Source organism: Streptomyces sp. NPDC048600 (assembly GCF_055587025.1).
Window position 1 is genome coordinate 79,380 of record NZ_JBVJGZ010000023.1, and the last position, 55,988, is coordinate 135,367.

At 72.6% G+C, this 55,988-nt stretch carries 52 protein-coding genes (1 of these 52 only partly in view); 30 read left to right on the forward strand and 22 right to left on the reverse strand.

Annotated features, from left to right (window positions below):
• From ACZ6SQ_RS27585 to ACZ6SQ_RS27615, 7 genes are all read left to right on the forward strand, one after another.
• A protein-coding gene (locus ACZ6SQ_RS27585) for a hypothetical protein (protein ID WP_469566604.1) crosses the window boundary here: on the forward strand, window positions 1-144 show its 3' portion. 21 nt of this gene lie to the left of the window's left edge; only the last 144 of its 165 coding nucleotides appear in the window; the start codon falls outside the window, past its left edge; its stop codon occupies window positions 142-144.
• Entirely contained in the window at window positions 135-785 is a 651-nt protein-coding gene (hisH, locus tag ACZ6SQ_RS27590; protein ID WP_469566606.1) for an imidazole glycerol phosphate synthase subunit HisH, read from the forward strand. Before ACZ6SQ_RS27585 ends, hisH begins: the two co-directional genes overlap by 10 nt.
• A 4-nt stretch (window positions 786-789) precedes the next feature.
• Entirely contained in the window at window positions 790-1,515 is a 726-nt protein-coding gene (gene priA, locus ACZ6SQ_RS27595; RefSeq protein WP_469566607.1) for a bifunctional 1-(5-phosphoribosyl)-5-((5-phosphoribosylamino)methylideneamino)imidazole-4-carboxamide isomerase/phosphoribosylanthranilate isomerase PriA, read from the forward strand.
• Window positions 1,512-1,916, forward strand: coding sequence for a RidA family protein (locus ACZ6SQ_RS27600; protein WP_469566609.1), 405 nt, complete (start codon window positions 1,512-1,514; stop codon window positions 1,914-1,916). The genes priA and ACZ6SQ_RS27600 overlap by 4 nt, the downstream gene beginning before the upstream one ends.
• Entirely contained in the window at window positions 1,913-2,668 is a 756-nt protein-coding gene (gene hisF, locus ACZ6SQ_RS27605; RefSeq protein ID WP_386380331.1) for an imidazole glycerol phosphate synthase subunit HisF, read from the forward strand. The genes ACZ6SQ_RS27600 and hisF overlap by 4 nt, the downstream gene beginning before the upstream one ends.
• 205 nt (window positions 2,669-2,873) lie before the next feature.
• Complete coding sequence (locus ACZ6SQ_RS27610) at window positions 2,874-3,461, forward strand: ArsR/SmtB family transcription factor (RefSeq protein WP_469566611.1); 588 nt, start codon at window positions 2,874-2,876, stop codon at window positions 3,459-3,461.
• Window positions 3,462-3,474: 13 nt separating this feature from the next.
• Window positions 3,475-4,731, forward strand: coding sequence for an MFS transporter (locus tag ACZ6SQ_RS27615; RefSeq protein WP_469566613.1), 1,257 nt, complete (start codon window positions 3,475-3,477; stop codon window positions 4,729-4,731).
• Between the two features lies 1 nt (window position 4,732).
• On the opposite strand, the gene ACZ6SQ_RS27620 is transcribed toward ACZ6SQ_RS27615, so the two are convergent.
• Window positions 4,733-5,368: a TIGR03085 family metal-binding protein gene (locus ACZ6SQ_RS27620; protein WP_469566615.1), complete on the reverse strand. Its 636-nt coding sequence runs from the start codon at window positions 5,366-5,368 to the stop codon at window positions 4,733-4,735.
• A 162-nt stretch (window positions 5,369-5,530) separates the two neighbouring features.
• On the opposite strand from ACZ6SQ_RS27620, the gene hisI reads away from it, so the two are divergent.
• The 11 genes from hisI (at window position 5,531) to lgt (ending at window position 14,526) form a co-directional block, all read left to right on the forward strand.
• On the forward strand, window positions 5,531-5,941 hold the full coding sequence (gene hisI / locus ACZ6SQ_RS27625; RefSeq protein WP_469566616.1) for a phosphoribosyl-AMP cyclohydrolase: 411 nt from the start codon (window positions 5,531-5,533) through the stop codon (window positions 5,939-5,941).
• An 11-nt stretch (window positions 5,942-5,952) separates the two neighbouring features.
• A complete protein-coding gene (locus ACZ6SQ_RS27630) occupies window positions 5,953-7,452 on the forward strand; it encodes an anthranilate synthase component I (protein WP_469566618.1) in 1,500 nt (499 codons plus the stop codon).
• A 73-nt stretch (window positions 7,453-7,525) separates the two neighbouring features.
• Entirely contained in the window at window positions 7,526-8,179 is a 654-nt protein-coding gene (locus tag ACZ6SQ_RS27635; protein WP_469566620.1) for a TIGR02234 family membrane protein, read from the forward strand.
• 157 nt (window positions 8,180-8,336) lie between these two features.
• Entirely contained in the window at window positions 8,337-8,612 is a 276-nt protein-coding gene (locus ACZ6SQ_RS27640) for an HGxxPAAW family protein (RefSeq protein ID WP_469566622.1), read from the forward strand.
• 121 nt (window positions 8,613-8,733) lie between these two features.
• Window positions 8,734-9,171 (forward strand): DUF2752 domain-containing protein, encoded by a 438-nt coding sequence (locus tag ACZ6SQ_RS27645; RefSeq protein WP_469566625.1) that lies wholly within the window; start codon window positions 8,734-8,736, stop codon window positions 9,169-9,171.
• 139 nt (window positions 9,172-9,310) lie between these two features.
• Complete coding sequence (gene trpC / locus ACZ6SQ_RS27650) at window positions 9,311-10,120, forward strand: indole-3-glycerol phosphate synthase TrpC (RefSeq protein WP_469566627.1); 810 nt, start codon at window positions 9,311-9,313, stop codon at window positions 10,118-10,120.
• 21 nt (window positions 10,121-10,141) lie between these two features.
• The gene (gene trpM, locus ACZ6SQ_RS27655) at window positions 10,142-10,315 is read left to right on the forward strand and encodes a tryptophan biosynthesis modulator TrpM (RefSeq protein ID WP_389032264.1); all 174 of its coding nucleotides are present in this window, start codon (window positions 10,142-10,144) and stop codon (window positions 10,313-10,315) included.
• Window positions 10,316-10,449: 134 nt separating this feature from the next.
• Window positions 10,450-11,733 (forward strand): tryptophan synthase subunit beta, encoded by a 1,284-nt coding sequence (gene trpB / locus ACZ6SQ_RS27660; RefSeq protein WP_469566631.1) that lies wholly within the window; start codon window positions 10,450-10,452, stop codon window positions 11,731-11,733.
• Window positions 11,730-12,545: a tryptophan synthase subunit alpha gene (trpA, locus tag ACZ6SQ_RS27665; protein ID WP_469566633.1), complete on the forward strand. Its 816-nt coding sequence runs from the start codon at window positions 11,730-11,732 to the stop codon at window positions 12,543-12,545. The genes trpB and trpA overlap by 4 nt, the downstream gene beginning before the upstream one ends.
• Before the next feature lie 109 nt (window positions 12,546-12,654).
• A complete protein-coding gene (locus ACZ6SQ_RS27670) occupies window positions 12,655-13,428 on the forward strand; it encodes a DsbA family protein (RefSeq protein WP_469566635.1) in 774 nt (257 codons plus the stop codon).
• Window positions 13,429-13,509: 81 nt separating this feature from the next.
• Window positions 13,510-14,526 carry a prolipoprotein diacylglyceryl transferase gene (gene lgt, locus ACZ6SQ_RS27675; RefSeq protein ID WP_469566637.1) on the forward strand — a complete coding sequence of 339 codons (1,017 nt, stop codon included), beginning with the start codon at window positions 13,510-13,512 and terminating at the stop codon, window positions 14,524-14,526.
• Window positions 14,527-14,652: 126 nt separating this feature from the next.
• On the opposite strand, the gene ACZ6SQ_RS27680 is transcribed toward lgt, so the two are convergent.
• Genes ACZ6SQ_RS27680 through ACZ6SQ_RS27710 form a run of 7 tightly spaced genes read right to left on the reverse strand, consistent with a single transcriptional unit; the run spans window position 14,653 to window position 22,575 of the window.
• Window positions 14,653-15,489 carry an HpcH/HpaI aldolase/citrate lyase family protein gene (locus ACZ6SQ_RS27680; protein WP_469566640.1) on the reverse strand — a complete coding sequence of 279 codons (837 nt, stop codon included), beginning with the start codon at window positions 15,487-15,489 and terminating at the stop codon, window positions 14,653-14,655.
• Window positions 15,486-16,709: a CaiB/BaiF CoA transferase family protein gene (locus ACZ6SQ_RS27685; protein ID WP_469566641.1), complete on the reverse strand. Its 1,224-nt coding sequence runs from the start codon at window positions 16,707-16,709 to the stop codon at window positions 15,486-15,488. The genes ACZ6SQ_RS27680 and ACZ6SQ_RS27685 overlap by 4 nt, the downstream gene beginning before the upstream one ends.
• Window positions 16,706-17,599 carry a ribokinase gene (gene rbsK / locus ACZ6SQ_RS27690; protein WP_469566643.1) on the reverse strand — a complete coding sequence of 298 codons (894 nt, stop codon included), beginning with the start codon at window positions 17,597-17,599 and terminating at the stop codon, window positions 16,706-16,708. The genes ACZ6SQ_RS27685 and rbsK overlap by 4 nt, the downstream gene beginning before the upstream one ends.
• Entirely contained in the window at window positions 17,596-18,963 is a 1,368-nt protein-coding gene (locus ACZ6SQ_RS27695; RefSeq protein WP_469566644.1) for an ADP-ribosylglycohydrolase family protein, read from the reverse strand. Before ACZ6SQ_RS27695 ends, rbsK begins: the two co-directional genes overlap by 4 nt.
• Window positions 18,951-20,129: an ADP-ribosylglycohydrolase family protein gene (locus tag ACZ6SQ_RS27700; RefSeq protein ID WP_469566646.1), complete on the reverse strand. Its 1,179-nt coding sequence runs from the start codon at window positions 20,127-20,129 to the stop codon at window positions 18,951-18,953. Before ACZ6SQ_RS27700 ends, ACZ6SQ_RS27695 begins: the two co-directional genes overlap by 13 nt.
• A gap of 8 nt (window positions 20,130-20,137) precedes the next feature.
• Window positions 20,138-21,559, reverse strand: a complete 1,422-nt coding sequence (locus ACZ6SQ_RS27705) for an ADP-ribosylglycohydrolase family protein (protein ID WP_469566648.1) — start codon at window positions 21,557-21,559, stop codon at window positions 20,138-20,140.
• Entirely contained in the window at window positions 21,556-22,575 is a 1,020-nt protein-coding gene (locus ACZ6SQ_RS27710) for an ADP-ribosylglycohydrolase family protein (RefSeq protein WP_469566650.1), read from the reverse strand. The genes ACZ6SQ_RS27705 and ACZ6SQ_RS27710 overlap by 4 nt, the downstream gene beginning before the upstream one ends.
• Before the next feature lie 274 nt (window positions 22,576-22,849).
• Here ACZ6SQ_RS27710 and ACZ6SQ_RS27715 point away from each other — a divergent pair, with 274 nt between their 5' ends.
• From ACZ6SQ_RS27715 to ACZ6SQ_RS27725, 3 genes are all read left to right on the forward strand, one after another.
• Window positions 22,850-23,581, forward strand: a complete 732-nt coding sequence (locus ACZ6SQ_RS27715) for a VIT1/CCC1 transporter family protein (RefSeq protein WP_469566652.1) — start codon at window positions 22,850-22,852, stop codon at window positions 23,579-23,581.
• Window positions 23,582-23,953: 372 nt separating this feature from the next.
• Window positions 23,954-28,546: a glutamate synthase large subunit gene (gene gltB / locus ACZ6SQ_RS27720; protein ID WP_469566708.1), complete on the forward strand. Its 4,593-nt coding sequence runs from the start codon at window positions 23,954-23,956 to the stop codon at window positions 28,544-28,546.
• Window positions 28,539-29,999 carry a glutamate synthase subunit beta gene (locus tag ACZ6SQ_RS27725; protein ID WP_469566654.1) on the forward strand — a complete coding sequence of 487 codons (1,461 nt, stop codon included), beginning with the start codon at window positions 28,539-28,541 and terminating at the stop codon, window positions 29,997-29,999. Before gltB ends, ACZ6SQ_RS27725 begins: the two co-directional genes overlap by 8 nt.
• A 196-nt stretch (window positions 30,000-30,195) precedes the next feature.
• Here the strand turns inward: ACZ6SQ_RS27725 and ACZ6SQ_RS27730 are convergent, their stop codons facing one another.
• The 3 genes from ACZ6SQ_RS27730 to ACZ6SQ_RS27740 all read right to left on the reverse strand — a co-directional run bounded on the left by ACZ6SQ_RS27730 (window position 30,196) and on the right by ACZ6SQ_RS27740 (window position 33,504).
• The gene (locus ACZ6SQ_RS27730) at window positions 30,196-30,903 is read right to left on the reverse strand and encodes a LamG domain-containing protein (RefSeq protein WP_469566656.1); all 708 of its coding nucleotides are present in this window, start codon (window positions 30,901-30,903) and stop codon (window positions 30,196-30,198) included.
• Entirely contained in the window at window positions 30,900-32,063 is a 1,164-nt protein-coding gene (gene wecB / locus ACZ6SQ_RS27735) for a non-hydrolyzing UDP-N-acetylglucosamine 2-epimerase (RefSeq protein ID WP_469566657.1), read from the reverse strand. Before wecB ends, ACZ6SQ_RS27730 begins: the two co-directional genes overlap by 4 nt.
• A 199-nt stretch (window positions 32,064-32,262) precedes the next feature.
• Complete coding sequence (locus ACZ6SQ_RS27740; RefSeq protein WP_469566658.1) at window positions 32,263-33,504, reverse strand: glycosyltransferase family 2 protein; 1,242 nt, start codon at window positions 33,502-33,504, stop codon at window positions 32,263-32,265.
• 521 nt (window positions 33,505-34,025) lie between these two features.
• Here ACZ6SQ_RS27740 and ACZ6SQ_RS27745 point away from each other — a divergent pair.
• Together ACZ6SQ_RS27745 and ACZ6SQ_RS27750 are read left to right on the forward strand one after the other, a co-directional pair.
• Window positions 34,026-35,861, forward strand: coding sequence for a DUF2334 domain-containing protein (locus ACZ6SQ_RS27745; protein ID WP_469566661.1), 1,836 nt, complete (start codon window positions 34,026-34,028; stop codon window positions 35,859-35,861).
• 11 nt (window positions 35,862-35,872) lie between these two features.
• On the forward strand, window positions 35,873-36,910 hold the full coding sequence (locus tag ACZ6SQ_RS27750; protein ID WP_469566662.1) for a glycoside hydrolase family 113: 1,038 nt from the start codon (window positions 35,873-35,875) through the stop codon (window positions 36,908-36,910).
• A 22-nt stretch (window positions 36,911-36,932) separates the two neighbouring features.
• Here the strand turns inward: ACZ6SQ_RS27750 and ACZ6SQ_RS27755 are convergent, their stop codons facing one another.
• Both ACZ6SQ_RS27755 and ACZ6SQ_RS27760 read right to left on the reverse strand, forming a co-directional pair.
• Window positions 36,933-37,850, reverse strand: coding sequence for a chitosanase (locus ACZ6SQ_RS27755; protein ID WP_469566665.1), 918 nt, complete (start codon window positions 37,848-37,850; stop codon window positions 36,933-36,935).
• Window positions 37,851-37,872: 22 nt separating this feature from the next.
• The gene (locus ACZ6SQ_RS27760; protein ID WP_469566666.1) at window positions 37,873-38,790 is read right to left on the reverse strand and encodes a rhomboid family intramembrane serine protease; all 918 of its coding nucleotides are present in this window, start codon (window positions 38,788-38,790) and stop codon (window positions 37,873-37,875) included.
• A gap of 186 nt (window positions 38,791-38,976) precedes the next feature.
• Between ACZ6SQ_RS27760 and ACZ6SQ_RS27765 the strand changes: the two genes are divergently transcribed.
• A complete protein-coding gene (locus ACZ6SQ_RS27765) occupies window positions 38,977-39,699 on the forward strand; it encodes a vWA domain-containing protein (protein ID WP_469566668.1) in 723 nt (240 codons plus the stop codon).
• 84 nt (window positions 39,700-39,783) lie between these two features.
• Window positions 39,784-41,502, forward strand: coding sequence for a cytochrome bc1 complex cytochrome b subunit (gene qcrB / locus ACZ6SQ_RS27770; RefSeq protein WP_469566670.1), 1,719 nt, complete (start codon window positions 39,784-39,786; stop codon window positions 41,500-41,502).
• Here qcrB and ACZ6SQ_RS27775 read toward each other — a convergent pair.
• Window positions 41,483-42,508: an acyl-CoA dehydrogenase family protein gene (locus tag ACZ6SQ_RS27775; protein WP_469566671.1), complete on the reverse strand. Its 1,026-nt coding sequence runs from the start codon at window positions 42,506-42,508 to the stop codon at window positions 41,483-41,485. The two genes, qcrB and ACZ6SQ_RS27775, sit on opposite strands and share 20 nt — an antisense overlap.
• On the reverse strand, window positions 42,508-43,647 hold the full coding sequence (locus tag ACZ6SQ_RS27780) for an acyl-CoA dehydrogenase family protein (RefSeq protein WP_469566674.1): 1,140 nt from the start codon (window positions 43,645-43,647) through the stop codon (window positions 42,508-42,510). The genes ACZ6SQ_RS27775 and ACZ6SQ_RS27780 overlap by 1 nt, the downstream gene beginning before the upstream one ends.
• 49 nt (window positions 43,648-43,696) lie before the next feature.
• On the opposite strand from ACZ6SQ_RS27780, the gene ACZ6SQ_RS27785 reads away from it, so the two are divergent.
• From ACZ6SQ_RS27785 to ACZ6SQ_RS27795, 3 genes are all read left to right on the forward strand, one after another.
• A complete protein-coding gene (locus tag ACZ6SQ_RS27785) occupies window positions 43,697-44,485 on the forward strand; it encodes an SDR family oxidoreductase (RefSeq protein ID WP_469566677.1) in 789 nt (262 codons plus the stop codon).
• A 70-nt stretch (window positions 44,486-44,555) separates the two neighbouring features.
• Window positions 44,556-45,194 (forward strand): TetR/AcrR family transcriptional regulator, encoded by a 639-nt coding sequence (locus ACZ6SQ_RS27790; protein WP_386380296.1) that lies wholly within the window; start codon window positions 44,556-44,558, stop codon window positions 45,192-45,194.
• A gap of 36 nt (window positions 45,195-45,230) precedes the next feature.
• The gene (locus ACZ6SQ_RS27795) at window positions 45,231-46,388 is read left to right on the forward strand and encodes an acetyl-CoA C-acetyltransferase (protein ID WP_469566679.1); all 1,158 of its coding nucleotides are present in this window, start codon (window positions 45,231-45,233) and stop codon (window positions 46,386-46,388) included.
• 40 nt (window positions 46,389-46,428) lie between these two features.
• On the opposite strand, the gene ACZ6SQ_RS27800 is transcribed toward ACZ6SQ_RS27795, so the two are convergent.
• From ACZ6SQ_RS27800 to ACZ6SQ_RS27815, 4 genes are all read right to left on the reverse strand, one after another.
• Window positions 46,429-47,457: an NAD(P)H-dependent flavin oxidoreductase gene (locus ACZ6SQ_RS27800; protein WP_469566710.1), complete on the reverse strand. Its 1,029-nt coding sequence runs from the start codon at window positions 47,455-47,457 to the stop codon at window positions 46,429-46,431.
• 146 nt (window positions 47,458-47,603) lie between these two features.
• Window positions 47,604-48,320, reverse strand: a complete 717-nt coding sequence (locus tag ACZ6SQ_RS27805) for a CoA-transferase subunit beta (protein ID WP_469566681.1) — start codon at window positions 48,318-48,320, stop codon at window positions 47,604-47,606.
• On the reverse strand, window positions 48,317-49,132 hold the full coding sequence (locus ACZ6SQ_RS27810; RefSeq protein WP_469566684.1) for a CoA transferase subunit A: 816 nt from the start codon (window positions 49,130-49,132) through the stop codon (window positions 48,317-48,319). Before ACZ6SQ_RS27810 ends, ACZ6SQ_RS27805 begins: the two co-directional genes overlap by 4 nt.
• The gene (locus ACZ6SQ_RS27815; protein ID WP_469566686.1) at window positions 49,129-49,881 is read right to left on the reverse strand and encodes an enoyl-CoA hydratase family protein; all 753 of its coding nucleotides are present in this window, start codon (window positions 49,879-49,881) and stop codon (window positions 49,129-49,131) included. Before ACZ6SQ_RS27815 ends, ACZ6SQ_RS27810 begins: the two co-directional genes overlap by 4 nt.
• Before the next feature lie 85 nt (window positions 49,882-49,966).
• Between ACZ6SQ_RS27815 and ACZ6SQ_RS27820 the strand changes: the two genes are divergently transcribed.
• On the forward strand, window positions 49,967-50,713 hold the full coding sequence (locus tag ACZ6SQ_RS27820) for an SDR family oxidoreductase (RefSeq protein WP_469566688.1): 747 nt from the start codon (window positions 49,967-49,969) through the stop codon (window positions 50,711-50,713).
• A gap of 18 nt (window positions 50,714-50,731) precedes the next feature.
• Entirely contained in the window at window positions 50,732-51,637 is a 906-nt protein-coding gene (locus ACZ6SQ_RS27825) for an SDR family oxidoreductase (RefSeq protein ID WP_469566689.1), read from the forward strand.
• Between the two features lie 139 nt (window positions 51,638-51,776).
• On the opposite strand, the gene ACZ6SQ_RS27830 is transcribed toward ACZ6SQ_RS27825, so the two are convergent.
• The 3 genes from ACZ6SQ_RS27830 to ACZ6SQ_RS27840 all read right to left on the reverse strand — a co-directional run bounded on the left by ACZ6SQ_RS27830 (window position 51,777) and on the right by ACZ6SQ_RS27840 (window position 55,897).
• Window positions 51,777-52,757, reverse strand: a complete 981-nt coding sequence (locus ACZ6SQ_RS27830; RefSeq protein WP_469566712.1) for a hydroxyacid dehydrogenase — start codon at window positions 52,755-52,757, stop codon at window positions 51,777-51,779.
• A gap of 103 nt (window positions 52,758-52,860) precedes the next feature.
• Window positions 52,861-54,696 (reverse strand): glycoside hydrolase family 35 protein, encoded by a 1,836-nt coding sequence (locus ACZ6SQ_RS27835; protein WP_469566691.1) that lies wholly within the window; start codon window positions 54,694-54,696, stop codon window positions 52,861-52,863.
• 40 nt (window positions 54,697-54,736) lie between these two features.
• A complete protein-coding gene (locus ACZ6SQ_RS27840; protein ID WP_469566693.1) occupies window positions 54,737-55,897 on the reverse strand; it encodes a LacI family DNA-binding transcriptional regulator in 1,161 nt (386 codons plus the stop codon).
• Window positions 55,898-55,988 lie beyond the last annotated feature (91 nt).

The following is a 55,988-nucleotide window of genomic DNA, read 5'->3' on the forward strand; positions in this document are numbered from 1 at the left end:
CTGATCGTCGTCGGCCTGTTCCTGGTCGGCGGCATCATCTCCTTCGCCAAGCAGGAGATGCCCAAGAGCCTGATCGTGCTGCTCTCCATCGGCGCCGCGATGTGTCTCGCCGCGGGTGTCCTCAGGCTGGAGGTGTGGAGTTGACCACCGGAACCAAGAAGGTCGTCGTCTTCGACTACGGCTTCGGCAACGTCCGTTCCGCCGAGCGTGCCCTCGCGCGCGTGGGCGCCGACGTCGAGATCACCCGTGACTTCGACAGGGCGATGAACGCCGACGGTCTGCTGGTGCCCGGCGTCGGCGCCTTCGCCGCCTGCATGAACGGCCTGCGCGAGGCCCGCGGCGACTGGATCGTCGACCGGCGGCTGTCCGGCGGACGCCCGGTCATGGGCATCTGCGTCGGCATGCAGATCCTCTTCGCGCGCGGCATCGAGCACGGCGTGGAGACCGAGGGCCTGGACGAGTGGCCCGGCTCGGTCGAGCCGCTCCAGGCCGAGATCGTGCCCCACATGGGCTGGAACACCGTCGACGCCCCGGCCGACTCGCAGCTGTTCGCCGGCCTCGACGCGGACGCGCGCTACTACTTCGTGCACTCCTACGCCGTGCAGGACTGGTCGCTGGAGATCAACAACCCGCTCATCGCCGCGCCCAGGGTCACCTGGACGACCTACGGCAAGCCCTTCGTGGCCGCCGTCGAGAACGGCGCGCTGTGGGCCACGCAGTTCCACCCCGAGAAGTCCGGCGACGCCGGAGCCCAGCTCCTCACCAACTGGATCGGAACCCTGTAGAGACATGGCCAAGCTCGAACTCCTCCCCGCCGTCGACGTGCGCGACGGACAGGCCGTCCGTCTGGTGCACGGCGAGTCCGGCACCGAGACCTCCTACGGCTCCCCGCTGGAGGCCGCCCTGGCCTGGCAGCGCTCCGGCGCCGAGTGGCTGCACCTGGTCGACCTGGACGCCGCGTTCGGCACCGGCGACAACCGGGAGCTGATCGCCGAGGTCGCCAAGGCCATGGACATCAAGGTGGAGCTGTCCGGCGGCATCCGCGACGACGCCTCCCTCGCGGCGGCTCTCGCCACCGGCTGTACCCGGGTGAACCTCGGCACGGCCGCGCTGGAGACCCCCGAGTGGGTCGCCAAGGTCATCGCGGAGCACGGCGACAAGATCGCGGTGGGCCTGGACGTACGGGGCACCACGCTCCGCGGCCGCGGCTGGACCCGCGACGGCGGCGACCTCTACGAGACGCTGGAGCGCCTGAACAACGAGGGCTGCGCCCGCTACGTCGTCACCGACATCGCCAAGGACGGCACCCTCCAGGGCCCGAACCTGGAGCTGCTGAGGAACGTCTGCGCGGCCACCGACCGCCCGGTCGTCGCCTCCGGCGGCGTGTCCTCCCTGGACGACCTGCGCGCGATCTCCGAGCTGGTCCCCCTCGGCGTCGAGGGCTCGATCGTCGGCAAGGCGCTGTACGCGAAGGCGTTCACCCTGGAAGAGGCCCTGGAGGCTGTGGCGTCATGACGTCCGAAGCCGTACGGCGTGTGCAGAGCGGAAGTCCCTGGGAAGAGTCCTTCGGTTTCGCGCGCGCCGTCGCGGCGGGCGACCGGGTGGTCGTGGGCGGCACGACGTCCTTCAAGGGACCGGTGCTGTACGGGGAGGGCGACCCGTACGAGCAGGCCAGGGTGGCCTTCTCCAGCGCCCTGGAGGCGATCGCCGAACTGGGGCTCGGGCCCGAGTCGGTGATCAGGACCCGGATGTATCTGACCCACCAGCGGGACGTCGACGAGGTGGGCCGCGCCCACAAGGAGTTCTTCGACGCCGTACGCCCGGTGGCGACCATGCTCGTCGTGGAGGGCTTCGTCGACCCGCGCATCCTGGTCGAAGTGGAACTAGAGGCATACAGAGGAGCCGTGGATTCATGACCCTGGCGGTCCGAGTCATCCCCTGCCTGGACGTGGACAACGGCCGGGTCGTCAAGGGCGTCAACTTCCAGAACCTGCGCGACGCGGGCGACCCCGTCGAGATGGCCAAGGTGTACGACGCCGAGGGCGCCGACGAGCTGACGTTCCTGGACATCACCGCCTCGTCGGGCGACCGCGAGACGACCTACGACGTGGTGCGGCGCACCGCCGAGCAGGTGTTCATCCCGCTCACCGTCGGCGGCGGCGTCCGTACGGCCGAGGACGTGGACAAGCTGCTGCGCGCGGGCGCGGACAAGGTGGGCGTGAACACGGCCGCCATCGCCCGCCCCGAGCTGATCCGTGAGATCGCCGAGCGCTTCGGCCGCCAGGTCCTGGTCCTCTCGGTGGACGCCCGCCGCACGGAGACGGGCTCCTTCGAGGTGACCACCCACGGCGGCCGCAAGGGCACCGGCATCGACGCGGTGGAGTGGGCGCACCGGGCGGCCGAGCTGGGCGCCGGTGAGATCCTGCTGAACTCGATGGACGCCGACGGCACCAAGGACGGCTACGACATCCGCATGATCGAGGCCGTTCGCAAGCATGTGACGGTCCCCGTCATCGCCTCCGGCGGCGCGGGCCGGCTGGCCGACTTCGCCCCGGCGGTCGCGGCGGGCGCGGACGCGGTGCTCGCGGCGTCGGTCTTCCACTTCGGCGATCTGCGCATCGGCGAGGTGAAGAACGCCCTGCGCGAGGCGGGCCACCCCGTGCGGTGACGCCGCCCCCTCGCTGAGGTGAGCCCCGGTCTCGTGGAGGCCGGGGCTCACTTGTGCGTGGTCTGCCGACTGCGCGCGGCCACCCTCTGCGCGGCCTCCCGACCGGGCGCGGCCTCCCGACCGAGCGCGGCCTCAGGACGCAATGCGAAAGAGAAGTTGCGCAAAATCTGTTGTGCAATTTTTCTTTCGCATCTAGGGTCGACGCATGGCCGAGAAGGAGAACCGCCGCATCACCGATCTGGGCACGCTCAAGGCCCTCGCCCACCCGCTGCGCATGAAGCTGTACCGGCTGCTGTTCGTGGCCGAGGCCGCGACCGCCTCCCAGCTCGCCGAGCAGGTCGACGAGGCGGTCTCCCTGGTCAGCTACCACCTGCGCAAGCTCGCCGAGCACGGGCTGGTCGAGGAGGCCGAACCGCGCAGCGGCGACGCGCGGGAGCGCTGGTGGCAGCCCGCCACGGGCGGCGTCACCGTCCGCGACGAGGACTTCCGCGACGCGCCCGAGAAGGCCGCCGCCCATCTCGCGGCCTCCCGGCTCTTCCAGGACCAGCGCTCCGAGATGTACCGCACCTACCTCGACCAGCGCGCCCACTGGGGCACCGCCTGGAACGAGGCGGCCTCCGACTCGGAGTCCCTGCTGCGGCTGACCGCCGCCGAACTGACCGAACTGCAGAAGGAACTGCTCGGCGTCGTCAAGCGGCACGACGACCGGGCGCGCGCCCGCGCGGCCGCCGGTGAGACCGAGGGGCGCGAGAACGTCGCCCTGCACGTGTACGGATTCCCGTTCCGCGTCTGAGGAAGGCACCGCCGTGACCGTCGTGTCCGCACCCGCCGTCGAGCAGCCCGCACCCGACCGCCCCGCCCACCGCGACCCCGGCGTCCTGCGCTGGCTCGGCGCCTACGCCTCCTCCGCCCTCGGCGACAACGTCTACTACCTCGCCCTGTCCTGGGCGGCGGTCCAGGCCGGGACACCCGCGCAGGCCGGGCTGGTGATGTCGGTCAGCGCCGTCCCGAGGGCCCTGCTGATGCTCGGCGGCGGAGTGGTCGTCGACCGGCTGGGCCCGCGCCGGGTCGTCATCGGCAGCGACACCGTGCGCTGCGCCGCCGCCCTGGGCGTGGCCGCCCTGCTGTTCCTGGCCGGGCCCAGCCTGTGGGCGCTGGCCTTGCTGGCCCTTGTCTTCGGTTGTGTGGACGCCGTGTTCATGCCCGCCGTGGGCGCGTTGCCGGCCCGGATCACCGGAAGGGACCAGCTCGCCCGGGTGCAGGGCATGCGCGGGCTCGCCGTGCGCTTCGCGAGCGTGGTCGGCGCCCCGCTGGGCGGCCTCGGCGTGGCCCTGGGCGGTGCCGCGGCCGCGTTCGGCCTGGCCGCCTTGCTGATCGCCGTCTCTGTGCCGCTGCTGATGACCGTACGGGTGCGCGACCTGCCCCCGGACGACGGCGCGGACCCCGCCGGGCGTACGCCCTGGCGGGACCTGCGGGACGGACTGCGCTACATCCGCGGTCACCGTGTCCTCGCCCCGCTGATGGTGGCCATAGCCCTCGGTGACCTCGGCTTCGTCGGGCCGCTGAACGTGGGGCTGACCCTGCTCGCCGAGGAGCGCGGCTGGGGAGCCTCCGGCATGGGCTGGGTGCTCGCGGGGTTCGGCGTCGGCGCGGGCCTCGCCTCGCTGCTGCTCACCGTCCGGGGCCGGGTGCCCCACGCCGGCCGGGTCGCGGGGGCCGCCGTCCTGGCCGGTTGCGTGGCGATCGGCGCCCTCGCCTTCGTGCCCCGGCTCGCCGCAGCCGTCGCGGTGGCCCTGCTCGTCGGACTGCTCGCCGGACTCAGCGGCGCGCTCTGCGGCGCCCTGCTCCAGACGCAGTCCGACCCGGCGTACCTGGGCCGCGTCACATCCGTCGCGAGCCTGGTCAGCCTCGGTCTCGCCCCGCTGAGCATGCCGCTGTCCGCCGCGGCCGTCGGCGTCTGGGGCACCGGCCCCGTCTTCGTGGTCAGCGCGGCCGTGTGCGGCCTCGGCGGCGTCGTCGCCCTGGGCGTCCGCGATCTGCGCCGGGCCGAACTGCCCCGCTGAGTCAGATCCCCAGCTGCTTGCCCGCGTGGAGCTTGGCGATGGCGTCCGGGTCGCCCTCCAGACCCACCGTGGCCGCGCCCTGGCGGCCGTAGAGGTACAGCAGGAGCTCGGAGGGTTCCCCGGTCACCGTGACCACCGGGGTGCCGCGGTGGGCGACCGTCGTCTGGCCGTCGGGGCGGCGCAGGACGAGGCCCGTGGCGGCGCCGCGGCCCATGAGGCGGGCGGTGCGCTCCATCCGGGACCACAGGGCGTCCTGGAAGACCGGGTCCAGATCGCGCGCCGTCCACTCGGGCTGGGCGCGCCGGACGTCCTCGGTGTGGACGTAGAACTCGATCGTGTTGGAGACCTCGTCGATCTGCTTGAGGTTGAACGGGTGAAAGCGCGGCGGGCCGGTCCGGATCAGCTGGATCAGCTCCTCGTAAGGCTTGGCCGCGAACTCCTCCATCGCCTTGTCCAGGCGCGGGGCGAGCTGCTTGATCAGGACGCCGCCGGCGGCGTCGGGGCGCCGCTCGCGCACCACCACGTGCGCGGCCAGGTCACGGGTCAGCCACCCCTCGCACAGCGTCGGGGCGTCGGGACCGGCGGTTTCCAAGAGGTCGGCGAGGAGGAGCCGTTCACGCTTGGCGAAGGTCGACATGCGGAAAGCCTACGACTGTGTGAAAACTCCGCCCAGTGCACGTACCCCGTGGGCGCGCCGGTCCGCACCGGTCGCCGTCCGCCGGACACCGGGTGTCCACACCAGGGTCCGCCCAATGGACACGGCCCGTAACTGTCCGTGCCGCGCGGCACAATGGCTGACATGACCAGTACGCCCCAGCCCAGCGGCCTCGACCCCGAGATCGCCGCGCGTCTCAAGCGCAGCCCGGACGGCCTCCTGCCCGCCATCGCCCAGCAGTACGACACCGGAGAGGTGCTGATGCTGGGCTGGATGGACGACGAGGCGCTGCATCGCACCCTCACCACCGGCCGCTGCACGTACTGGTCCCGCAGCCGCCGGGAGTACTGGGTCAAGGGCGACACCTCCGGGCACTTCCAGTGGGTGAAGTCCGTGGCGCTGGACTGCGACGCCGACACCGTGCTCGTCCAGGTCGACCAGGTGGGCGCCGCCTGTCACACCGGCGCCCGCACCTGCTTCGACGCCGACGTCCTGCTCAAGGACGCCGAGGTCGCCCAGGACGTGTCCGACGGCCCCGCGGCCCAGGATCAGTAAGGTCAGCGCGCATGGATCTCGACACGTTCCGCAAGCTGGCCACCGACCGGCGCGTCATCCCCGTCACCCGCAAGCTCCTCGCCGACGGTGACACCCCGGTCGGGCTCTACCGCAAGCTCGCCGCCGAGCGCCCCGGCACCTTCCTGCTGGAGTCAGCGGAGAACGGCCGCTCGTGGTCCCGCTACTCCTTCGTGGGCGTCCGCTCCGCCGCCACCCTGACGACCCGCGACGGCCGGGCGCACTGGCTCGGCACCCCGCCCGTCGGCGTCCCCGCCGACGGCGACCCGCTGGCCGCCCTGCGCGCCACCGTCGAGGCCCTGCACACCCCGCACCAGGAGGGCATGCCGCCCTTCACCGGCGGCATGGTCGGCTACCTCGGCTACGACATCGTGCGCCGCCTGGAGAAGATCGGCCCCGGCGAGCACGACGACCTGAAGCTGCCCGAGCTGACCATGCTCCTCACCAGCGACCTCGCGGTGATGGACCACTGGGAGGGCTCGGTCCTGCTGATCGCCAACGCGATCAACCACAACGACCTCGACACCGGTGTCGACGAGGCCCACGCGGACGCCGTGGCCCGGCTCGACGCCATGGAGGCCGACCTGGCCCGCCCGGTCGCCCAGCCCCCGGGCGTGCTGCCGCCCTCCGAGCTGCCCGAGTACACCGCGCGATGGGGCGGCCCCGAGTTCCAGGAGGCGGTCGAGGACATCAAGGAGCGCATCCGCGCGGGCGAGGCCTTCCAGGTCGTGCCCTCCCAGCGCTTCGAGACGCCGTGCACCGCGAGCGCGCTGGACGTCTACCGGGTGCTGCGGGCGACCAACCCCTCGCCGTACATGTACCTGATCCGGTTCCCCCACGGGGACGGCGGGGCCTTCGACGTCGTCGGCTCCTCCCCGGAGGCCCTGGTCAAGGTCGAGGACGGGCGGGCCATGGTCCACCCCATCGCCGGCACCCGGCCGCGCGGCGCCACCCCGCAGGAGGACCAGGCCCTCGCCGACGAGCTGCTCGCCGACCCCAAGGAACGCGCCGAGCACCTGATGCTCGTCGACCTCGGGCGCAACGACCTCGGGCGGGTCTGCGAGCCCGGCTCCGTCGAGGTCGTCGACTTCATGTCCATCGAGCGGTACTCGCACGTCATGCACATCGTCTCCACGGTCACCGGCCGGGTCGCCCCCGGCCGCACCGCCTTCGACGTGCTCACCGCCTGCTTCCCGGCCGGCACGCTCTCCGGCGCGCCCAAGCCCCGCGCGATGCAGATCATCGACGAGCTGGAGCCCGCCCGGCGCGGTCTGTACGGCGGCTGTGTCGGCTATCTCGACTTCGCCGGCGACTCCGACACCGCCATCGCCATCCGCACCGCCCTGCTGCGCGACGGCACCGCCTACGTCCAGGCCGGGGCCGGCATCGTCGCCGACTCCGACCCGGTCGCGGAGGACCAGGAGTGCCGCAACAAGGCGGCCGCCGTCCTGCGCGCCGTGCACACCGCCAACCGCCTCGGGGACCGGGCGTGAAACCCTCCGCGCCGACAATGGGGTGATTGTCACGCGAACCCCGGGTGACGAACCACCCGGGGTTGGGGCGATAGTGGACTACGTGACTGCTGCCGTACCTCACCCCCGAACCGAAGCCGCGCGACCCGCCGGGAGCGGCCGCCGCAGCCTCGCCCTGGCCCTGCTGTCCGGCGCGCTCGGCGCGGCCGTGGCGCTGCTGGCCACCCGGCAGCGCTGGGCGGAGGGCACCGCGACCGTGGCCGGCGGCGACTTCCCCCTGACCGCCAGCGGCAGCGACGTCACCGGCGTCCCCGCCGCCCTGGCCATAGTGGGCCTGGCCGCGCTCGTCGCCGTCTTCGCCGTCCGCAGGGCCGGCCGCTTCCTGGTTTCCGGTCTGCTCGCGCTCTGCGGCGCCGGCACGATCGCCGCCGCCCTCGCCGGCGCCTCCGACCGCGCGGCGCTCGACGAGAAGGCCGCCGAGGTCTCCGGCGACACCGCCGCCACGGTCGGCGCCCTCGGCCACACCGCGTGGCCCTACGTCGCCGCCGCCGGCGGTCTGCTGATCCTGCTGGCCGGCCTGCTCGCGCTGCGCTACGGCCGGCTCTGGCCCGCCATGTCCGGACGCTACGAGCGCGCCGGCACCGTCCGGCCGCGCCGCACCCCGACGACCACCGACCCCGACCGCCCCGAGGACCTGTGGAAGGCCCTCGACCGCGGCGAGGACCCCACCGGCACCGAACCGGCGTAGGGCCACGGCGGGCGGGACTCCGGCCCGGGCCACGGGTCCCGATGTGGTGAAACCGACGTGATCGGTTGCCACCCCCGCCTCCGGCACGCGCACGCGTACGGGACAATGGACGACGAGCGTCAGGCTCACCCACGCACACGGCTACGAGGAGCAAGCAATGGCGGACAGCAGCCACGGTCACGGTCACACCCCGGCCGCCTGGACGGGTGTCATCATCGCCTTCATCGGTTTCGGCGTCGCAGGCGCGTTCATGGTGATGGACAATCCGCTCGGTTTCTGGGGCGGCATGGCGATCGTGGTTCTCGCCGGTGTCGTCGGCGTCGGCATGCGTGCCGCGGGCCTGGGTGCCCCCAAGGCGGAGCCGCTGGCCATGGTCAAGGCCCCCGCGGTGACGGCGCCCGTCACCCGTGAGCCGGTGCCCGCCGAGGGCTGAGCCCCCGGGCCGCCCCCGCGCGGCCCGCGTGACACGACGCTCGCGGCACAGCCGCACACCGAAGGGGCGGCCCGGCACCGGGCCGCCCCTTCGCGCGCCCGCGCGCCCCGCCCGGGGCACAATGCGAGACGTGAACGCCGACAGCGGACCCACGGCCCGCACCACACCCCTGCTCCGGCTGGCCGTGCCCGCGGGAGTGCTCACCGCGGTCGCCGGGGCCTTCGCCTACGTCGGCACGGTCGACCCCAACGAGCCGGGCCACTACCCGGTCTGCCCGCTGCTGCGCTTCACCGGTCTGTATTGCCCCGGCTGCGGCGGACTGCGCAGCGCGCACGCCTTCGTGCACGGCGACCTGTCGGCCGCCCTGCACGCCAACGCGCCGGCCGTCGCCGCCTACCTCGGCTTCGCCGTGCTGTGGACCGTCTGGGTGGTCCGCGCGGCGCGCGGCAGGCCGCTGCGGATCGATCTCGGCCCGGCGCACCTGTGGGCGCTGGGGACGTTGTTGCTGGTCTTCACGGTTGTCCGGAACCTGCCCTTCGGCAGCTGGCTCCATCCTTGATCGACCACGGAATGTCCAGGTACTGGGACCGCCGTCAACCGGATGCGAGGCCTACGCCCTCCTCCGGATACCATCGCAGTGACCAATGTTCCACCCCTGGTCGCAGGAACCGCCCACCGTCTGGAAGGGGGCCGCTCGCGTGAGTGTGCTCGACGAGATCATCGACGGAGTCCGTGCCGACCTCGCGGAGCGGCAGGCGCGCGTCAGCCTCGACGAGCTCAAGGAGCGCGCGGCGAAGGCTCGCGCGGCCAAGGACGGCGTGGCCGCGCTGCGCGGCGACGGCGTCAAGGTGATCTGCGAGGTCAAGCGCTCCAGCCCCTCCAAGGGCGCGCTGGCCGCGATCGCGGACCCGGCCGGACTCGCCGCGGACTACGAGGCAGGCGGCGCGGCCGTCATCTCGGTCCTCACCGAGCAGCGCCGCTTCGGCGGTTCGCTCGCCGACCTGGAGGCGGTCCGCGCCCGCGTGGACATCCCGGTCCTGCGCAAGGACTTCATCGTCACGTCGTACCAGCTGTGGGAGGCCCGCGCGTACGGCGCCGACCTCGCCCTGCTGATCGTGGCCGCCCTCGACCAGCCGGCCCTGGAGTCGCTGATCGAGCGCGCCGAGTCCATCGGTCTGACCCCGCTCGTCGAGGTGCACGACGAGGAGGAGGTCGAGCGCGCGGTCGACGCGGGCGCCAAGGTCATCGGCGTCAACGCCCGCAACCTCAAGACCCTGGAGGTCGACCGCTCGACCTTCGAGCGCGTCGCCCCGGAGATCCCCGAGCACATCGTGAAGATCGCCGAGTCCGGCATCCGTGGCCCGCACGACCTCATCGCCTACGCCAACGCCGGGGCCGACGCCGTCCTGGTCGGCGAGTCCCTGGTGACGGGCAAGGACCCCAAGAGCGCCGTCGCCGACCTGGTGGCAGCGGGCGAACACCCGGCACTGCGCCACGGCCGCAGCTGATCACCCGGTAGGGTTTGGGTGATGACTCCGACGACTCCTGTGACGACCACGGATCGGTACGCGCGCCTGGCGCGCGGTTGCCGGCCCCGCGGTTGCCGTGCCCCCGCCCGCCGGGTGCACGGCCGCAGGGTCCGTTACGTCATCGGGGACGAGCCCGGGCAGGTGAACGGCCGTCGATGGCAGCGCGCCCTTTAGGGGCGCGGGGCTCCGTTCGATGTGCGGCTACCGCCGCGTGGGCGCGATCAGCCTCGACAGGCGCGCAGCCCAGTGACAACCCCGCCCCCACGGCGATCAGTGTTCTTCCATCACACTCACCGTGAGGCTCGCGCATGCCCAGCACCTATTTCATCCCCGACCCGGAGGGTCAGGTACCCAGCCCCGAAGGCTACTTCGGGGCCTTCGGCGGCAAGTTCATCCCGGAGGCCCTCGTCGCCGCGGTCGACGAGGTCGCCGTGGAGTTCGAGAAGGCCAAGAACGACCCCGAGTTCGCCCGGGAGCTCGACGACCTGCTGGTGAACTACACCGGCCGGCCCAGCGCCCTCACCGAGGTCCCCCGCTTCGCCGAGCACGCGGGCGGCGCCCGGATCTTCCTGAAGCGGGAAGACCTCAACCACACCGGCTCACACAAGATCAACAACGTGCTCGGCCAGGCCCTGCTCACCAAGCGCATGGGCAAGACGAGGGTCATCGCCGAGACCGGCGCCGGCCAGCACGGCGTCGCCACGGCCACGGCCTGCGCCCTGTTCGGCCTCGAGTGCACCATCTACATGGGCGAGATCGACACCCAGCGCCAGGCCCTCAACGTGGCCCGGATGCGCATCCTCGGCGCCGAGGTCGTCGCCGTGAAGTCCGGCAGCCGCACCCTCAAGGACGCCATCAACGAGGCGTTCCGCGACTGGGTCGCCAACGTCGACCACACGCACTACCTCTTCGGCACCGTCGCGGGCCCGCACCCCTTCCCGGCCATGGTCCGCGACTTCCACCGCGTCATCGGCGTGGAGACCCGCCGCCAGCTGCTGGAGCGCGCCGGACGGCTGCCCGACGCGGCGGTCGCCTGTGTCGGCGGCGGCTCCAACGCCATCGGCCTGTTCCACGCGTTCATCCCCGACGCCGACGTCCGGCTGATCGGCTGCGAACCGGCCGGCCACGGCGTCGACACCGGCGAGCACGCGGCGACCCTGACCGCGGGCGAGCCCGGCATCCTGCACGGCTCGCGGTCCTACGTCCTCCAGGACGACGAGGGCCAGATCACCGAGCCGTACTCGATCTCGGCCGGCCTGGACTACCCCGGCATCGGCCCGGAGCACTCCTACCTCAAGGACAGCGGCCGCGCCGAGTACCGCGCGGTCACCGACGACGCGGCCATGCAGGCACTGCGCCTGCTGTCGCGCACCGAGGGCATCATTCCGGCCATCGAGAGCGCACACGCCCTGGCCGGCGCCCTCGAGGTCGGCAAGGAGCTGGGCCCGGACGGGCTGATCGTGATCAACCTGTCCGGCCGCGGCGACAAGGACATGGACACGGCCGCGCGCTACTTCGGCCTGTACGACACCGACGCCGAGGTCGCGGCCGACGCCGCCGACACCGCCGAGATCGAGGGGGACGCCAAGTGAGCGGGAACATCCGACTGCTGACCGACACCCTCGCGGGCGCCAGGGCCGAGGGCCGCGCCGCCCTCATCGCCTACCTCCCGGCCGGGTTCCCGACCGTGGACGGCGGGATCGAGGCCGTCAAGGCCGCGCTGGACGGCGGCGCCGACGTCGTCGAGGTGGGGCTGCCGCACAGCGACCCGGTCCTGGACGGCCCCGTCATCCAGACCGCCGACGACATCGCCCTGCGCGGCGGCGTCAAGATCGCGGACGTCATGCGCACGGTCAAGGAGGCCTACGAGGTCACCGGCAAGCCGATCCTCGTCATGACGTACTGGAACCCCATCGACCGCTACGGCGTCGAGCGCTTCACCGCCGAGCTCGCCGAGGCGGGCGGCGCCGGGTGCATCCTGCCCGACCTGCCCGTGCAGGAGTCGGCGCTGTGGAGGGAGCACGCCGAGAAGCACGGCCTCGCGACGGTCTTCGTCGTGGCGCCGAGCAGCAAGGACGAGCGGCTGCGCGAGATCACCGCGGCGGGCAGCGGCTTCGTCTACGCCGCCTCGCTGATGGGCGTCACGGGCACCCGCGAGTCGGTCGGCACGCAGGCCCAGAACCTGGTGGAGCGCACCCGCGCCACCACCGACCTGCCCGTCTGTGTCGGCCTCGGTGTCTCCGACGCGGTCCAGGCCGCCGAGGTCGGCGCCTTCGCCGACGGGGTGATCGTCGGCTCGGCGTTCGTCAAGCGGATGCTGGACGCGCCGGACGACGCGGCCGGGATCGAGGCGGTTCGAGAGCTGGCGGGGGACCTCGCGAAGGGCGTGCGCGGACAGGTGTGACGACGGCCCCGGCAGGGGTCCGAAGTCAGCATATTTCGTACAACTCACTCGAACGGGTGGACCTGGGACCGGGGAGGCGCGCTGCGCCTCCCCGGTTCGTTTCCGGGGTGTGAGCGAGAAGAATCGTGACGGAAAGCGCACGGCCCGGGAGCGGCTGGCGGTCGAGCGGGAGAAGCACCGGGCCGCCGAGAAGCGACGGCGCGCGCTGATCGTGGGTGCCAGCGTCGTCTGCGTGCTGGGCCTCGCGGCGGTGATCGGCGTGGTCGCCGCGAACGCGGGCAAGGACGACGGCAGCGACAGCGCGGGACCGGTCGTGGCGCCCTCGGGAGCCCAGGGCAAGGACGGCCTCGCCATCCCGGTCGGCGAGGAGGGCGCCAAGTCGACGCTCACCATCTGGGAGGACTTCCGCTGCCCGGCCTGCCAGGCCTTCGAGACCGCTTACCGGCCCACGATCCACGAGCTGACCGAGGCCGGGAAGCTGAAGGTGGAGTACCACCTCGCCACCATCATCGACGGCAACATGGGCGGCACCGGCTCCCGCAAGGCGGCCAACGCCGCGGCCTGCGCCCAGGACGCCGGGAAGTTCACGCCGTACCACGACGTGCTCTACGACAACCAGCCGCCCGAGACCGACGACGCCTTCGCCGACGAGGACAAGCTGATCGAGCTGGCCGCCAAGGTCGACGGCCTGGACACGCCCGCCTTCCGCACCTGTGTGCAGGAGGGACGGCACAACAGCTGGGTGGAGAAGTCCAACGAGGCCTTCCAGAACGGCGGGTTCTCCGGCACCCCGACGGTGCTGCTCGACGGCCAGAACATCTACCAGGACCAGTCGATGACCCCGGAGAAGCTGAAGCAGATGGTGGAGGCCGCACAGGGATGAGCGGACGCGCGGCCCCGTTATGGAGCCGTAGCCGGGCCGCCCGTCGTCGGGCGCGTCCGGCAGGGTAGCGTCGACCTTGCCATGGAACTTGCCTACATTCCCAGCCCGTCGCGCGGGGTGCTGCACCTCGGCCCCATCCCGCTGCGCGGCTACGCTTTCTGCATCATCATCGGCGTCTTCGTGGCCGTCTGGCTCGGCAACAGGCGCTGGATCGCCCGCGGCGGGCGGGCCGGCACGGTCGCCGACATCGCTGTCTGGGCGGTGCCGTTCGGCCTGGTCGGAGGCCGGCTCTACCACGTGATCACGGACTACGAGCTGTACTTCAGCGAGGGCCGTGACTGGGTGGACGCCCTGAAGATCTGGGAGGGCGGCCTCGGTATCTGGGGGGCCATCGCGCTGGGCGCGGTGGGTGCCTGGATCGGCTGCCGCCGCCGAGGCATCCCGCTGCCCGCCTACGCCGACGCCGTCGCGCCCGGCATCGCGCTCGCGCAGGCCATCGGCCGCTGGGGCAACTGGTTCAACCAGGAGCTGTACGGGCGGGAGACCGACCTCCCCTGGGCCCTGCACATCACGTCCTCCACGGACGGCCGGATGCCGGGCTACTACCACCCGACGTTCCTCTACGAGTCGCTGTGGTGCGTCGGTGTCGCGCTGCTGGTCATCTGGGCCGACCGGCGCTTCAGGCTGGGCCACGGCCGGGCGTTCGCGCTCTATGTCGCGGCGTACTGCGCGGGCCGCTTCTGGATCGAGTACATGCGCGTCGACGAGGCCCACCACATCCTCGGTCTGCGGCTGAACAACTGGACCGCGCTGCTGGTCTTCGTGCTCGCCGTGGTCTACATCGTGGTGTCGGCGAAGAAGCGGCCCGGCCGTGAGCCGGTCGTCGAGCCCGGGGCGCAGCCCGCGTCCGAGGACGACACCGCGCAGGCCAAGGGCGACGCCGTCGGGTCCGGGGGCGACGAGCCCACCGACGCGGACGGGAGCGACGACGCCGCGGACGGAGCCGGGGCGGACGCTGAGCCGGAGTCCGGGCCCGCGAAGGCGGGGACCGCGGCCGACGCCGAGGAAGTGGAGTCCGAGTCCGCGAAGAAGGGCTGAGGACACCGACATCGCCGAAGGGCGCCCGGGATCTCCGGGCGCCCTTCGGCGTACCAGGACCTGCCCGGCACCGCCCGTCAGGCGGGTAGGCAGGCAGGCGGGTAAGGGCCGGACGGGGCCAGGGGCTCAGCGGCCGCCGCGGGCCAGCGACAGGGTGCGTCGGGCCGCCGCCACCACCGCCGCGTCGACGAACGTGCCGTCGGGGAGCGCCAGGGCACCCTCGTGCTCCACACCCGCCTCGACGACACGCTCGGCCTCCTCGATCTCACGCGCTGTCGGCAGGTAGGCGCGCTCGATCACCGGGAGCTGGCGCGGATGCACGGCGGCGCGGCCCAGGAAGCCCAGGGCGCGGCCGTGCGCGCAGGTCGCGGCGAGGCCGTCGAGGTCGCTGATGTCGGGGTGCACCGACTGGGGCGGGGCGGGCAGGCCCGCGGCGCGCGCGGCGACCACGACCCGGGAGCGGGACCAGTCCAGCCCGGCGTCCTCCCGGAGACCCAGGTCGGCCCGGAGGTCGGCCTCGCCCAGGGAGATGCCCCGCAGCGCCGGGTGCGCGGTGGCGATGGTGTGGGCGAGCTCCACGCCCAGGGCGGACTCCAGCAGGGCGTACAGCGCGGGTGCGCCGCCCGCCGCCGGCGCGGTGTGCTCGGCGACCCGGGTGATCTGCCCGGGGGAGGTGATCTTGGGCAGCCGGAGGCCGGACAGGCCCGGCAGGGCGGCCAGGGTGCCGAGGTCGGTGTCGGCGTACGGGCCGTCCAGGGCGTTGACCCGGACGTGCACCGGCACCGGCTGCGGCTCGGCGAGCAGCTCGGCGGTGGCCTCGCGGGCGTAGCCCTTGCGGTCGGGGGCGACCGCGTCCTCCAGGTCGACCACGACCACGTCGGCCCCCGACACCAGCGCCTTCGCCACCACCTCGGGCCGGTCGCCGGGGACGTAGAGCCAGGTCAGGGGTGTCGGCGGGGTCACAGGGCGCCTTCCTCGCGCAGGGCGGCGAGCTCTCCCGCGGTGAGGCCGAGTTCGGTGAGGACGGCGTCGGTGTCCGCGCCGTGCGGGCGGCCGGCCCAGCGGATCGCGCCGGGGGTCGCCGAGAGCCGGAAGAGCACGTTCTGCATGCGCAGCGGGCCCAGTTCGGGGTCGTCCACGGTGGTGAGGGTGTCGAGCGCCGCGTACTGGGGGTCGGTCATCACATCGCGGACGTCCTGGACCGGGGCGATGGCCGCGTCGGCCTTCTCGAAGGCCAGGAGGACCTCGGTGCGGGTGCGTCCGGCGATCCAGGAGCCGACGGCCTCGTCGAGGACCTCGCTGTGGCGGGCGCGGTCGGCGCCGGTGGCGAACCAGGGCTCGTCGATCAGCTCGGGGCGGCCGACCAGCCGCATCACGCGCTCGGCCACGGACTGGGCGGAGGTGGAGACGGCGACCCAGGTGCCGTCGGCGGTGCGGTAGGTGTTGCGGGGCGCGTTGTTCTGCGAGCGGTTGCCGGTGCGGGGCTGCACATGGCCGAGCTGGTCGTACCAGAGCGGCTGCGGGCCGAGGACCGTCAGGATCGGCTCGATGATCGCCATGTCGACGACCTGGCCCTCGCCGGTGCGCTCGCGGGCGGCGAGGGCCGTCATGACCGCGTAGGCCGTGGCGAGACCGGCGATGGAGTCGGCCAGGCCGAACGGCGGCAGCGTCGGGGGCGCGTCGGGCTCGCCGGTGATCGCGGCGAAGCCGCTCATCGCCTCGGCGAGCGTGCCGAAGCCGGGACGGTGCGCGGACGGGCCGAACTGGCCGAAGCCGGTGACCCGGGCGAGGACCAGCCGCGGGTTGACGGCGGACAGCTCGGGCCAGCCGAGGTCCCACTTCTCCAGGGTGCCCGGCCGGAAGTTCTCGACGACGACATCGGCGGTCGCGGCCAGCCGCAGCAGGGTCGCCCGGCCGCCCGGCCTGGACAGGTCGAGGGTGATCGTGCGCTTGTTGCGGCCCAGCATCTTCCACCACAGGCCCACACCGTCCTTGTCGGGGCCGTGTCCGCGGGACGGGTCGGGTCGGCGCGGGTGCTCGACCTTGACGACCTCGGCGCCGAAGTCGCCGAGCATGGTGGCGGCGAGGGGACCGGCGAACAGGGTGGCGACGTCCAGCACGCGCAGTCCGGACAGGGGAGCGTGGGCGGCGGCGGGCCGGTGTGCGGCCGTGGGCGCGGTCATGCGGTGAACTGCGCGTCGATCTCGGAGCGGTACGGCATCGACGTCGACGCCCCCGCCCGCTGCACCGACAGCGCCGCCGCCTCGGCCGCCCAGCGCAGTGCCTCGGGCATCGGGCGGCCCTCGCCGAGCGCCACGGCGAGCGCGCCAACGAAGGTGTCGCCCGCGGCCGTCGAGTCCACGGCGGTCACCCGCGGCGCGGGCACGGTCACCGGGTCGGCGCCGCGGGCCGTGTACAGGCAGCCGGCCGAGCCGAGGGTGACCACCACCTCGGGGACCAGCTCCAGCAGGGCGGTCGCCGCCGAGCGGGCGTCGGTGCGGCCGGTGAGGGTGGCCGCCTCGTACTCGTTGGGCACCAACAGGTCCACGGCGGAGAGCAGTTCGGGCGGGAGCGGCTGGGCCGGGGCCGGGGTGAGGATCGTCCGGATGCCGTGGGAGCGGGCCGCGCGGGCACCGGCGAGGACGGCCGGCAGCGGGATCTCCAGCTGGAGCAGCAGCGCGTCGGCGGTGGCGATCAGGACCTCGTCGCCGGGGACCAGGTGGTCGACGGTGCCGTTGGCGCCGGGAATCACGACGATGGCGTTGGCGCCCTCGTCGTCCACCACGATGTGCGCGGTGCCCGACGGGCCCTCGACCGTGCGCAGATGGTCGGTGTCGACGCCGGAGTGCTCCAGGGTGGAACGCAGCCGCGCGCCGAAGGAGTCGGTGCCGACCGCGCCGATCATCGAGACGGTCGCGCCCGCGTGCGCGGCGGCGACGGCCTGGTTGGCACCCTTGCCGCCGGGGACCGTGCGGAACTCCCTGCCGGTCACGGTCTCCCCGAGCCGCGGGGCCTTCGCGACGTACGCGACGAGGTCCATGTTCGTGCTGCCGAGGACGGCGATGTGCGTCATGGGCGGGACGCCTCCAGGTGCGTGAGGTGGGCGAGGGTGTCGAAGCCGGTTCCGTCGAGGTCCGCGACGGAGGTCGACAGCCGGTTCTTCAGGGGGGCCGTCCAGCGGTCGGGCAGGGCGGCGGGGGAGCGGGCGAGCAGCCCCGCGATGCCGCCGGCCGTCGCGCCGTTGGAGTCGGTGTCCCAGCCGCCGGAGACCGCGCGGGTGATTCCGGCGGTGAAGTCGCCGTCCGCGTGGGTGAGGGCGGCGGCGATCAGGGCGGTGTTGGGGACGGAGTGGACCCAGTGGTACGTCGGGCCGTGGACGGCGTGCAGGGTGTCGACGACCGTGTCGAAGTCCGGTGTCCGCCGGGCGAGTTCGACGGCGTGGACGACCGCCTTCGCCAGGCGGGAGCGGGGCGGCACGACGGTGAGGCCGGTGCGCAGACAGGCGTGCACGTCGTGGGTGCCGGTCGCCGCCGCGGCGACCGCCGCCGCCGTGAACATGGCCGCGTAGACGCCGTTCGCGGTGTGGGTCAGGGTGGCGTCCCGGTGGGCCTGTTCGGCCGCGGCCCCCGGGTCGCCCGCGTTGGTCCAGCCGTGGACGTCCGCGCGGATCAGGGCGCCGATCCATTCGCGGAAGGGGTTGCGGTGGTGTGCCGTGTGCGGGGGCTCCACGCCGGAGAGGAGGTTGCGGTAGGCGACGCGTTCGGCGGTGAAGGTGCGGCCCGCCGGGAGCTCGTCCAGCCAGAGCCGGGCCACGTCGGCGGTGGTGAAGTCCCGGCCGTGGCGGCGCAGCAGAAGGAGGTTCAGCAGGGGGTAGTTGAGGTCGTCGTCCTCGGGCATGCCGTCGATGTTCTCGCGGAGCGAGGTGGCGGCCGAGCGGCGGTTCCACGGGTGTTCGGCGAGGAGCGCCTCGGGGACTCCCCGGGCGGTGAAGTAGGCGGCCAGGGGCCAGTTGCCGGTGGAGCGGGCCAGGGCGCGGACGGCGTGGAGCGGCAGTTTCTCGACGGGCTTGCCCAGGAGGCAGCCGGCGGCGCGGCCCAGCCAGGCGGCTTCCAGGGCGGCCCGGGCGGGGCGTGCGCGGGGGCCTTCCGGGGCCGACGGCCAGTCGGGGCACAGTGCCTTGACGGCCGCCAGCCGCGTCGGTTCGTGGGCGGCCAAGCGGCTCGGCAGGTCCGCGAGTTCGTCCAGCAGATCCTCGGCCAGGGTGCGCAGATAGCGGGACACCGGCCGTGGGGACGCGCCCGCCGTCGCCGGGGCCTCGTGGCCGCCCGCCGCCCGCCAGCGCGCCGCGACGGCCTTGGGCTCACGGCCGTCCTGGGCCGCCTGGGCGAGTTCGTGACCGATCAGGTCCTCGGGCTGCACCCAGGTCAGTCGGAGCATGCGGTGCCTCCGAGTCGGGCGAAGGCCCTCTCGTGGGCGCGGCGGCGCCGGACGTCCCGCTCGAAGATCTCCCGGGTGACCGCCGTCAGGGCCGCCGCCGGGGCCCACAGGTCCAGACGGCTCGCCTCCGCCACCGTCTTGGACCAGTCGTCGGGGACCGGTGAGCCGAGGGCGCCCGCGAGCGCGCCCGCCATCGTCGCGATGGAGTCGCAGTCGCGGCCGTAGTTGACCGAACCGAGGACCGCGTGCCGGAAGTCGCCCCGCGCCACCAGCAACATGCCCAGGGCCACCGGGAGTTCCTCGACGGCGTGCAGCCGGGACGGGCGGCGCGCGCCGAGGGAGGGGCTGCGGTAGTCGGGCCCGACCGTGTCGTACGGGGCGACCGCCTCGCGCAGCGGGGTCAGGGCCGACTCGAAGTCCTGGTGGCGGACGGCCGTTTCGCAGACCTTCTCGATCGCCTCCCGGGTGCCGTCCTTCGCCAGCGACAGACAGCTCTCCACGACCGAGTCCGGGGTCGCGTCCGGTGCGCAGGCCGCCGCCACCGCCGCCGCGAACACCCCCGCCGCCTCACGGCCGTACGAGGACTGGTGGGCGCCCGCGACGTCCAGGGCCTCGGCGTAGGCGGCCCTCGGGTTCGCCGCGTTGACCAGGCCGACGGGGGCCATGTACATCGCCGCGCCGCAGTTGACGATGTTGCCCACGCCTGCCTCGCGGGGGTCGGCATGGCCGTAGTGCAGCCTGGTGACCAGCCATTTCTCGGCCAGGAAGATCCGGTGCAGGGGGAGGGCCTCGGCCTCCAGCTCCGGGATCCAGCGGGGGGTGGTGATCAGGTCCGGGACGAGGTGGCCGGCGATCGCGTAGGCGTCCAGATGGTCCCGGACGCGGGCGTAGACGCGGATCAGCGCGTGGGTCATCAAGGTGTCGTCGGTGACGTGGCCGTCGCCCTTGTGGTACGGCGCGAGGGGCCGGGCCGTGCGCCAGGCCTCGCCGTTCCAGGGCCCGACGACGCCGTGGACGCGGCCGCCGTGGCGCTCGGTGATCTGGTCGGGGCTGTAGCCCTCGACGGGGCCGCCGAGGGCGTCGCCGACGGCCGCGCCGACCAGGGCGCCCGTGATGCGTTCGTCCAGGGTGTGCGCTCGGTCTGCTTCTTCTCCTTTGGGCGTCATGCCCCGAATCATCCTCCTGGTGGGGCCGGTTGTGCCGCTTCCAGGAGTCCGGCGAGTTCCACCAGGTCGGTGCCGGTGAGGCGGGGCAGGACGCAGCCGGAGAGTGTGCGGCAGGCGTCCCGCCAGGCCGCGGGCAGGGCCGCGCCGCCGCCCAACGCGCCGGTGAGGGCGCCCGCCAGGGCCGGTGCGGAGTCCGCGACGCGGGAGAGACAGGCCGCCGCGGGGACGGCCTCGGCGATACGGCCCCGTGCGGCCACGGCCAGGGCCAGGGCGACCGGGACGGTCTCGGCGGCGGCGATGCCGTAGCTGTAGACGTGGTCGACGATCTGGTGTTCCAGCAGGGGGATCAGGGCGAAGGCGTTGTCCGCGTCCTCGGCCAGGCGCAGGGCGTGGCGGGCGTTGCGGGCGATCTCGGTGCCCTCGGGGAGCTGGGCCAGGGCCGCGGCGGCGCACCGGGTGACGGGTGCTCCCGTCAGGGCCAGGGACAGCGCCGCCGCCATCGCCCGCGCGCCGTGCACGCCGTCGCCGTCCTGGGTGTAGCGGGCGTCGAACTCGGCCAGGTCGGCGGCGCGTTCGGGGTCGCCGGGGTGCGCCACCGCGAGGACGCAGGCGCGGACGCAGGCGGCGTCGTCGAAGTAGTGCGGGTTGTCGTGGCCGGTGGCGGGCGGGCGCAGGCCCGCGGCGAGGTTGCCGAGGCCCGCGCGTACGGAGATCCGGGCCCGCAGGGGGAGTACGGCGGACTCGACCTCCGGGGCGCGTTCCGCCGCTGCGGCGACCTCGCCGGCCACGGCGGTCCAGGTGAGGTCGATCGCGGCCCTCGTACGGCGTTCCCGGCTGAGGTCGCCGAGGGCGGTGTCGTCGCCTGCGCGCAGCAGGGCCTCCGCGGCGAAGGCCGCCCATTCCGCGTCGTCGGAGGGGCCGAGGCGGAGGGGTTCCGGGGGCTGGTTGAGGGCGATGGGGACGGGGAGGGTGGTGGTGGCGTTCTGCTCCGCGAAGGTGTCCAGTTCGCGGGTGAGGCGGCGGGTCCAGTCGGGCATTCTCGCGGCGCGGTGGCGGGCTGCGGGCCACCCGACGGCGTCGCCTGCGGCCAGGCCCAGCAGGAGGCCTTCGGTTCTGCGGGGGCTTTTGGCGCTCGGCCTTGCGGGGGTGGGCTCGGCTTCGCCGTCGCTTCGGGCCTCGGCTTCGCCTTCGGCCCGGTGTTTCCCGCCCGCACCATCCGTGCGGCTCTCGTCGTCGGGTGCGGGTGGCCCCGGTGGGGCGGATTCGCCGTTGGCGGGTGTGGGTGTGGGTGCGGGTGTTGAGGTGGGCGGGTGGGGTGGGGCCGGGTCCTGTGGGGTGGATTCGCCGGTGGGGGTGGGCGGTTCCTGGGAGGTGTGTTCGCCGCCGGCGGGGGCTGGGGTGGTCGTGTCCCAGGGGCCCGGGGGCCTCATCGGGGGAGGCCCGTCTCGGCGGGGGACGGGGTGAGGAGGTCGGCGACGTCCAGGATGTGGTGGCCGGCCATCGAGGGGAGGCAGCTGCCGCGGGCGGGGCCGATGGCGGACGCCCAGTCCTCGGGGATCGCGGCGGCGCCCTTCGCGGCGCCGGACAGCGCGCCGGCCACGGCCGCCGTGGTGTCGGCGTCGCGGCCCATGTTGACCGCCGTCAGCACCGACTCGCGGAAGTCGCCGTCCGCCGCCGCGTAGGCGCCGAAGGCGAGGGCGACCGCCTCGGGGGCCAGATCGGTCCAGGGGTAGCCGCCGATCACCACCGCCGAACGGACCGCCCGTTCGCCGCGGTGGGCCGCCGCCACGGCGCGGCGCAGGGAGCGGGCCGTCCAGGAGTCGTCGGGGATCACCGCCAGCGCGGCGGCGGCCACGGCCAGGGTCGGGGCCCCGGCCATCGCCGCGGCGACGCCCGCCGCCACCGCCTGGCCGCCGTAGATGCCCTCGCCGTCGTGGCTGACCGAGCCGTCGATCGCGACCAGGCGGGCCGCCTCGGCGGGGCGGCCCGCCGCGAAGACGCCGAAGGGGGCCGCGCGCATCGCCAGGCCGTCGCTCCAGGCGTGCCGGTGCTGGGCGGAGATGGGGGCGGCGAGACCGCGCCGGAGGTTCTCCAGCGTGCCGCGTTCGCTGAAGCCGGCGCCCCGGAAGGGGCCCTCGTCGCGGTCGGCGATCCACTCGTGCCAGGCCGCCTCGACATCGGCCGGGGTCAGGGCCGAGCCGTACCGGGCCAGCAGCAGTCCGGAGAAGATCGCGTACTCGGTGTCGTCCGTGCCGGCCGGGTTGTCGCTGACGTAGCCGGTGATACGGCCCCAGCGGGCGCGGATCTGCGAGGGCTTCAGGTTCTCGGCCGGGGCCCCGAGGGCGTCGCCGACGGCCAGGCCGAGCAGGGCGCCACGGGCCCGCTCGCGCAGCGCGGAGGCGTCCCCGGGCGCCGGGACCGGGGGGATGCAGGCGATGGATGCCATACGCGGCCTCTGTTCCGAAGGGGGTCCGCACACGGCGCGGACCCTTTGCCGATGTGTCCCACCATCAGCGGTTGACCAGAGCCTCGGCGGCGCCACTGTCACCCGGTCGACATATGTGATCACTGGTGCTCGGATGAGCGTTCGAGCGTAAAACCGCAGGTTAGCGCAGCCTTTCCTTGCTGGCGAGAGGGAATGGGGAGGCGTACTGTCGGCGTTGTCGAAGAGTAGAACTTGTCCAAACTTAGCTTTGGCTTAGCTTATTGGGGGATCCCGGATGGCCATCATCGAGACCGAGGCGCCGCTGCACGAGGCGCACCGCGACAACCACACGCACCGCGATGTGAACGGCGGCTGGCTGCGCCCCGCGGTGTTCGGCGCCATGGACGGCCTGGTCTCCAACCTCGCCCTCATGACCGGTGTGGCCGGCGGTGCGGTCGGCCAGCAGACCGTGGTGCTCACCGGCCTCGCGGGACTGGCCGCCGGCGCCTTCTCGATGGCCGCGGGCGAGTACACCTCCGTCGCCTCCCAGCGGGAGCTGGTCGAGGCCGAGCTGGACGTCGAGCGGCGCGAGCTGCGCCGGCACCCCCAGGACGAGGAGGCCGAGCTGGCGGCGCTGTACGTGTCGCGGGGTGTCGAGCCCGAGCTGGCCCGGGAGGTGGCCCGGCAGCTGTCCCACGACCCCGAGCAGGCCCTGGAGATACACGCCCGCGAGGAGCTGGGCATCGACCCCGGCGACCTGCCCTCCCCGCTGGTCGCGGCCGTGTCCTCGTTCGGCTCGTTCGCGCTGGGCGCCCTGCTGCCCGTGCTGCCGTATCTGCTCGGCGCGAGCGCGCTGTGGCCCGCCGTGCTGCTGGCCCTGCTCGGCCTGTTCGCGTGCGGCGCGGTCGTCGCCAAGGTGACCGCGCGCAGCTGGTGGTTCAGCGGTCTGCGCCAGCTCGCCCTCGGCGGCGCGGCGGCCGGTGTGACGTACGTCCTGGGCAGCCTGTTCGGAATCGCCGTAGGATGAGTCGGCGCTGGTACTTATGCGATGGGCCGCATAAGTACCCCATTACCCGCTGGTTTCGGATGCATGACCACGGGGCATGAGCCGTAAGCGCTGTGGGCAATGAGGCCTGCGGCGCACTCGCGGGACGGGCGACGAGGCCCCACCCGCCCCCTGGACCGCAGGACATCGATCTGTCCGTGTGGTCCCCACATACCTTTCGCCGCCAAGCGCGGTACCTGCGCCGATACCCGTGGCGTCCACATGTTGGAACGGATTATCCCGGTTCCCGAGAACCGATCCATCATGTAACCTGCACGAAATTTTGCACTCCGCAGAGGGCCAACGTCGTCCCTCGGCACCAGCACATGCCACATGACGACGACGGGAGAGCCGATGCGTACGCCGCGCCAGCCGTCCCAGCACTCCGCGAATGGCCAGAACTGGTCCTTCATGGATGCTCGCCCTGCTGCGCAGGGTATGTACGACCCCCGCAACGAGCACGACGCGTGCGGCGTCGGTTTCGTGGCCACCCTCACCGGCGAGGCGAGCCACACGCTGGTCGATCAGGCGCTCACCGTCCTGCGCAACCTCGAACACCGCGGCGCCACCGGTTCCGAGCCCGACTCGGGCGACGGCGCGGGCATCCTGTCCCAGGTCCCGGACGCGTTCTTCCGTGAGGTCGCCGGATTCGAGCTGCCCGAGGCCGGCGGCTACGCGGTCGGTATCGCCTTCCTGCCCGAGGAGGGCACCGAGGACGCCGTCTCGCGCATCGAGACGATCGCCGGCGAGGAGGGCCTCACGGTCCTCGGCTGGCGCGAGGTCCCGGTCGCCCCCGAGCTCCTCGGCGCCACCGCCCGCTCCACGATGCCGGTCTTCCGCCAGATCTTCGTGAGCGACGGCGCCAGCACGGGCATCACGCTCGACCGCAAGGCCTTCGTGCTGCGCAAGCGCGCCGAGCGCGAGGTCGGCGTCTACTTCCCGTCGCTGTCCGCGCGGACCATCGTCTACAAGGGCATGCTGACCACCGGTCAGCTGGAGCCCTTCTTCCCGGACCTGTCCGACCGCCGCTTCGCCTCCGCGATCGCGCTCGTGCACTCCCGGTTCTCCACGAACACGTTCCCGTCGTGGCCGCTCGCGCACCCGTACCGGTTCGTCGCGCACAACGGTGAGATCAACACCGTCAAGGGCAACCGCAACTGGATGCGCGCCCGTGAGTCGCAGCTCGTCTCCGAGCTGTTCGGCTCCGAGAAGCTGGACCGTGTCTTCCCGGTCTGCACCCCGGACGCCTCCGACTCCGCCTCCTTCGACGAGGTCCTGGAGCTGCTGCACCTCGGCGGCCGCTCGCTGCCGCACTCCGTGCTGATGATGATCCCGGAGGCGTGGGAGAACCACGACTCCATGGACCCGGCCCGGCGCGCCTTCTACCAGTTCCACTCCACGATGATGGAGCCCTGGGACGGCCCGGCCTGTGTCACCTTCACCGACGGCACCCAGGTCGGCGCGGTCCTCGACCGCAACGGCCTGCGCCCCGGCCGCTACTGGGTCACCGACGAGGGCCTCGTCGTCCTCGGCTCCGAGGTCGGCGTCCTCGACATCGACCCCGCCAGGGTCGTCCGCAAGGGACGCCTCCAGCCCGGCAAGATGTTCCTCGTCGACACCGTCGAGCAGCGCATCATCGAGGACGACGAGATCAAGGCCCAGCTCGCGTCCGAGGCCCCGTACGCCGAGTGGCTGGAGACCGGCGAGATCGAGCTGGGCGACCTGCCCGAGCGCGAGCACATCGTCCACACCCACGCCTCGGTCACCCGCCGCCAGCAGACCTTCGGGTACACCGAGGAGGAGCTGCGCGTCATCCTCGCGCCGATGGCCAAGGCCGGCGCCGAGCCGATCGGCTCCATGGGCACCGACTCGCCGATCGCCGCGCTGTCCTCGCGCCCGCGCCTGCTGTTCGACTACTTCACCCAGCTGTTCGCGCAGGTCACCAACCCGCCGCTGGACGCGATCCGCGAGGAGCTGGTCACCTCCCTGCGCAGCTCGCTCGGCCCGCAGGGCAACCTGCTCGACCCGACCGCCGCGTCCTGCCGGTCCGTCGTGCTGCCCTTCCCGGTCATCGACAACGACGAGCTCGCCAAGCTCATCCACATCAACGCCGACGGCGACATGCCCGGCTTCAAGGCCGCGACCCTGTCCGGCCTGTACCGGGTGCACGGCGGCGGTGACGCGCTGGCCGCGCGCATCGAGGAGATCTGCGCCGAGACCGACGCCGCCATCGAGAACGGCGCCCGGCTGATCGTCCTGTCGGACCGCCACTCCGACGCCGAGCACGCGCCGATCCCCTCGCTGCTGCTCACCGCGGCCGTCCACCACCACCTCATCCGCACCAAGCAGCGCACCGAGGTGGGCCTGCTGGTCGAGGCCGGCGACGTCCGCGAGGTCCACCACGTCGCCCTGCTCATCGGCTTCGGCGCCGCGGCCGTCAACCCCTACCTCGCGATGGAGTCCGTCGAGGACCTCGTCCGCGCCGGCACCTTCCTCACGGACATCGAGTCCGAGAAGGCCATCCGCAACCTGATCTACGCCCTCGGCAAGGGCGTCCTGAAGGTCATGTCCAAGATGGGCATCTCCACCGTCGCCTCCTACCGCGGCGCCCAGGTCTTCGAGGCCGTCGGCCTCGAAGCGCCCTTCGTGGAGAAGTACTTCAACGGCACCGCCTCCAAGATCGGCGGCGTCGGCATCGACGTCGTCGCCAAGGAGGTCGCCGCCCGCCACGCCAAGGCCTACCCGGCCTCCGGCATCGCCCCGGCGCACCGCGCGCTCGAGATCGGCGGCGAGTACCAGTGGCGCCGCGAGGGCGAGCCTCACCTGTTCGACCCGGAGACGGTCTTCCGCCTCCAGCACTCGACCCGCAGCAAGCGCTACGACATCTTCAAGATGTACACCGAGCGCGTGAACGAGCAGTCCGAGCGCCTGATGACGCTGCGCGGCCTGTTCGGCTTCACCTCCGGCCGCCCGTCCATCTCCGTGGACGAGGTCGAGCCGGTCTCCGAGATCGTCAAGCGCTTCTCCACCGGCGCCATGTCGTACGGCTCCATCTCCAAGGAGGCGCACGAGACCCTCGCCATCGCCATGAACCAGCTGGGCGCCAAGTCCAACACCGGTGAGGGCGGCGAGGACCCGGAGCGTCTGTACGACCCGGCCCGCCGGTCCGCCATCAAGCAGGTCGCCTCCGGCCGCTTCGGTGTGACGAGCGAGTACCTGGTCAACGCGGACGACATCCAGATCAAGATGGCCCAGGGCGCCAAGCCCGGTGAGGGCGGCCAGCTGCCCGGCCACAAGGTCTACCCGTGGGTCGCCAAGACGCGTCACTCGACGCCGGGCGTGGGCCTGATCTCCCCGCCGCCGCACCACGACATCTACTCCATCGAGGACCTGGCCCAGCTGATCCACGACCTGAAGAACGCGAACCCGCAGGCGCGGATCCACGTGAAGCTGGTCTCCGAGGTCGGCGTCGGCACGGTCGCGGCGGGTGTGTCCAAGGCGCACGCGGACGTGGTCCTGATCTCCGGTCACGACGGAGGCACCGGTGCCTCCCCGCTGACCTCGCTGAAGCACGCGGGCGGCCCCTGGGAGCTCGGCCTCGCCGAGACCCAGCAGACCCTGCTGCTCAACGGCCTGCGCGACCGCATCGTCGTGCAGACCGACGGCCAGCTGAAGACCGGCCGCGACGTGATCATCGCCGCGCTGCTGGGCGCCGAGGAGTTCGGTTTCGCGACCGCGCCGCTCGTCGTCTCCGGCTGCGTCATGATGCGCGTCTGCCACCTGGACACCTGCCCGGTCGGCATCGCCACCCAGAACCCGGTCCTGCGCGACCGCTTCTCCGGCAAGGCCGAGTTCGTGGTGAACTTCTTCGAGTTCATCGCGCAGGAGGTCCGCGAGCTGCTCGCCGAGCTGGGCTTCCGCTCCATCGAGGAGGCCGTCGGCCACGCCGAGATCCTCGACGTGCACCGCGCGGTGGACCACTGGAAGGCGCAGGGCCTGGACCTGGAGCCGCTGTTCCACGTGCCCGAGCTGCCCGAGGGCGCGGTCCGCCACCAGGTGATCGCCCAGGACCACGGCCTGGAGAAGGCGCTCGACAACGAGCTGATCAGGCTCGCCGCCGACGCGCTCGCCGCGGACTCCGCGACCACCGCCCAGCCGGTGCGCGCCCAGGTCGCCATCCGCAACATCAACCGCACGGTCGGCACCATGCTCGGCCACGAGGTGACGAAGAAGTTCGGCGGCGCGGGCCTGCCCGACGACACCGTCGACATCACCTTCACCGGCTCGGCCGGCCAGTCCTTCGGCGCGTTCGTGCCGCGCGGCGTCACGCTGCGGCTGGAGGGCGACGCCAACGACTACGTCGGCAAGGGCCTGTCGGGCGGCCGGGTCGTGGTCCGCCCGGACCGCGGCGCCGACCACCTCGCCGAGTACTCCACCATCGCGGGCAACACCATCGCGTACGGTGCGACCGGCGGCGAGCTGTTCCTGCGCGGCCGTACCGGCGAGCGCTTCTGCGTCCGCAACTCCGGCGCGCTGGTGGTCTCCGAGGGTGTGGGCGACCACGGCTGCGAGTACATGACCGGTGGCCACGCGGTGGTCCTCGGCGAGACGGGCCGCAACTTCGCGGCCGGCATGTCCGGTGGCGTCGCCTACGTCATCGACCTGAACCGCGACAACGTCAACGTGGGCAACCTCGACGCGGTCGAGGCCCTCGACGACTCGGACAGGCAGTGGCTGCACGACGTCGTGCGCCGCCACCAGGAGGAGACCGGCTCCACGGTCGCCGAGAAGCTCCTGGCCGAGTGGGACACGGCGGTGAACCGCTTCAGCAAGATCATCCCCAGCACGTACAAGGCAGTGCTCGCCGCCAAGGACGCCGCCGAGCGAGCCGGTCTCTCCGAGTCGGAGATCACCGAGAAGATGATGGAGGCGGCGACCAATGGCTGACCCGAAGGGCTTTCTGAACCACGGCCGCGAGGTCGCCAAGTCCCGTCCCGTCGACGTGCGGCTGAAGGACTGGAACGAGGTCTACGTCCCCGGCTCGCTGCTTCCGATCATCAGCAAGCAGGCCAGCCGGTGCATGGACTGCGGCATCCCGTTCTGCCACAACGGCTGCCCGCTGGGGAACCTGATCCCCGAGTGGAACGACTACGCCTACCGCGAGGACTGGTCGGCCGCGCAGGAGCGCCTGCACGCCACCAACAACTTCCCGGAGTTCACCGGCCGCCTCTGCCCGGCGCCCTGTGAGTCGGCGTGTGTGCTCGGCATCAACCAGCCGGCCGTCACCATCAAGAACGTCGAGGTCTCGATCATCGACAAGGCGTGGGAGACCGGTGACGTCGCCCCGCAGGCCCCCGAGCGGCTGTCCGGCAAGACCGTCGCGGTCGTCGGCTCGGGCCCCGCGGGCCTGGCCGCCGCCCAGCAGCTGACCCGGGCCGGCCACACCGTCGCCGTCTACGAGCGTGCGGACCGCGTCGGAGGCCTCCTCCGGTACGGCATCCCCGAGTTCAAGATGGAGAAGCGGCACATCAACCGCCGTATCGAGCAGATGCGCGCGGAGGGCACCCGCTTCCGCACCGGCATCGAGATCGGCCGCGACCTGAAGTCCACGGACCTCAAGAAGCGCTACGACGCCGTCGTGCTGGCCGTCGGTGCCACCACGGCCCGCGACCTGCCGGTGCCGGGCCGCGAGCTCCAGGGCATCTACCAGGCCATGGAGTACCTGCCGCTGGCCAACAAGGTCCAGGAGGGCGACTACGTCACCGCCCCGATCACGGCCGAGGGCAAGCACGTCGTGGTCATCGGCGGCGGCGACACCGGCGCGGACTGCGTGGGCACCGCCCACCGCCAGGGCGCGGCCTCCGTGACGCAGCTGGAGATCATGCCGAGGCCGGGCGAGGACCGGGCGCCGCACCAGCCGTGGCCGACCTTCCCGATGCTCTACAAGGTCACCTCCGCACACGAGGAGGGCGGCGAGCGGGTCTACTCCGTCTCCACCACCCACTTCGAGGGTGACGAGGACGGCAACGTCCAGTGGCTGCACCTTGTCGAGGTCGAGTTCGTCGACGGGAAGCTGACCCAGAAGCCGGGCACCGAGCGCAAGATCCCCGCCCAGCTGGTCACCCTCGCCATGGGCTTCACCGGAACCGACCGGGACAACGGCCTGGTGGAGCAGTTCGCACTGGACCTCGACGAGCGGGGTAACATCGCTCGCGACGCCGACTTCCAGACCAACGTGCCGGGAGTGTTCGTCGCCGGTGACGCCGGCCGCGGCCAGTCCCTGATCGTGTGGGCGATCGCGGAGGGCCGCTCGGCCGCCCGCGGCGTCGACCGCTTCCTGACCGGAGCCAGCGACCTGCCGGCGCCGATCCGCCCGACGGACCGCGCGCTGATGGTCTGACCGGCCCGAAAAGACGTCCCGTACAAAGGCGTACGGAACACTGGTGGCGCCTGCCTGTCCCCGACCCGGACACCTCGGCAGGCGCCGCCGCATTTTCCCGGTCCTCCGTGACCCGCTCTCCGGGACCGGCTTCCCGGGACCCGCTTCCAGTGGCCTGCCTCCCGGCACCCGCCGGACGGCTGCCCACCGGGCGCTTCTAGCGGGTCACCAGCCCCTCGAACCGTACGGTCGCGTCCTCCGTGTACGCCCCGACCGAGCCGAGCAGATACGGCCGCTCGGTGTCGGTGAAGGTCACCAGGGTCCGGCCGCCCACCTCGACACGGAGCACCGGCCCCCGCTGCTCCACCCGCACCCGGTGCCAGTCGCCCACGGGGTACTTCCGGTGCCCGGTGGCCAGGAAGCGCTGGCCGCCCGGATAGGCGGGGTCACGCTTGCCCAGCTCCCAGCCGTTGGGCTTGAGGGTGACGTAGTAGAAGTGCTCCGGATCGGAGTACCCCCACACCAGCCAGGGCACCTCCCACGGGTTCGGCTCCGGTACCCGCAGCTGTCTCACCGTGCGCATCCGCGCCTCGAACGTCACGTCCGTGTAGGTCGTGGTGCTCACCACCAGACCGGCGTGGGTCGTGGCGGGCGTCCTGGCGATCCTGGGTGAGAGCGACAGGCTGTCGTCGTCACCGGTGTTGGTGCCGTGGCCGTTGAACACCGACAGCCAGCGGCCGTGCGTGGAGCTGTCGGCCCAGGGCGCCGGGGGCGGCGCGGGGTCGTTCCCGCCGCACCGGCTCACCGTGACCGCCAGCAGCGCCGCCAGCGCCAGCCCGGCCGCGAGCCCCGCGCGGAGCCGCCCCCTGCGGCCCGGAGGAGGAAGGGAGTTCCGCCGCCGGGGCCGCAGGAGGGAGGACGTCATGCCGCAGAGTATGGCCCGGCGGCCGTCGCCCCGACCGGCACATCGGCCGCGAAGTCCTCGGCCAGTTGCGCCAGTACGCGGCTCGCGGCCCGGCCGTCGCCGAACGGGTTGCCCGCGTTCGCCATCCGCCGGTACTCCTCCGGATCGTCCAGCAGCCGCTCCGCACAGCCGACGATGGCGTCCGGGTCGGTGCCGATCAGCCGCGCGGCACCCGCCTCCACCGCCTCCGGGCGCTCGGTGGTCGTGCGCAGCACCAGCGCCGGCTTGCTCAGGCTGGGCGCCTCCTCCTGGATGCCGCCCGAGTCGGTGAGCACCAGGTCGCACTCGGCCAGCGTGGCCGCGAAGTCCAGGTAGTCCAGGGGCTCGACCAGCTCGATGCCGGGGTGCCCGTCCAGCTCGGGCAGCAGCGCGTCCCGCACGGCGGGGCTCTTGTGCAGGGGCAGCACGATCTCGACGTCCCCGCGGTGGGCCAGCCGACGCAGCGCCCGGCCCATCGCACGCATCCGGTCGCCCTGGTTCTCCCGGCGGTGCAGCGTCACCAGGATGCGGCGGGCCCCGGTGCGGAACGCGGACGCCCCGGTGCCCTCGGCGAGCACCCACAGCAGGTTGTCGATCACCGTGTTGCCGGTGGTGAACACCTGCTCGGCACGTACCCCCTCGTCCGTCAGATGCCGTGCGGCACGCGCCGTCGGGGCGAAGTGCCAGCGGGCGATACGGCCGATCAGACAGCGGTTGAGCTCCTCGGGGAAGGGGTTGTCCAGCACTCCGGTGCGCAGCCCGGCCTCCACGTGCGCGACCGGGATCTTCTCGTAGAACGCGGCCAGGGCCCCGGCCAGCGCGGTCGTGGTGTCCCCCTGCACCACGACCAGGTCGGGCCGTTGCTCCCGCATCGCCCCGCCCAGTTCCTGGACCAGACGGGCGGTGAGATCGGACAGCTCCTGCCGGGTGCGCATCACGTCCAGGGAGATGCGTACGTCGACGCCGAGCAGACCGAGCATCTGCTGGAGCATCTCGCGGTGCTGGCCGGTGGTGACGACGACGGGTTCGAACTGTTCGGAGCCGGCCATCGCACGGGCCACCGGGGCCAGTTTGATCGCCTCGGGCCGGGTGCCGAGCACGAGCATGGCGCGTACGGGCACGGCGGACGGGTGTGTGGACATGGTTGAGCCCCCCTAGGGCATGCGCGATCGCACAACCGCGCAGATATGAGAGATACGGCGGGCCGCCGCGTGACGGGCGGCTCGTCGCGTGAGATGGGCGGACCTCCGGCGGCGCGCACGGGTCAGGCGCGCGTGGGTGTCCTCGGCGAGGACCGCAGCGGGTCAGGTGCGTGCGGTCCTCGCCGAGCTCCGCGGCGGGTCAGGTCCGCGCGGTCTTCAGCCAGGTCCGCTTGCCGGTGAGCATCCGCCAGAACCCCCACCAGCCGGCGGCGAACCAGATGTAGCCGTAGAAGACGAAGAGATGGGCGAGCAGCACCGAGCGCACCAGGCCCAGTTCGCGCTCGCGCCTGGCGTAGACGAAGCCGTAGGTGTAGGCCGCGGTGAACGACAGCAGATACGGGCCCAGCAGCCACATCGGTGAGACGAGGGAGTGGCCGGCCTGCACCGAGGCCACCACGGTCGCCACCAGGGCGACGACGAAGGACAGCGGAAGCAGCGAGGTCAGCAGGATCAGCACCGGGCTGGACAGGTGGTAGAGAAGGTCGAGCGCGGGCCGCAGAGGTACGTCCCGCAGGATGAGCGGGACCAGGTTCGCGGACTGCAGGTGGCCCTGGAACCAGCGCGAGCGCTGCCGGATCAGCCGCTTGAGGCTGAGCACGGCCTGCTGGGAGACCGCGGCGGTGACGCAGTGCTGGTTGGTCCAGCCCTTGGCGATCAGCCGCACCCCGAGGTCGAGGTCCTCCGTGAGGCTGTCGCTCCACGGGCCGTCCCCGTCCAGCGTGTCGAGCGCCGACAGCCGCATGAACTGGCCGTTGCCGCCCATGCCGACGCTGCCGATGAACCGGCGCGCGCTCTGGAAGACGTCGCCGTAGACGACGAACTCCATGTCCTGCATCCGGGCCAGCAGGCCGAGCTGCCGGTTGTACATCCGCACGCAGACCTGGACCGCGCCCGTGCGGGGATCGTCGAAGTAGGGATCGACGGACTGCATGATGTGCGGATCGAGCCGGCCGTCGGCGTCGACGACGCACAGGACCACGTCATCGGGGTCGTACGCCGCCAGCAGACCCGATTCCCGCAGGTGACGTACCCCGTCGTTGAGTGCGGCGCCCTTGCCCCGGCGCGCGTTCGGCGGGTTGCGCCGGTGCAGCCGGACCCGGGGACCGGCGGCGAGCGCGATCTCGGAGGTGCGGTCGTCCGAGCCGTCGTCGATCACCAGTGCCATGAAATTCCCGGCGGGCAGAGCGGTGATGCGCGCCAGGCTTTCGGAAAGCACGGTCTCCTCGTTCAGGCAGGCGAGAAGAAATACGTAGAAGCGTTCTCTCCGATCCGTCCGGGAGCGGCGAATTCTTCGCCGGGACAGCAGAAACATGCCCGTGTTGTAGCAGCCGGCCAGCACGATCAGCGTGATGGCGGACCACAGCAGCACCTCAACGATCACATCTGCTCCCGGCTTTGACCTGCGGCGCGGCCGTCGCCGGGCGGGCCTCGCGGCGCAGCTTGGCCCTGGCCAGGAGTATCAGACAGGCGGTCAGGCAGTAGAGCAGAAATCCAGCTCCGGCGGTTGCCTGTAATGTTTTGGCCAAAGGCAGGCCGGGCAACGCCTCCGGTGCCGCCATTGCCCCTGCCATGGGCAGCAAGGCACCGAGAGCGGGTCGTCCGTACATCTTCCCCCCACATTTCACAGCGCGTCCCCGTCGCGCGATGGTGAACGTAGCAGACCCTGACGGCGGTCAAGAAGAGGATCAGAAAAAAGCCGGAGTTCGACACTTCGGCCGGATCTGTCGGGCATCCTGGAATTCTCCCGATGCCTCGTCGACACCCCTCCCGGGTCGGCAGAGGAATCGGGTGCCTTCGTACGCGCAAGTACCTTTGCCCAATGGTTGGCAAAGTGGGGGGAAGAACGTGAGACCAGTCATCCCGTCCTGGAGACGGGGGAGTTTTCGAATTTCCGTCGTCCTGATGCTGCTGGCCGCCCTGCTGGGCGGCTCTTTCATGACCTCGGGCGCACAGGCGGCAGGGGACCACCGGCACCCCGGGGAGAAGGCCGGCGCGAAGTCCGGGGTCAGCCGGGTCGACCTGAAGGGCTGGGCGAAGGCCCAGCTCAAGGCCGACCGGGCGCGCCACAAGGGGCACGGCAGGACACGGGTGGCGCTGGCCCGCGCCGCGGCCGGTCCGTCGCTCACCGCCTCCTCGCTGGCCCGTCAGGCCAGCGCGCTCACCCCGGCCCGGACCACCCGGACCGCGGCGTCCGCCTCGGTGGACGCGGCGGACGCGGCCGCCGGCCCGACCGCCCTCGTCCTGTTCGACACGGCGGGGCCCTACGGACACCTCGGCGAGCTGTACGCCATGGCCGCGGCCAACCTCGCCGGCCACTTCGGCCCCGTCACCGCCAAGCCCGTGCAGCAGTACACGGCGGGCCTGGTCGAGTCGTACACGGCCGTCGTCTACATCGGCTCCACCTACTACGGCGGCCCGGTCCCGGACCAGATCCCCGCCGCCTTCCACCAGGACGTGCTGACCACCAGCAAGCCCGTGACCTGGATCGGCGCCAATATCTGGGGCATGGCCAACACGGTCGGCGTGGGCCAGTTCACCCAGAAGTACGGCTGGGACCCGACCAACTCCTACTACGGCGACGGCGGTTCGGTCGGCACCGTGACCCAGGTGACGTACAAGGGCCAGACCCTGACCCGGAAGATCCCGGCCGGGCAGGACGGCGGCGTGCTGCGCCCCACCGTGCTCACCGGGCCCGGCTACCCCGCGGTCACCCGTCTCGCCGAGGGCCTGGACACCACCAGCGGCAACACCTTCGGCTGGGCGGTCCGCTCCGCGAACCTCACCTACCTCGGTGAGATCCCGTTCGCCTTCGTCTCCGAGAGCGACCGCGTCATCGTCTTCGAGGACCTCCTCTTCGACGCCCTCTCCCCGGCCACCACCGAGCGCCACCGCGCGCTGGTCCGGCTGGAGGACATCAGCCCCAACTCCGACCCGTCCGAACTGCGCGCCATCGCCGACTATCTGTACTCCGAGCGCATCCCGTACGGCATCAACGTGGTCCCCGTCTACACGGACCCCAAGGGCGCCTACAACGAGGGTGTCCCCGAGACCGTCCGGCTCAGCCAGCGGCCGCAGCTGGTCAGCGCGCTGAAGTACATGCTGGCCAGGGGTGCGGTGCTGATGAACCACGGCTACACGCATCAGTACGGCAACCTCGACAACCCCTACAACGGCGTGACGGGTGACGACTTCGAGTTCTACCGGGCGCACGTGGACGCGTCGAACACGGTCGTCTACGACGGGCCGCTGAGCGAGGACTCCGCGCTCTACGCCCAGACCCGGGTGAACGCGGCCCTCGCCGAATTCGCTCTCGCCGGACTTCCCCGGCCCACGCTGTGGACCACTCCGCACTACGCGGGTTCCCGCACCGATTACCAGGTGTTCAGTTCGAATTTCAATGCGCGGCTCGAACGTTCGCTGTATTTCGGTGGCACGCTCACCGGAGCGGCCTCCGATCCGAACCGGTTCATCGGGCAGTTCTTCCCCTATGTGGTCCGTGATGTGTACGGGACAAAGGTCATTCCGGAAAACATCGGGAATTACGAGCCGGAGGAATACAACAACCACCCGCCGCGGCTGCCGGCCGACCTCGTCGCCTCGGCGAAGGCCAATCTCGCCGTCCGGGACGGGTTCGCCAGCTTCTTCTACCACCCGTACTTCCCGGTACAGCCGCTGAAGGAGACAGTGGAGGGCATCAAGGCCCTCGGATACACCTTCGTCAGTCCGGCGGTGCTGTGAGGGCACCGCGTGTGAAGGGGAGGACCGTCGCTGCCGCGGCGGTCCTCCTCGCCGTGACCGCCTGTACGCAGGGCTCCTCCGGTACGGCGGGCGCGACGGGCGTGACCGGCGCCGCGGCGCGCCCGGCCGAGCTGCGGGGCATGACCCTGCCCTCCTGGTACCGCACCGACTACGACAGCCCCGCCGCCGGCCGCTATCTCAAGGACATCAGGGCCACCGGCGCCCGCTGGGTCACCCTCACCCCGACCTGGTACCAGAACACCCGGACCGGCAGCTCGATGCACAGCACCGAGGAGACCGCCTCCGACGCGAGCCTGCGCCGGATCGTGCGCCGCGCGCACGCCGCCGGGCTCAAGGTGATGATCAAGCCCCATGTCGACCTCGCCGACGGCGGCGACCGCGCGGAGATCCGCCCCGGGGACCGCGGGCGCTGGTTCACCGCCTACCGGCGGTTCATCACGCACTACGCGGCACTGGCCGCCGCCACCGGCGCGGAACAGTTCTCCGTCGGCACCGAACTCGCCGGGGTCTGCGACGACCTCACCGGCTGGACCCGCACCATCGAGGCCGTCCGCGAGCGCTACGACGGCCCGCTCACCTACGCCGCCAACTACGACGAGTACGAGCGCATCGGCTTCTGGAAGCGCCTGGACCTCATCGGCATCGACGCCTACTGGCCGCTGGCCGACACCCCCACCGCCGACCCCGCCCGGCTGCGCCAGGCCTGGGCACCCATCCGCGACCGGCTCGCCGAGTACTCAGCGCGCGCCGGCCGGCGCGTCCTGTTCACCGAGGCCGGCTACGTCAGCCAGCGGGGCACCACCACCGCTCCCTACTCCTGGGACATCAGCACCACGCCCGACACCAGGGAGCAGGCCGCCGCCTACCGCGCGCTGCTGGACTCCTTCGAGGGCCGGCGCTGGTGGGCCGGGGTGTCCTGGTGGATGTGGGACGACTGGCCGGACAGCGGCGAGACCCCGGCGGAACTGGCCTACACCCCGCACGGCAAGCCCGCCGAGCAGGTACTGCGCCAGAAGTGGGGGCCGTAGGGCGCCGTCCGGCAGGGACCCCCTACGGCACGCGGTAGGTCTCGCCGTACACCTGCCACCGGAGCGGGGTCTTGAGGGCGAAGTTGCCGGAGTCGAGGAACCGTCGCTGCGCCGTGTCGATCCGGGTGGTGTCCGCGTTCGCCTTCTTCGCCCTCATGGCCTCACGACGCACATCCAGGAAGGCCGACAGAAAGGCCCCCTCCGACCCGCCCTCGGCGGGCGTCTCGGCCTTGTCCAGGGCCCGCTCGCGCATCCCGTAGAAGCCGTTGGGGTCGGTGTCGGGGCCGTGCAGCACCATCGCGTCGTAGTAGATGAACTGGCCGAGGGTGCCGAGACCGTCCAGCTTGGCCATACGGACCGCCGGTTCGAAGTAGACGCTGTCGCGCTCGCGGTTCTGGGCCGCGCGGAACTCCGGGACCTTCGCCTCCTCCTGCCAGGCGGTGGTGAAGCCGGGGTCGAGACCCTCGTGCGAGTCCGTGCCGTCGACCTTGCGCAGCGCGGGCAGATATTCGGCCAGCCCGTTGTCGGGGTGGGCCTTGGTGTAGTTCTCCACCAGCACCCGCAGGTCGTGGGTGCCGGTGCAGAAGCCGATCACACCCGCCGTGTAGCCCTGGCCGTCCCCGAGGTCCTCGATGCGGCCGTAGGAGCCGCGCCAGTCCAGCGTCGAGTACTCGGCCGTCGCCACGATCTGCTGGGCCAGATTCCTCTTGTCCGGCGCCATGAGCCCCGGCGGAAGGGCGGCCACCGCCTTGTCGTCCGCGGCCCGCTCGGCGGCGTCCGCGTCCCGCTCCGCCTTCGCCTTCGCCTGGTCCCGGGCCATCTGCTGGATGGCCGTCGGGCTCTGAGGCATGGAGGCGTCCGAGTCCGTGGGGGCGAGAAGGTACACGGCGGCGGTGGCGACCACGGGAACGGCGGCGAACAACAGAGCGGCTTTCTTCATGGCGTACACCGTAAGGCCCCTGTCAGGCCGCTGTGCCCGTCAGCTCCGTCACTTTCACCACGGCCGCCACCAGCAGGACCGCGAGCACCGCCGCGCACGCCGCCGCCTGGATCGCCGTACGGTGCCTGCCGCGCGGTGCGTAGGCGAGGACCAGGGCCACCACGCCACCGGTGAGGAGGCCGCCGAGACGGCCCTGCCAAGAGGTGAGACGCGCGGAGACGACCAGCCACACCAGCATCAGGACCATCAGCCGGTTCAACTCGCCCAGGTCCGACCCGATGCGGCGGGCCATGACGTACGCCGCGACGGCGAGACCGAAGATCGCGCCGGACGCCCCGACGGACAACCGGCCGGGGTCGGCGAGCAGCAGTTCGAACACCGAGCCGCCGACCGTCGCCAGCAGGTACAGCGCGAGGAACCGCGACCGGCCGAGCCGCGACTCCACCAGCGGGCCGAGCCGCCACAGCGCGAGCATGTTCAGCACGACATGGGAGACGCCGAAGGTGCCCTCGGTCGGCATCGAGTGCAGGAACCCGCCGGTGACCAGCCGCTCCCACTCACCGGCCACCAGCCCCTCCGCCGCGAACTCCGCCGGGGCGGCGCCCTCGTGGACGTAGTGCAGCCCGTCCGGGCCGATCAGGCCGGCGCCGAGCATCGCGAACCGGTCCACGATCTCCGGCCGCGCCACCTCGGCCAGGTAGGCGAGGACGTTGAGCCCGATCAGCACGCACGTCATCACCGGCACGGCGGTGATGCTGCCGCCGAACACCGTCCGGGCCCGGCGCACCGAGCACGCGCCCTCCTTCACACAGTCCGGGCAGTGGTGGCCGACGGCCGCCTCGCGCATGCAGTCCGGGCAGACGAACCGGTCGCACCGGGTGCAGCGGACGTAGGACTCCACCTCGGGATGGCGGTAGCAGGTGGTGACGGCGGCTTCCATGCCGGCTCCTCGACGGGTCGCGGGGCGGGGACGGCAGACAGCCGGTGAGGACGGCAGGTGCCGATGGGGACGGGACGTGCCGGTGAGGCGGCGGCGCACAAACCAGCGAACTGCGGTGATCGGGGAGAGAGGCGGGGGTGTCGTGGCGTAGCCTCGGCTGCGGTTCGGAGCGAGGGGAGTTCGGGGATGTCGGCGATCAGTCTCAGAAAGGTCGAGGAGACCGCACCGGCGCTGGTCAGCCTGTACAAGACGGCGGGTGACTCGCTGGGGCGGCACGGGCTGGACGGGCAGCGGGCCGCGGTCTACCTCGTCGTCGACTACTCGGGCTCGATGAAGCCCTACTACCAGAACGGCAGTGTCCAGGCGCTCGCCGACCGGGTGCTCGGGCTGTCCGCGCACTTCGACGACGACGGCCGGGTGCCGGTGGTGTTCTTCTCCACCGACGTCGACGCCGTCACCGACATCGCGCTCGCCGACCACCACGGCCGGATCGACCGGATCGTCGCCGGGCTCGGGCACATGGGCAAGACCAGCTACCACCTGGCCATGGACGCCGTCATCGACCACTACCTCGACAGCGGCTCGACGGCCCCCGCCCTGGTCGTCTTCCAGACCGACGGCGGCCCGATCAACAAGCTCGCCGCCGAGCGCTATCTGTGCAAGGCGGCCCGGCTGCCGCTGTTCTGGCAGTTCATCGGCTTCGGCGACCCGGGCAGCCGCCAGTTCGACTTCCTGCGCAAGCTGGACGAGCTGGACGTGCCGGGCAGGCGCGACGTGGACAACGCCGGGTTCTTCCACGCCGGGACGGACCCCCGCAAGGTGTCCGACGCCGAGCTCTACGACCGGCTGGTGAGCGAGTTCCCGCAGTGGCTGGCGGCGGCCCGGGCCCGGGGAATCGTCCGTACGTGACTCGTCCGGCGGCCTGTTCGCGCGCCTCGCGTTGGCTTGAATGCGTCACCGTGCCACCCTGAGGGAGACCGACGGGAGGCTCGTATGGGCGGCGCACGAGCGGCGGACGAGGGGCCGGTAACCGGGCGTGAGGCCCTGTCAGGGAACTCGGGCGCCGCGCCCGGGGTGCCTCGGCTCCCGGGTTCCGCGCCCGGGGGCGGGCGGCGCACCTCTCCCGGCAGGGGTGAGCGGCTGGCCGACTGGTTCGACGGGCGGCTCGGGCTCTACCCGCTGGCCAAGGCGAACATGCGCAAGGTGTTTCCGGAACACGGTTCGTTCATGCTCGGCGAGGTCTGCCTCTACAGCTTCATCGTGCTGATCCTCACCGGCGTCTACCTCACCCTCTTCTTCGAGCCCAGCGCCACCGAGGTCGTCTACGACGGCACGTACGCCCCGCTCAACGGCGTGATCGTGACCCGCGCCTTCGAGTCCACCCTGGACATCAGCTTCGACGTGCGCGGCGGACTGCTGATCCGGCAGATCCACCACTGGTCGGCCGTGGTCTTCGTGGCCGGCATGCTCGTGCACATGATGCGGGTGTTCTTCACCGGCGCCTTCCGCAAGCCCCGCGAGCTGAACTGGATGTTCGGCTGGACCCTGCTGATGCTGGGCCTGCTCACGGGACTGACCGGCTACTCGCTCCCCGACGACCTGCTCTCCGGCACCGGCGTCCGCTTCGCGCACGGCGCGATCCTGTCGGTGCCGGTCGTCGGGACGTATCTGGCGTTCTTCCTGTTCGGCGGGGAGTTCCCGGGGCACGAGATCATCCCGCGGCTGTACCCGATCCACATCCTGCTGCTGCCCGGGATCATGCTGGGCCTGGTCGCCGCCCATCTGATCCTGGTCTTCTACCACAAGCACACCCAGTACCCGGGCCCCGGCCACGACCGGCGCACGGTCGTCGGCATGCCCCTGTGGCCGATCTACACCGCCAAGGCCGGCGGCTTCTTCTTCCTCGTCTTCGGTGTGCTCACGCTGCTCGGCGGCCTCGCGCAGATCAACCCGGTGTGGGCGTTCGGCCCCTACCGCCCCGACCTGGTCACCACCGGCGCCCAGCCCGACTGGTACCTCGGCTTCTCCGAGGGACTGATCCGGGTGATGCCGGGATGGGAGATCAACGCCTACGGACACACGCTCGCGCTCGGCGTGTTCATCCCGTTCGCGCTCTTCCCGCTGATCATGATGGCGATCCTGATCCACCCCTTCGTGGAGTCCTGGGTCACCGGCGACCGGCGCGAGCACCACATCCTCGACCGGCCGCGCAACGCGCCCGTGCGCACATCCCTCGGCGTCGCCTGGCTCAGCCTGTACGGGGTGCTCCTGATCGGCGGCGGCAACGACATCGTGGCCACGCATCTGCATCTGTCCATCAACACCATCACCTGGTTCGTGCGGATCGCGGTGTTCGTGGTCCCCGTCGTGGCCTACATGGTCACCAAACGCGTCTGCATGGGCCTGCAGTACCGCGACCGCGACAAGGTGCTGCACGGCAGGGAGACCGGCACGATCAAGCGCCTCCCGGACGGCGAGTACATCGAGGTCCACGAACCCCTCTCGCAGGCACAGCTGTTCACCCTCACCCAGCACGAGCAGCGGGAGCCGTACGAGACCGGGCCCCGGGTCGACGCGAACGGCGTACGGCGGCGGGTCAAGCTCTCCCACCGGCTGCGCGCCCGGCTGTCCCGCAGTCTGTACGGGCCCGACAACCAGGTCGAGAAGCCGACACCCGAGGAGTACCGCGAGCTCACCCGCGAAGGGCACTGAGCAGCTCGGCCCGGCAGGTGTCCGGGTCGCCCCACGCGGTGCGCAGGGCCTTCGCCCTGGTCAGCCACAGCGACAGGTCGTACTCCGAGGTGTAGCCGATCGCGCCGTGGCACTGCAGCGCGGTCCGCGCGGTGCCGTACGCCGCCTCGCACGCGCCGGCCTTCGCCGCGGCCAGGTCCGCCTCGCTCATCGTGAGCGCCGCCCCGAAGACCAGGGGCGCGGCGAACTCCAGTGCGATCCTGGCGTCGGCCAGCCGGTGCTTGACGGCCTGGAAGGAACCGACCGGGACCCCGAACTGTCTGCGCCGGCCGACGTACTCGACCGTCCGGTCGAGCAGCGCCTCTCCCACGCCGAGGGCCTGCGCGGCGGTGGTGAGCCGGGCGAGGGCGAGCGCGGCCCGGATCGCGCCGGGGCTCGCCGCGAGGAGTTCGCCGCCCTCCGTGAGGAGTGCCCGGCGGCGGGCGGGGTCGAGCGAGGGCCGCACCGGGCCGTGGCCGGGGGACAGGCGCACACCGTCGGGCGTCAGCGACAGCCGCAGGCCGGCGGTGTCGCCGTCCAGGGCGGGGGTGCCCCGGGGGGCGAGGGTGGCCAGGGTGGTGCCGGTGAGGAGCGCGGGGAGGAGGCGGGCGGCAGGGTCGGAAGCGGTGGGGCCTGGGGCGGCGGGGCCGGGTGCGGTGGGGTCGGGGGTGGCGGGCGTTGCCGTCGTGGAGCCGGCCAGCAGCGCGGCCGCCGCGACCGTCTCCACGAGCGGGCCCGGTACCGCGTGACGGCCCAGTTCCCGGAACGCGACGGCCAGTTCCACCGGGCGCGGTCCCACCCCGCCGAGGGCCTCCGGCACGGCCAGCGCGACCACGCCCGCCCCGGCGAGCCGACGCCACAGCGCCCGCCCGCCGGTCCGGTCGCCGCGGCTCCAGTCCCGTACGACCGAGGGGGTGTCGGCCGCCTTCAGCAGCGCGGCGAGGGACGCGGCGAACGCGCGCTGCTCGGTGTCGAGGAGGAAGCGCATCAGCGGCGTCCCTTCGGCAGTCCGAGCAGCCGCTCGGCGACGATGTCCCGCTGGATCTCGTTCGTGCCGGCGTAGATGGGTCCGGCCAGGGCGAAGACATAGCCCTCCGCCCAGGCGCTGTCCGCGTCCTCGGCGTCCTCGCCGAGCAGATCGAGCGCCGTCTCGTGCAGCGCGATGTCGTACTCGGACCAGAACACCTTGTTCAGGCTGGCCCCGGCCCCGACCGGCTCGCCGTCCAGGAAGCGGGAGGCGACGGCCCAGGTGAACAACTGGTAGGCGCGGGCGCCGAGGACGGCGTCCGCCACCCTCGCCCGCGCGCTCTCCGGGCAGCCCCGCTCCCTCCACAGCCGGTGCAGCCGCTCCGCGCCCGCCAGATAGCGGCCGGGGGAGCGGAGCTTGAGCCCGCGTTCGTTGCCCGCCGCCGCCATGGCGATGCGCCAGCCGTCGCCGGGCGTGCCGACGACGTCCCGGTCCGGCACGAACACCCCGTCCAGGAACAGCTCGGCGAAGGCGGGCCGTCCGTCGAGGCGGGCGATCGGGCGGACGGTGACGCCGGGGGCGCGCAGGTCGAACATCAGGTACGTCAGGCCCTGATGGGGCCGCGCGGTGCCGGGCTCGCTGCGGAACAGGCCGAACGCGCGGTCGGCGAACGCGGCCCGCGAGGACCAGGTCTTGACGCCGTCGAGCAGCCAGCCGCCTCCGGTGCGTGTGGCGCGCGCTCTCAGCGAGGCCAGGTCCGAACCCGCCTCCGGCTCCGACCAGGCCTGCGCCCACACGGTCTCCCCGGTCGCCATCGGCGGCAGCACCCGCGCGCGCTGCTCCTCGGTGCCGTGGTCGAAGAGGGTCGGGGCGAGCAGGCTGATGCCGTTCTGTCCGACGCGGCCCGGTGCTCCCGCCGCGTGGTACTCCTCCTCGAACAGCAGCCACTCGACCAGCCCGGCGTCCCGTCCGCCGTACGCCGACGGCCAGTCGACCACCGACCAGCCGTCCGCGGCCAGTTCGGCCTCCCACGCGCGATGGGCCGCGAAGCCCTCCTCCGTCTCCAGGGACGGCAGCGGCTCGCGCGGCACATGCGCGGCGAGCCATGCCCGGGCCCGGGCCCGGAACGCCTCCTGTTCCGGTGCGAAGGCGAGATCCATCGGCGAACCGTCCTTCCCTAACAAGTGTTTGGTAGGTTAGCGTGAGGCCATGACAGGCGTCGAGAGTCCGGCGTACGTGCCCGGACACGGGCTGCTGAGCGGGCGTACCGCCGTCGTCACCGCCGCCGCGGGCGCCGGGATCGGCGGGGCGACCGCGCGCCGCTTCCTGGAGGAGGGCGCGCGGGTGCTGATCAGCGACGCGCACGCACGGCGGCTGAAGGAGCACGAGGCCGCGCTGGCCGGGGAGTTCGGCGCCGACGCGGTGACGGCCGCGGTGTGCGACGTCACCGACGAGGCCCAGGTGGAGGCGCTGTTCGCGACCGCTGCCGAAGCCCACGGACGGCTGGACATCGTCGTCAACAACGCCGGTCTGGGCGGCACTTCGGCCCTCGTCGACATGACGGACGAGCAGTGGACACGAGTGCTCGACGTCACGCTGAACGGCACCTTCCGCTGCACCCGCGCCGCCCTTCGGCGGATGCGTCCCGAGGGCAGCGGGGTGATCGTCAACAACGCCTCGGTGGCCGGCTGGCGCGCCCAGCCGGGGCAGGGCCACTACGCCGCCGCGAAGGCGGGCGTAATGGCGCTGACCCGGTGCGCGGCGGTCGAGGCCGCCGAGTACGGCGTCCGGGTCAACGCCGTGGCGCCCAGCCTGGCCATGCATCCCCACCTGGCGAAGGTGACGACCGCGGAACTGCTGGCCGAACTGACCGCGCGGGAGGCCTTCGGCCGGTACGCCGAGCCGTGGGAGGTGGCCAACGTGATCGTGTTCCTGGCCTCCGGCTACTCCTCGTACCTGACCGGCGAGGTCGTCTCCGTCAGCAGCCAGCGGGCGTAGGGCCTGTCGTGGGAGTCCGGTCCGTACGGCGACGCCCGGCCCCCGGACGCGCGGGGGACACAATGTGTGCGTGCCGACCAAGAAGAAGCCCCAGGTGACGGCGGCGGGCAGGCCCGCGGCCGGCGCCGCCCAGGCCGCCCGTCGCCGCGAACTCCTCGACACCGCCGCCGAGGTGTTCGCCGAACAGGGCTACAACGCCACCACCGTACGCAAGATCGCGGACCACGCGGGCATGCTCGCGGGCAGCCTCTACTACCACTTCGACTCCAAGGAGTCGATGCTGGAGGAGATCCTGCGCTCCTTCCTCGACGAGCTGTGGGACGGCTACGACACCGTCCTGGACGCCTCGCTGGGACCGCGCGAGACGCTCGAGGCGCTGGTCACCGAGTCGTTCCGGGAGATCGACCGGCACCGCGCCGCCGTCGCGATCTACCAGAAGGAGAGCAGACAGCTGGTGGCGCAGGAACGGTTCGCGTTCCTCGCCGACTCCCAGCGCAGATTCGAGACGGCGTGGCTCGCCACGCTGGAACGCGGCGTCGCGGCCGGGGCCTTCCGGGCCGACCTCGACGTCCGGCTCACCTACCGGTTCGTGCGGGACACGGTGTGGGTCGCCGCGTCCTGGTACCGGCCCGGCGGACACCACAGCCCGGAGGAGATCGCCCGGCAGTACCTGTCGATGGTGCTGGACGGGATCGCCGTACGCGAATAGCCCATCTTCTACGCCTTCTCGTGCGAGGGAGTCGCCATGGCCGAGGCCTACATCGTGGAAGCGGTCCGTACGCCCGTGGGGCGGCGCGGGGGAGGTCTCGCCGGGGTGCACCCGGCCGACCTCGGCGCGCATGTGCTGAAGGAACTCGTCGCCCGTGCCGGTGTCGACCCGGGTGCCGTCGAGGACGTCGTCCTCGGCTGTCTGGACGCGGTCGGGCCGCAGGCCGGGGACATCGCACGCACCTGCTGGCTGGCGGCGGGCCTGCCGGAGGAGGTGCCCGGGGTGACCGTGGACCGGCAGTGCGGCTCCTCCCAGCAGGCCGTGCACTTCGCCGCGCAGGCCGTGCTCTCCGGGACCCAGGACCTCGTCGTCGCCGGCGGGGTGCAGAACATGTCGATGATCCCCATCGCCTTCGCCACCCGCCAGGCCGCCGAGCCGCTCGGACTCACCCAGGGTCCCTTCGCGGGCAGCGAGGGCTGGCGTGCGCGCTACGGCGACCGCGCGGTCAACCAGTTCACCGGCGCCGAGATGATCGCCGCGAAGTGGGGGATCAGCCGCCGGGACCAGGAGGAGTTCGCCCTCACGTCCCACCGGCGCGCCGTTCGGGCCGCCGACGAGGGCCGCTTCGACCGTGAACTCGTCCCCTACGGCGACGTCCTGGCCGACGAGGGCCCGCGCCGGGACACCTCGCTGGAGAGGATGGCCGGGCTCAGAACGGTGATCGACGGCGGCACGATCACCGCAGCCTGCTCCTCGCAGGTCTCCGACGGCGCGGCGGCGATGCTGCTCGCCTCCGAGCGGGCGGTGCGCGAGCACGGGCTCACCCCCCGCGCCCGGGTGCACCACCTCTCCGTGCGCGGCGAGGACCCCATCCGTATGCTCACCGCGCCCATACCGGCCACCGCGCACGCCCTGAAGAAGGCCGGCATGACCATCGACGAGATCGACCTCGTCGAGATCAACGAGGCCTTCGCGCCGGTCGTCCTGGCCTGGCTGAAGGAGACCGGCGCGGACCCCGGCCGGGTCAACGTCAACGGCGGCGCCATCGCCCTCGGCCACCCCCTGGGCGCCACCGGCGTCCGTCTGATGACGACCCTGCTGCACGAACTGGAGCGCACGGGCGGCCGGTTCGGGCTCCAGACGATGTGCGAGGGCGGGGGACAGGCCAACGTGACGATCATCGAGAGGGTGTGACGATCACGGCGGGGAGGCGAGCGGGGAGTCTCCGTCGCGGTCACGAGGTGGGACGCATGGTCCCCACGGTCCCTCGCGGGGCGTGACCTGTCAGTGCCGCCAGCACCTCCCCGGCCTCGCCCATGATCCTCTCCACCAGCTCGGCGCAGGAGGGCAGGTCGTCGATCACCCCGGCGACCTGCCCGGACGCCATCACCCCGAGATCCGTGCGGCCGTCCACCATCGAGGCCTTGAGCAGCATCGGCGTGTTGGCGGCGAGCAGGAGCCGGCTCCAGGTCAGGTCCTCGGCGTGTCTCAGGGCCCGGCCGTCCCGGAGCATTCCGCGCCAGGACTGCCCGGAGAGTTCGCGGAAGGCCGCCGCGTGGCGCACGGCCCGGAGCAGTGCTCTCGCGCGGCCGGTGTGCTGCAGGGACTCGACCAGGTCCGTGCGCAGCATGCGGTGGGGCATGCCGTCCACGGCCCGGGTGACCGTGACGTCCTGGACCGTGGCCGCCAGATAGCGCGCCTTGACCGCGTCGGGGACCGTCGAGTCGGAGGTGAGCAGAAACCGCGTGCCCATCGCGACCCCCGCCGCCCCGTAGGCCAGCGCCGCGACCAGACCGCGGCCATCGAAGAACCCCCCGGCCGCCACGACCGGTATCCGCACCGCGTCCACCACCTGCGGCAGCAGCACCGTCGTCGCCACCTCGCCCGTGTGTCCGCCGCCCTCGCCGCCCTGCACGATCACTGCGTCCGCGCCCCACGCCGCGACCTTCTCGGCGTGCCGCCGGGCCCCCACGGTCGGGATCACCACCACCCCGGCCTCCTTGAGCTCGGCGATCAGACCGGGAGAGGGCGCGAGGGCGAACGAGGCGACCCGTACCCCCTCCTCGACGATCACCCGGACCCGGTCGCCCGCGTCGGCGGCGTCGGCGCGCAGGTTGACCCCGAAGGGCGCGTCCGTACGGGATCTGACCTCACGGACCGCCTCCCGCAGCCGGTCGACGGTCATTGTGGCGGAGGCCAGGATGCCCAGCGCTCCCGCGTTCGCCGTGGCGGAGACCAGGCGCGGGCCCGCGACCCAGCCCATGCCGGTCTGCACGATCGGATGGCGGACCCCGACCAGCCGGGTCAGCGCGGTCTCCGCCGGCGGAGGCACCGGTGGCGGGGTCGGTGCCGTCTCCGTCGGCGGAGGCACCGGCGGCTTCGACGGGGGCACGGCGGGTGCCGGCGGCGTCACCGGTCCACCTCTCTCGCGCGCGCGTTGCCCGGATCCAGCTCCTCCCGGACCAGACGCAGTTCCTCGGCCGTGGGATCACGCGTGTACGGCACGTCGTCGGGGACCGTCAGCGCGAAACCCGTCGCCTCCCGCACGTCCTCGACGCTCACCCCGGGATGCAGCGAGGCCAGCCGCATCGAGTGGTCGGGCGTCGCGAAGTCCAGGACGGCGAGGTCGGAGACGACCCGGACGAGCCGGTGGTGAGGCGCGCCGGCGGCGCGGTCGTAGCCCACCCCGCACACCAGGTCCACCCGCTCCACGAACACCCGCCGCGAATGCCTCGGGACCCAGTAACTGGTCGGATTGTTGAGCGTGTTCACCGGCGCGCCCCGGACACCCAGCAGCTGTCGCCTCGGCCGCGCCCAGTCGCCGATGCAGGAGATGTTCTGGTTGCCGTGACGGTCGAGCTGGCTCGCGCCCATCATCACGTGCCGCCGCCCGCCCGTGACCAGGCCGAGATGCTGCCGGTAGGGCAGCCAGCCCTCCGGGGTGCCGTCGGGGCGGACGAGCAGCGCCTCGCCGTCGGTCAGCAGCAGGTCCGGGGCGAAGGTGAGACGGGCCAGCCGCGCGCCCAGGGACGGGATCAGCCCCATGGGGCTGGCCAGGATCTCGCCCGCACCGCGCCAGGCCTCGGCGCAGGCGACGACGCAGTACTCGGCACGGGTGGCGGTCATGTCCCGCTCCCCTCACCCCGGCCGAGATGCCGCTCGGCGTACACCGGCCAGGGGGTGCTCACGTACTCCCGCTGGGCGGCCTCGTCGCGGCCGTAGTCCGGCGCGCAGGAGGTGAAGAGCGCCCCGTTCGGGGCCTCGACCACGCCCGTGACCGTGTGCCTCTTGATCAGGAGGGTCTGGGGTGGGGCCTCCTTGGTCAGCTCGGCCGTGTCGACGATCCGCTCGCAGGAGACGTACGCGGTGTCGGCGGCCTCGCAGAACAGGTCGTCGAAGTAGGGGTCGGGGCCCAGATACTGGCCGTTGCCCCGCCGGTCGGCGCGGTTGACGTGCACCAGGGCCGCGTCCAGCCGCAGCGCCGGCACGGCGACGAAGGTCTCGCCGTCCTCGTACGGCGAGGTCACCGTCCGCAGGCCGGGGTTGATCCGCATCACGTCGGAGCCGAGTCCGGCCCGCACCGGCAGGAACGGCATCCGGTGGGCGGCGGCCCGCAGACCCCACAGGAACATCGCCTCGTCGATCTCGGTCAGCTCCAGGGCGCCCTGCTCACGAGCCGCGCGGTAGTGCGGTTCGAGCGGGACGGAGTCGAGGGTGACGAAGGGCGCGACCAGCCTGCGGACGCGTCCGGCCGCGGCGAGCATGCCGACGTCGGGGCCGCCGCAGGAGACGACGGTGAGATCGGTGACCGCGGTCCGGAGCAGGGCTCTGACCAGGGCCATCGGTTTGCGGCGGGAGCCCCAGCCGCCGATGCCGAGGGTCATTCCGCTCGTCAGCCGGGCCACCGCCTCGTCGGCGGTCATGGTCTTGTCGGTCACTCGGTCACCGCCCCGTCCCTGCCGAAGGTGTTCCTGACCCGGTCGGCCACCCCGCTGAGGGCCGCCTCGAAGGTGTAGCCCTGCTCGAAGCGGTAGCTCCGGCGCACGTCCACCGGGTCGATTCCGTTGATCGCGGCCTTGGCCAGCCGCAGCAGCCGGCCGTCCTTCGCGGCGATCTCGCGCGCCAGCTCCAGCGCGGCGGCGCGCAGCTCCCCGCGCGGGACGACCCGCCACACCGAGCCGTGCGTGCGCAGCTCCGCCGCGCCCACCGTGCGCGAGGTGTAGTAGAGGGTGCGCATCAGATGCGGCGGGACCAGCCGGGCCAGATGCGTGGCCGCGCCGAGGGCGCCCCGGTCCAGCTCCGGCAGCCCGAACCGGGCGTCGTCGCTCGCCACGATCGCGTCCGCGTTGCCCACCAGGCCGATGCCGCCGCCCAGGCAGTGGCCCTGCACCGCCGTCACGACCGGGACCTCGCACTCGTAGACCGCGGCGAAGGCCTCCGCGCAGCCGGAGTTGGCCCCGAGCAGGGCCCTGTTCGGATCCGCCTGTATCTCCTTGATGTCCACGCCCGCGTTGAACCCTCTGCCCTCCGCCGCCAGCACCACGCACCGCGCCTCCGGGGCGCGGCCGGCCGCGCGCACGGCGTCGGCCAGGGCGGACCAGCCGGCCACCGGCAGCGCGTTCACCGGCGGGTAGTCGACCGTGACGACGTGAATCCCCTTTTCCGGGGTCGAGGTGGAGACACCCATGGGCGCATCAGCTACCTTTCCACCAAACGTTTGTTAGGTGAGACCCTTCGAAGCTAGCAGTCGGCGCATTCGAGCGGGAGGGCCTGTGGACAACTCGCTGCGCGGCAGGATCGCCGTCATCACCGGGGGTACCAGGGGCGTCGGCGCGGGCATCGCGGCGGCGTTCGCCGAAGCCGGCGCGGAGGTGGTCGTGTGCGCCCGCCGCCCGCCCGAAGTCCGGCTGCCGGGAGCCGAGTTCAGGCCCCTCGACCTGCGGGACCCGGACGCCGTGCGGGCCTTCTTCGCGGACCTGCCACGCCTGGACGTCCTGGTCAACAACGCGGGCGGCACTCCCTACCGACGGCTCACGGACGCCGGCCCCGAACGGCATGCCCGCGTGATCGAACTGAACCTCGTCGCACCGCTGACCGCCTCCGTCGCCGCGTACGAGCAGCTCCGCCGCGCCCGCGGCTCGATCGTGATGATCGGCAGTGTCAGCGGAGCCCGGCCCTCGCCCGGCTCCGCGGCCTACGGCGCGGCCAAGGCCGGACTGGAGCATCTCGCCCGCTCGATGGCCGTGGAGTGGGCGCCCGAGATCCGGGTCAACACCCTCGTCGTCGGCATGGTCCGCACCGAGCTGTCCCACCTCCACTACGGCGACGAGTCCGGGGTCGCCGCCGTCGCCGGAACCGTCCCCCTGGGCCGCCTGGCCGAGCCGTCCGACGTGGGCGAGGCGGCCGTGTTCCTCGCCTCCCCGGCGGCCGCCTACATCACCGGGGCCTCGCTGCTGGTGCACGGCGGCGGGGAACGGCCCGCCTTCCTCGACGCGGCAACCGCCCCCAAGGAGTGCTGAGATGAAAGGAGTGCTGAGATGAGCGGAATCTGCGACGGCCGGGTCGTCGTCGTCACCGGCGCGGGACGCGGCCTCGGGCGCGCACACGCGCTCGCCTTCGCCGCCGAGGGCGCGCGGGTCGTCGTCAACGACCTCGGCGTCGGCCTCGACGGCATCCCGGGCGGTAGCAGCCCCGCCGCCCGGGTCGCCGACGAGATCCGTGCCGTGGGCGGCGAGGCCGTCGCCCACGGCGGAGACATCGCCACGACCGAGGGTGCCGCGTCGCTCGTCCGCTCGGCCGTGGAGACGTACGGCCGGCTGGACACCCTCGTCAACAACGCCGGGTTCCTGCGCGACCGGATGCTGGTCAACCTCGACGAGGACGACTGGGACGCGGTCGTACGCGTCCACCTCAAAGGGCACTTCCTGCCGCTCCGGCACGCCGCCGCGCACTGGCGGGCGGAGGCCAGGGCCGGGCGTCCGCCCGTCGCGCGGATCGTCAACACCGCCAGCGGCGCCGGTCTCGCGGGCTCGGTCGGACAGGGCAACTACAGCGCCGCGAAGGCCGGGATCGTGGGGCTGACCCTGGTCGCCGCGGCCGAGCTGCGCCGCTACGGCGTCCAGGTCAACGCCATCGCGCCCGCGGCCCGGACCCGGATGACGGAACGCGCCTTCGCCGAGACCATGGCGGCACCGGCCACCGGCTTCGACGCCATGGCGCCGGAGAACGTCTCCCCGCTCGTCGTCTGGCTGGGCTCGGCCGCCTGCGACGGGGTGACCGGGCGCGTGTTCGAGACCGAGGGCGGGCGGATCACGGTCATGGAGGGCTGGCGGCCGGGGCCCACCGCCGACAAGGCGGCCCGGTGGACCCCGGCCGAGGCGGGGGAGACAGCCCGCGAGCTGCTGGCGGCGGGGGAGGAGCCTTGGCCTGTGTACGGGGCTTAAGGCAGCGGTGCCGTGGGTGTGCGTGGGGCTTAGGGCAGGGGTGCCGTGGGTGTGCGTGGAGCTTAGGGCAAGCGTGATGTGGGGTGTGCGTGGGGCTTAGGGGCGCCCTGGGGGGCGCGGGGCTCGCGCGGTGGTGGGTTCACGCCGAGCGCGTGAGGTGTTCCGCCCGCACCGGGTCGGCGTACGGCAACCCGCTCGCATAGCGCTCCAGTTCGTCCAGGGCGGCGTGGGCCATGCGCCCCAGCTCGTTGCCGAGGGAGCCCGCGATGTGCGGGGTCAGCAGGACGTTGGGCAGGTCGTAGAGCGGTGAGTCGGCCGGGAGCACGTCCGGATCGGTGACGTCGAGCACCGCGTTCAGCCGGCCGGTGAGCAGTTCCTCGGTCAGAGCGGCGGTGTCGACGAGGGAACCGCGCGAGGTGTTGATCAGGGTCGCACCGTCGGGCAGCAGGGCGAGCCGCGCGCGGTCGAAGAGATGGCGGGTCTGCGGGAGTTCGGGCGCGTGGACGGTCACGATGTCACTGTCCCGGGCCAGGACGTCCAGGCCGACGGAACACGCGCCCAGCTCCGCAGCCTCCTCGGTGCCGAGGTACGGATCGTGGAGCAGGACCCGCAGGTCGTACGGCCGCAGCAGCTCGAGCACCCGGCGGCCGATCCGGGAGGCGCCGACGACGCCCACGGTCCGCCGGTAGTTGCCGTTCGCGCCCATGACCTCCAGCGGGTTCACCCAGGACCGCTGCTCCCGGTACACGCGCGCGGAGTGCAGGACGCGCTTGCCGGAGAAGAGGATCGCGGCGACCGTGTACTCGGCCACGGGCAGTGCGTTCGCCCCGGCCGCCGAGGCGACCGTCAGACCGCGCCGCCAGCAGGCCTCCGTGATGTGCTGCTTGACCGACCCCGCGGCGTGCACGACCGTGCGCAGCTTCGGCATACGGGCGAGCGCCTCGGCGGTCAGGGGTGGGCAGCCCCAGCCGGTCAGCAGGACCTCGGCCCGCACCAGGGCCCCGGCCGCCGCCGGGTCGGCGAAGTCCCCCACCACGAGCGAGGGATCGGTGTCGGCGACGGCTGTGAGCCGTTTCAGCGCGGCGGCGTCGAAGAGAGCCTCGCGGACGGAGAGGTCCATGGCGAGGACGGTCACCGGACGGCGGACGGAAAGGACGGTCACTTGACGGCTCCCGCGATCGGTCGTACCAGGAAACGAACACGCCTCGAAGCGGCGTCCGTGCTCAGCCCAGGTCGGGCGTCTCCCGCGTCTCCACCGCCGCCGGAACCGTCCCCGCGTCGGCGTCCAGCTCCAGCACCACGACCTCGTTGCGCCCCGTGCGCAGCAACGGCCAGGGCAGATACAGCGCCCGCTGCGGCCCACGCGTCTCCCAGTAACGGCCCAGGCAGAAGCCGTTGACCCACACATAGCCCTTGCCGGCCCCGGGCAGCGCCAGATACGCGTCGCCCGGCTCGGCCACCTCCAGGAAGCCGCGCAGGAACACCGGCCCCCGCGCGACGGTGTCCGCGTCCGCGTCCACGCCCGATTCCGCGTCCTTGTGCCCGTCCGCGTCCCCGCCCGTCCGCGCGCCCGTCCAGTCCAGCCGCTCGGGCGTGCCGTGGCCGAGCTCCACGGCGCGGGCCCGCCAGCCGTGCACCTGCTGCTGGGTGTGCAGCACGCGCCGCATGCCCTTGCTCTCGCCCAGCGCGGTCCCGTAGTTGACCCGGCCCATGGACTCCACCAGCAGCTCCAGCCGCACTCCCGGCTCCGGAACGGCGACGTCGGCGATCGCCTCTGTGGCGTCCCTCTCCAGGACACCCGCGTAGGCGCCCTCGACATAGACATGGGCCCGGTCGGCGAGCCCCTGCACCGACAGCGGGTACGGCCCCCGAGGCCCCGGCACGCGCGAGCGGTACAGCACGAGCCCCTGCCCGATGCCGAGCTCCTCGAAGGACGGCGGCAGCGGAGCCGTGCGCTCCGGACCGGCCAGTGAGTCCAGGACGTCGAACAGGGCCAGCGACTCGGCGAGTTCCACCCGCGCGGGCGGCAGCAGGGCGGCGGCCGGTTCCGGTGCGGGCAGCGGGCCGTCCGCGCAGGCGGCCAGCACCTCGCGGAAGGCGTGGAACTTCTCCGTCGCCGCGCCCCGTTCGTCGATCGGGGCGTCGTAGTCGTAACTGGTCACCGTCGGCCGATAGCGCTCGCCGGTCGCCGGGTCCTCGGTGTTGGCGCCCGCCCAGGTGGAGAAGTTGGTGCCGCCGTGGGCCATGTAGATGTTCACCGACGCGCCCGCCCGCAGGATCTCCGCGAGTGTGTCCGTCGCCTCCCCGGGGTCGCGCACGACATGGCCGGTGCCCCAGTGGTCGAACCAGCCGCACCAGAACTCCATGCACATCGCCGGGTCGTCGGGCCGCAGCCGCGTGAGCGAGGAGAACGCCTCCGTCGCCCGGCTGCCGAAGTTCACCGTGGCCAGGGTGCCGTGGAGCGTGCCGCCGGTCAGGAAGAAGTCGTCGGGGCCGTCCGACGTGAACAGCGGCACCTCGATCCCGCGCGAGCGCAGCGAGGCGGCCAGATGCTCCAGATGGCCGGTGTCGCAGCCGAAGGAGCCGTACTCGTTCTCCACCTGCACCATCAGCACGTTCCCGCCCCGCGTGACCTGGTGCGCGGCGAGCAGTGGCACGAGGCGGTCGTACCAGCGGTCCACGTGCGCCTCGTAGGCCGGGTCGCCGCACCGCAGCGCCCGCACCTCACGGTCGGCGTGCAGCCACCACGGCAGCCCGCCGTTGTCCCACTCCGCGCAGATGTACGGCGAGGGGCGAACGATCGCGTGCAGCCCCGCCTCCCGCGATGCGAACAGAAAACGATCGAGATCGGCGATTCCGTCGAAGTCGAACACGCCGGGGCGCGGTTCGTGCAGATTCCACGGGACGTACGTCTCCACGGTGTCGAGGCCCATGGCCCTGAGCTGGCGCAGCCGGTGCGGCCACTGCTCGGGCAGCACCCGGAAGTAGTGCAGGGCGCCCGAGAGCAGGCGCAACGGACGGCCGTCGAGGGAGAAACCCTCGGGCGATATCTCGAACATGGTCTCTCCGGTCGGGGAGCCGGGACGGCGCGGGCGCGCCCTACACGCTGGACGCGCGCACGTGCAGTTCGGGCAGGATCTCGATCCGGTGCCGGGGCCGGGCGGGGTCGGCGAGCCGTCCGGCGATGAGTTCCACGGCCGCCGCGCCCACCGCGTGCTTGGGCGGCGCGACCGCGGTCAGCGGGATGTCGGCCAGCGCGGCGACCTCGTCGTCGTATGCCACGATCGCGATGTCGTCGGGGACCTGGACGCCGCGCGAGCGCAGCCGCTGGAGCACGACGATGGCGTCGTGGTCGTTGTGCACGACCGCCGCCTCCAGCCGGCCGCCCGACGCGGCGTCGGTGAACCGGGCCAGCACCCGCTCGCGTTCGGCGGTGTCGCCGCCCGGCGGGGGCAGCCGGTACAGGCCGCTGTCGTCGGCCGGCAGCCCGGCCGCGGCCAGCCCGGCCCGGTAGCCCTCCAGGACCAGAGCGCTGTGCGGGCTGTCCTCGCGCAGCAGCAGGCCGATCACCTCCCGGTCGGTGTCGCGCAGATGACGTACGGCGAGCCGGGCGCCGTGCACATGGTCCGTGACCACGCGTTCGACGCCGGTGTCGTCGTCCGGGCGCCGCTCGACCAGCACGTACGGGACGTCCAGTTCGGCGGCCGGCCAGTCGCGGGTGCCGGGCGGACCGCACGGGGTGATCAGCAGGCCGTCGATGCCGTCGGAGAGCATCTGCCGGGCCTGGGCGCGCTCCTCGTCGGGGCTGTACTGCGAGATGCCCAGCACCAGGCGGATGCCGCGCTCGGCGGCGGCCTCGCGGGCGCCCTTGATGACCTCGGGGTAGTAGTAGTCGGCGGCCGGGACGATCAGGCCGACGACCCGTTCGCGTCCCGGCTGCCGGGACGGTGCCGGGCCCGCCTGCTCCGGCCGGGCCTCCGGCGGCACCGCGCCGCCGTGCACCCGGGTGACCAGCCCGCGCTCGGCCAGCGCCTCCACGTCGCGCCGGATGGTGATGGGGGAGACGTTGAGCTCCGCGGCCACGTCGGTGACCCGGATCGATCCCCGCTCGCGCACCCTGTGGAGGATCTCCTGGTGCCTTTCTTCGGCGTGCACGGTGTCCGGGCTCCCCTCGTCGTCGATCGTCGTCCGGCCGACCTGAAGTCTAACGCCCGCCTGATCGAAGATGAACGTTTCTGCTCGAACAATCAGCATGGGCATGGAAACGCACATTCTTACGCCCGGCGCCGTGCACCGGGCAGTGGTCGCCCTGGCCGGACCCCGACGGGCGCGGGGCGCCGCGTCCCGGTAC

Coding starts and splice junctions, on each gene's coding strand:
- priA (WP_469566607.1), top strand. CDS start 790: ATGGCCAAGCTCGAACTCCTCCCCGCCGTCGACGTGCGCGACGGACAG.
- ACZ6SQ_RS27630 (WP_469566618.1), top strand. CDS start 5,953: ATGGATCTCGACACGTTCCGCAAGCTGGCCACCGACCGGCGCGTCATC.
- ACZ6SQ_RS27725 (WP_469566654.1), top strand. CDS start 28,539: ATGGCTGACCCGAAGGGCTTTCTGAACCACGGCCGCGAGGTCGCCAAG.
- ACZ6SQ_RS27805 (WP_469566681.1), bottom strand. CDS start 48,320: ATGACCGCCACCCGTGCCGAGTACTGCGTCGTCGCCTGCGCCGAGGCC.
- ACZ6SQ_RS27695 (WP_469566644.1), bottom strand. CDS start 18,963: ATGCTCCGACTGACCTGGGTGCAGCCCGAGGACCTGATCGGTCACGAA.
- ACZ6SQ_RS27610 (WP_469566611.1), top strand. CDS start 2,874: ATGGCCGAGAAGGAGAACCGCCGCATCACCGATCTGGGCACGCTCAAG.
- trpM (WP_389032264.1), top strand. CDS start 10,142: ATGACTCCGACGACTCCTGTGACGACCACGGATCGGTACGCGCGCCTG.
- ACZ6SQ_RS27795 (WP_469566679.1), top strand. CDS start 45,231: ATGGCCGAGGCCTACATCGTGGAAGCGGTCCGTACGCCCGTGGGGCGG.
- ACZ6SQ_RS27785 (WP_469566677.1), top strand. CDS start 43,697: ATGACAGGCGTCGAGAGTCCGGCGTACGTGCCCGGACACGGGCTGCTG.
- hisI (WP_469566616.1), top strand. CDS start 5,531: ATGACCAGTACGCCCCAGCCCAGCGGCCTCGACCCCGAGATCGCCGCG.
- ACZ6SQ_RS27760 (WP_469566666.1), bottom strand. CDS start 38,790: ATGGAAGCCGCCGTCACCACCTGCTACCGCCATCCCGAGGTGGAGTCC.
- ACZ6SQ_RS27730 (WP_469566656.1), bottom strand. CDS start 30,903: ATGACGTCCTCCCTCCTGCGGCCCCGGCGGCGGAACTCCCTTCCTCCT.
- hisF (WP_386380331.1), top strand. CDS start 1,913: ATGACCCTGGCGGTCCGAGTCATCCCCTGCCTGGACGTGGACAACGGC.
- ACZ6SQ_RS27645 (WP_469566625.1), top strand. CDS start 8,734: ATGCGAGACGTGAACGCCGACAGCGGACCCACGGCCCGCACCACACCC.
- ACZ6SQ_RS27700 (WP_469566646.1), bottom strand. CDS start 20,129: ATGACGCCCAAAGGAGAAGAAGCAGACCGAGCGCACACCCTGGACGAA.
- ACZ6SQ_RS27745 (WP_469566661.1), top strand. CDS start 34,026: ATGCTGCTGGCCGCCCTGCTGGGCGGCTCTTTCATGACCTCGGGCGCA.
- ACZ6SQ_RS27825 (WP_469566689.1), top strand. CDS start 50,732: ATGAGCGGAATCTGCGACGGCCGGGTCGTCGTCGTCACCGGCGCGGGA.
- rbsK (WP_469566643.1), bottom strand. CDS start 17,599: ATGACGCACATCGCCGTCCTCGGCAGCACGAACATGGACCTCGTCGCG.
- ACZ6SQ_RS27640 (WP_469566622.1), top strand. CDS start 8,337: ATGGCGGACAGCAGCCACGGTCACGGTCACACCCCGGCCGCCTGGACG.
- ACZ6SQ_RS27710 (WP_469566650.1), bottom strand. CDS start 22,575: ATGGCATCCATCGCCTGCATCCCCCCGGTCCCGGCGCCCGGGGACGCC.
- ACZ6SQ_RS27840 (WP_469566693.1), bottom strand. CDS start 55,897: ATGCCCATGCTGATTGTTCGAGCAGAAACGTTCATCTTCGATCAGGCG.
- ACZ6SQ_RS27715 (WP_469566652.1), top strand. CDS start 22,850: ATGGCCATCATCGAGACCGAGGCGCCGCTGCACGAGGCGCACCGCGAC.
- qcrB (WP_469566670.1), top strand. CDS start 39,784: ATGGGCGGCGCACGAGCGGCGGACGAGGGGCCGGTAACCGGGCGTGAG.
- ACZ6SQ_RS27620 (WP_469566615.1), bottom strand. CDS start 5,368: ATGTCGACCTTCGCCAAGCGTGAACGGCTCCTCCTCGCCGACCTCTTG.
- ACZ6SQ_RS27835 (WP_469566691.1), bottom strand. CDS start 54,696: ATGTTCGAGATATCGCCCGAGGGTTTCTCCCTCGACGGCCGTCCGTTG.
- ACZ6SQ_RS27600 (WP_469566609.1), top strand. CDS start 1,512: ATGACGTCCGAAGCCGTACGGCGTGTGCAGAGCGGAAGTCCCTGGGAA.
- ACZ6SQ_RS27765 (WP_469566668.1), top strand. CDS start 38,977: ATGTCGGCGATCAGTCTCAGAAAGGTCGAGGAGACCGCACCGGCGCTG.
- ACZ6SQ_RS27830 (WP_469566712.1), bottom strand. CDS start 52,757: ATGGACCTCTCCGTCCGCGAGGCTCTCTTCGACGCCGCCGCGCTGAAA.
- wecB (WP_469566657.1), bottom strand. CDS start 32,063: ATGTCCACACACCCGTCCGCCGTGCCCGTACGCGCCATGCTCGTGCTC.
- trpB (WP_469566631.1), top strand. CDS start 10,450: ATGCCCAGCACCTATTTCATCCCCGACCCGGAGGGTCAGGTACCCAGC.
- gltB (WP_469566708.1), top strand. CDS start 23,954: ATGCGTACGCCGCGCCAGCCGTCCCAGCACTCCGCGAATGGCCAGAAC.
- lgt (WP_469566637.1), top strand. CDS start 13,510: ATGGAACTTGCCTACATTCCCAGCCCGTCGCGCGGGGTGCTGCACCTC.
- ACZ6SQ_RS27815 (WP_469566686.1), bottom strand. CDS start 49,881: ATGGGTGTCTCCACCTCGACCCCGGAAAAGGGGATTCACGTCGTCACG.
- ACZ6SQ_RS27685 (WP_469566641.1), bottom strand. CDS start 16,709: ATGACCGCGCCCACGGCCGCACACCGGCCCGCCGCCGCCCACGCTCCC.
- ACZ6SQ_RS27780 (WP_469566674.1), bottom strand. CDS start 43,647: ATGGATCTCGCCTTCGCACCGGAACAGGAGGCGTTCCGGGCCCGGGCC.
- ACZ6SQ_RS27800 (WP_469566710.1), bottom strand. CDS start 47,457: ATGGGCTGGGTCGCGGGCCCGCGCCTGGTCTCCGCCACGGCGAACGCG.
- ACZ6SQ_RS27705 (WP_469566648.1), bottom strand. CDS start 21,559: ATGAGGCCCCCGGGCCCCTGGGACACGACCACCCCAGCCCCCGCCGGC.
- ACZ6SQ_RS27755 (WP_469566665.1), bottom strand. CDS start 37,850: ATGAAGAAAGCCGCTCTGTTGTTCGCCGCCGTTCCCGTGGTCGCCACC.
- ACZ6SQ_RS27775 (WP_469566671.1), bottom strand. CDS start 42,508: ATGCGCTTCCTCCTCGACACCGAGCAGCGCGCGTTCGCCGCGTCCCTC.